The organism is Rhizobium sp. NFR12, from assembly GCF_900108545.1.
GTDB classification, from domain to species: Bacteria; Pseudomonadota; Alphaproteobacteria; order Rhizobiales; family Rhizobiaceae; genus Neorhizobium; species Neorhizobium soli.
In genome coordinates, this window is the sequence record NZ_FNWM01000001.1 from 1,183,869 (window position 1) to 1,239,726 (window position 55,858).

At 60.0% G+C, this 55,858-nt stretch carries 57 protein-coding genes and 1 tRNA gene (1 of these 58 running past the window's edge); 28 read left to right on the forward strand and 30 right to left on the reverse strand.

The annotated features are described in order from the left end of the window. The 4 genes in view from BLW69_RS05750 to BLW69_RS05760 are tightly spaced (at most 2 nt apart) and all read right to left on the reverse strand, a layout consistent with a single transcriptional unit that may run on beyond the window. A protein-coding gene (locus BLW69_RS05750) for a ParB N-terminal domain-containing protein (RefSeq protein WP_092660521.1) crosses the window boundary here: on the reverse strand, positions 1 to 847 show its 5' portion. Its footprint begins 8 nt before the window's first position; only the first 847 of its 855 coding nucleotides appear in the window; the start codon lies at positions 845 to 847; the stop codon falls past the left edge of the window. After that, the gene (locus tag BLW69_RS05755) at positions 847 to 1,206 is read right to left on the reverse strand and encodes a hypothetical protein (protein ID WP_092660523.1); all 360 of its coding nucleotides are present in this window, start codon (positions 1,204 to 1,206) and stop codon (positions 847 to 849) included. Before BLW69_RS05755 ends, BLW69_RS05750 begins: the two co-directional genes overlap by 1 nt. Beyond that, positions 1,203 to 1,331: a hypothetical protein gene (locus tag BLW69_RS23085; RefSeq protein ID WP_280141280.1), complete on the reverse strand. Its 129-nt coding sequence runs from the start codon at positions 1,329 to 1,331 to the stop codon at positions 1,203 to 1,205. Before BLW69_RS23085 ends, BLW69_RS05755 begins: the two co-directional genes overlap by 4 nt. Before the next feature lie 2 nt (positions 1,332 to 1,333). Further along, the gene (locus tag BLW69_RS05760; RefSeq protein ID WP_092660525.1) at positions 1,334 to 1,666 is read right to left on the reverse strand and encodes a helix-turn-helix domain-containing protein; all 333 of its coding nucleotides are present in this window, start codon (positions 1,664 to 1,666) and stop codon (positions 1,334 to 1,336) included. A 121-nt stretch (positions 1,667 to 1,787) separates the two neighbouring features. Between BLW69_RS05760 and BLW69_RS05765 the strand changes: the two genes are divergently transcribed. The 3 genes from BLW69_RS05765 to BLW69_RS05775 are packed head-to-tail and all read left to right on the forward strand — an operon-like array spanning position 1,788 to position 4,224. Next, the gene (locus BLW69_RS05765) at positions 1,788 to 2,480 is read left to right on the forward strand and encodes an XRE family transcriptional regulator (protein ID WP_113469192.1); all 693 of its coding nucleotides are present in this window, start codon (positions 1,788 to 1,790) and stop codon (positions 2,478 to 2,480) included. Positions 2,481 to 2,509: 29 nt separating this feature from the next. Next, complete coding sequence (locus BLW69_RS05770) at positions 2,510 to 3,574, forward strand: DUF262 domain-containing protein (protein WP_210184904.1); 1,065 nt, start codon at positions 2,510 to 2,512, stop codon at positions 3,572 to 3,574. After that, positions 3,574 to 4,224, forward strand: coding sequence for an MAE_28990/MAE_18760 family HEPN-like nuclease (locus BLW69_RS05775; protein WP_162759458.1), 651 nt, complete (start codon positions 3,574 to 3,576; stop codon positions 4,222 to 4,224). Before BLW69_RS05770 ends, BLW69_RS05775 begins: the two co-directional genes overlap by 1 nt. 529 nt (positions 4,225 to 4,753) lie before the next feature. On the opposite strand, the gene BLW69_RS05780 is transcribed toward BLW69_RS05775, so the two are convergent. The 3 genes from BLW69_RS05780 to BLW69_RS05790 form a co-directional block, all read right to left on the reverse strand. Then, positions 4,754 to 5,773, reverse strand: coding sequence for a DUF2806 domain-containing protein (locus BLW69_RS05780; RefSeq protein WP_092660529.1), 1,020 nt, complete (start codon positions 5,771 to 5,773; stop codon positions 4,754 to 4,756). Between the two features lie 3 nt (positions 5,774 to 5,776). Further along, positions 5,777 to 6,145: a DNA adenine methylase gene (locus BLW69_RS05785; protein WP_092660531.1), complete on the reverse strand. Its 369-nt coding sequence runs from the start codon at positions 6,143 to 6,145 to the stop codon at positions 5,777 to 5,779. Between the two features lie 166 nt (positions 6,146 to 6,311). Beyond that, entirely contained in the window at positions 6,312 to 6,629 is a 318-nt protein-coding gene (locus BLW69_RS05790) for a hypothetical protein (protein ID WP_092660533.1), read from the reverse strand. 372 nt (positions 6,630 to 7,001) lie between these two features. On the opposite strand from BLW69_RS05790, the gene BLW69_RS05795 reads away from it, so the two are divergent. From BLW69_RS05795 to BLW69_RS05855, 13 genes are all read left to right on the forward strand, one after another. Then, complete coding sequence (locus tag BLW69_RS05795) at positions 7,002 to 7,865, forward strand: branched-chain amino acid ABC transporter permease (protein WP_280141281.1); 864 nt, start codon at positions 7,002 to 7,004, stop codon at positions 7,863 to 7,865. Between the two features lies 1 nt (position 7,866). Next, the gene (locus BLW69_RS05800) at positions 7,867 to 8,871 is read left to right on the forward strand and encodes a branched-chain amino acid ABC transporter permease (RefSeq protein WP_092660535.1); all 1,005 of its coding nucleotides are present in this window, start codon (positions 7,867 to 7,869) and stop codon (positions 8,869 to 8,871) included. Next, positions 8,868 to 9,647 carry an ABC transporter ATP-binding protein gene (locus BLW69_RS05805; protein WP_092660537.1) on the forward strand — a complete coding sequence of 260 codons (780 nt, stop codon included), beginning with the start codon at positions 8,868 to 8,870 and terminating at the stop codon, positions 9,645 to 9,647. The genes BLW69_RS05800 and BLW69_RS05805 overlap by 4 nt, the downstream gene beginning before the upstream one ends. Then, complete coding sequence (locus BLW69_RS05810; RefSeq protein ID WP_092661081.1) at positions 9,628 to 10,344, forward strand: ABC transporter ATP-binding protein; 717 nt, start codon at positions 9,628 to 9,630, stop codon at positions 10,342 to 10,344. The genes BLW69_RS05805 and BLW69_RS05810 overlap by 20 nt, the downstream gene beginning before the upstream one ends. Continuing rightward, positions 10,344 to 11,165 carry a phosphate/phosphite/phosphonate ABC transporter substrate-binding protein gene (locus BLW69_RS05815; protein WP_092660539.1) on the forward strand — a complete coding sequence of 274 codons (822 nt, stop codon included), beginning with the start codon at positions 10,344 to 10,346 and terminating at the stop codon, positions 11,163 to 11,165. The genes BLW69_RS05810 and BLW69_RS05815 overlap by 1 nt, the downstream gene beginning before the upstream one ends. A 93-nt stretch (positions 11,166 to 11,258) precedes the next feature. Then, complete coding sequence (hutH, locus tag BLW69_RS05820) at positions 11,259 to 12,749, forward strand: HAL/PAL/TAL family ammonia-lyase (protein WP_092660541.1); 1,491 nt, start codon at positions 11,259 to 11,261, stop codon at positions 12,747 to 12,749. Between the two features lie 81 nt (positions 12,750 to 12,830). After that, a complete protein-coding gene (locus tag BLW69_RS05825) occupies positions 12,831 to 13,628 on the forward strand; it encodes an NAD-dependent epimerase/dehydratase family protein (RefSeq protein WP_092660543.1) in 798 nt (265 codons plus the stop codon). Between the two features lie 15 nt (positions 13,629 to 13,643). Then, positions 13,644 to 15,077 (forward strand): aldehyde dehydrogenase family protein, encoded by a 1,434-nt coding sequence (locus tag BLW69_RS05830; RefSeq protein WP_092660545.1) that lies wholly within the window; start codon positions 13,644 to 13,646, stop codon positions 15,075 to 15,077. 143 nt (positions 15,078 to 15,220) lie between these two features. Beyond that, complete coding sequence (locus BLW69_RS05835; protein ID WP_092661083.1) at positions 15,221 to 16,108, forward strand: helix-turn-helix domain-containing protein; 888 nt, start codon at positions 15,221 to 15,223, stop codon at positions 16,106 to 16,108. Positions 16,109 to 16,248: 140 nt separating this feature from the next. Then, on the forward strand, positions 16,249 to 18,423 hold the full coding sequence (locus tag BLW69_RS05840; protein ID WP_092660547.1) for a TonB-dependent siderophore receptor: 2,175 nt from the start codon (positions 16,249 to 16,251) through the stop codon (positions 18,421 to 18,423). 114 nt (positions 18,424 to 18,537) lie between these two features. Beyond that, positions 18,538 to 19,593, forward strand: coding sequence for a siderophore-interacting protein (locus tag BLW69_RS05845; protein ID WP_244474057.1), 1,056 nt, complete (start codon positions 18,538 to 18,540; stop codon positions 19,591 to 19,593). A gap of 112 nt (positions 19,594 to 19,705) precedes the next feature. Next, positions 19,706 to 19,795: transfer RNA gene (locus BLW69_RS05850), tRNA-Ser, on the forward strand. Positions 19,796 to 19,921: 126 nt separating this feature from the next. Next, the gene (locus tag BLW69_RS05855) at positions 19,922 to 20,200 is read left to right on the forward strand and encodes a hypothetical protein (RefSeq protein WP_092660549.1); all 279 of its coding nucleotides are present in this window, start codon (positions 19,922 to 19,924) and stop codon (positions 20,198 to 20,200) included. A gap of 63 nt (positions 20,201 to 20,263) precedes the next feature. Here the strand turns inward: BLW69_RS05855 and BLW69_RS05860 are convergent, their stop codons facing one another. Further along, positions 20,264 to 20,923, reverse strand: coding sequence for a peroxiredoxin (locus BLW69_RS05860; RefSeq protein ID WP_092660551.1), 660 nt, complete (start codon positions 20,921 to 20,923; stop codon positions 20,264 to 20,266). Positions 20,924 to 21,204: 281 nt separating this feature from the next. Further along, on the reverse strand, positions 21,205 to 21,603 hold the full coding sequence (locus tag BLW69_RS05865; protein WP_062455989.1) for a DUF1236 domain-containing protein: 399 nt from the start codon (positions 21,601 to 21,603) through the stop codon (positions 21,205 to 21,207). A gap of 389 nt (positions 21,604 to 21,992) precedes the next feature. On the opposite strand from BLW69_RS05865, the gene BLW69_RS22695 reads away from it, so the two are divergent. Further along, positions 21,993 to 22,694 (forward strand): hypothetical protein, encoded by a 702-nt coding sequence (locus BLW69_RS22695; protein WP_162734960.1) that lies wholly within the window; start codon positions 21,993 to 21,995, stop codon positions 22,692 to 22,694. 11 nt (positions 22,695 to 22,705) lie between these two features. Here the strand turns inward: BLW69_RS22695 and BLW69_RS05875 are convergent, their stop codons facing one another. Both BLW69_RS05875 and BLW69_RS05880 read right to left on the reverse strand, forming a co-directional pair. Beyond that, positions 22,706 to 23,371, reverse strand: a complete 666-nt coding sequence (locus BLW69_RS05875; RefSeq protein WP_092660555.1) for a response regulator — start codon at positions 23,369 to 23,371, stop codon at positions 22,706 to 22,708. After that, positions 23,368 to 24,750 (reverse strand): sensor histidine kinase, encoded by a 1,383-nt coding sequence (locus BLW69_RS05880; protein WP_348271838.1) that lies wholly within the window; start codon positions 24,748 to 24,750, stop codon positions 23,368 to 23,370. Before BLW69_RS05880 ends, BLW69_RS05875 begins: the two co-directional genes overlap by 4 nt. A 271-nt stretch (positions 24,751 to 25,021) precedes the next feature. Between BLW69_RS05880 and BLW69_RS05885 the strand changes: the two genes are divergently transcribed. From BLW69_RS05885 to BLW69_RS05895, 3 genes are all read left to right on the forward strand, one after another. Next, the gene (locus tag BLW69_RS05885; RefSeq protein WP_062457946.1) at positions 25,022 to 25,684 is read left to right on the forward strand and encodes a phosphatase PAP2 family protein; all 663 of its coding nucleotides are present in this window, start codon (positions 25,022 to 25,024) and stop codon (positions 25,682 to 25,684) included. 58 nt (positions 25,685 to 25,742) lie between these two features. After that, on the forward strand, positions 25,743 to 26,381 hold the full coding sequence (locus tag BLW69_RS05890; protein ID WP_092661086.1) for a nucleoside triphosphate hydrolase: 639 nt from the start codon (positions 25,743 to 25,745) through the stop codon (positions 26,379 to 26,381). Positions 26,382 to 26,461: 80 nt separating this feature from the next. Then, entirely contained in the window at positions 26,462 to 27,166 is a 705-nt protein-coding gene (locus tag BLW69_RS05895) for a Crp/Fnr family transcriptional regulator (protein ID WP_062581192.1), read from the forward strand. On the opposite strand, the gene BLW69_RS05900 is transcribed toward BLW69_RS05895, so the two are convergent. Then, complete coding sequence (locus BLW69_RS05900; RefSeq protein WP_139283805.1) at positions 27,163 to 27,537, reverse strand: response regulator; 375 nt, start codon at positions 27,535 to 27,537, stop codon at positions 27,163 to 27,165. The two genes, BLW69_RS05895 and BLW69_RS05900, sit on opposite strands and share 4 nt — an antisense overlap. A 203-nt stretch (positions 27,538 to 27,740) precedes the next feature. Between BLW69_RS05900 and BLW69_RS05905 the strand changes: the two genes are divergently transcribed. Continuing rightward, the gene (locus tag BLW69_RS05905; RefSeq protein WP_092660559.1) at positions 27,741 to 28,454 is read left to right on the forward strand and encodes a Crp/Fnr family transcriptional regulator; all 714 of its coding nucleotides are present in this window, start codon (positions 27,741 to 27,743) and stop codon (positions 28,452 to 28,454) included. A gap of 9 nt (positions 28,455 to 28,463) precedes the next feature. Here BLW69_RS05905 and BLW69_RS05910 read toward each other — a convergent pair whose 3' ends face one another. The 9 genes from BLW69_RS05910 to BLW69_RS05950 all read right to left on the reverse strand — a co-directional run bounded on the left by BLW69_RS05910 (position 28,464) and on the right by BLW69_RS05950 (position 36,848). After that, on the reverse strand, positions 28,464 to 28,694 hold the full coding sequence (locus BLW69_RS05910; protein WP_062456007.1) for a DUF6894 family protein: 231 nt from the start codon (positions 28,692 to 28,694) through the stop codon (positions 28,464 to 28,466). A gap of 99 nt (positions 28,695 to 28,793) precedes the next feature. Next, on the reverse strand, positions 28,794 to 30,029 hold the full coding sequence (gene pepT, locus BLW69_RS05915; protein ID WP_092660561.1) for a peptidase T: 1,236 nt from the start codon (positions 30,027 to 30,029) through the stop codon (positions 28,794 to 28,796). 125 nt (positions 30,030 to 30,154) lie between these two features. After that, positions 30,155 to 31,435: a TRAP transporter large permease gene (locus BLW69_RS05920; RefSeq protein WP_062456012.1), complete on the reverse strand. Its 1,281-nt coding sequence runs from the start codon at positions 31,433 to 31,435 to the stop codon at positions 30,155 to 30,157. Next, positions 31,435 to 31,956 (reverse strand): TRAP transporter small permease, encoded by a 522-nt coding sequence (locus BLW69_RS05925; RefSeq protein WP_062456015.1) that lies wholly within the window; start codon positions 31,954 to 31,956, stop codon positions 31,435 to 31,437. Before BLW69_RS05925 ends, BLW69_RS05920 begins: the two co-directional genes overlap by 1 nt. 87 nt (positions 31,957 to 32,043) lie before the next feature. After that, positions 32,044 to 33,030 carry a TRAP transporter substrate-binding protein gene (locus BLW69_RS05930; protein ID WP_062456018.1) on the reverse strand — a complete coding sequence of 329 codons (987 nt, stop codon included), beginning with the start codon at positions 33,028 to 33,030 and terminating at the stop codon, positions 32,044 to 32,046. A 51-nt stretch (positions 33,031 to 33,081) separates the two neighbouring features. Next, entirely contained in the window at positions 33,082 to 33,963 is an 882-nt protein-coding gene (locus tag BLW69_RS05935; protein WP_092660563.1) for an amidohydrolase family protein, read from the reverse strand. Continuing rightward, positions 33,963 to 35,114 carry a mandelate racemase/muconate lactonizing enzyme family protein gene (locus BLW69_RS05940; protein WP_092660565.1) on the reverse strand — a complete coding sequence of 384 codons (1,152 nt, stop codon included), beginning with the start codon at positions 35,112 to 35,114 and terminating at the stop codon, positions 33,963 to 33,965. Before BLW69_RS05940 ends, BLW69_RS05935 begins: the two co-directional genes overlap by 1 nt. A 4-nt stretch (positions 35,115 to 35,118) precedes the next feature. Next, entirely contained in the window at positions 35,119 to 36,024 is a 906-nt protein-coding gene (kdgD, locus tag BLW69_RS05945) for a 5-dehydro-4-deoxyglucarate dehydratase (RefSeq protein ID WP_092660566.1), read from the reverse strand. Positions 36,025 to 36,095: 71 nt separating this feature from the next. Further along, a complete protein-coding gene (locus BLW69_RS05950; protein WP_092660568.1) occupies positions 36,096 to 36,848 on the reverse strand; it encodes a FadR/GntR family transcriptional regulator in 753 nt (250 codons plus the stop codon). Positions 36,849 to 37,033: 185 nt separating this feature from the next. Here BLW69_RS05950 and BLW69_RS05955 point away from each other — a divergent pair, with 185 nt between their 5' ends. From BLW69_RS05955 to BLW69_RS05975, 5 genes are all read left to right on the forward strand, one after another. Next, positions 37,034 to 37,606, forward strand: coding sequence for a DUF922 domain-containing Zn-dependent protease (locus BLW69_RS05955; protein WP_210311718.1), 573 nt, complete (start codon positions 37,034 to 37,036; stop codon positions 37,604 to 37,606). A gap of 31 nt (positions 37,607 to 37,637) precedes the next feature. Continuing rightward, on the forward strand, positions 37,638 to 38,789 hold the full coding sequence (locus tag BLW69_RS05960) for a M20 family metallopeptidase (protein WP_092660570.1): 1,152 nt from the start codon (positions 37,638 to 37,640) through the stop codon (positions 38,787 to 38,789). Between the two features lie 113 nt (positions 38,790 to 38,902). Further along, the gene (locus BLW69_RS05965; protein WP_092660572.1) at positions 38,903 to 40,459 is read left to right on the forward strand and encodes a VOC family protein; all 1,557 of its coding nucleotides are present in this window, start codon (positions 38,903 to 38,905) and stop codon (positions 40,457 to 40,459) included. Beyond that, positions 40,456 to 41,418, forward strand: coding sequence for an ROK family protein (locus tag BLW69_RS05970; protein WP_244508749.1), 963 nt, complete (start codon positions 40,456 to 40,458; stop codon positions 41,416 to 41,418). Before BLW69_RS05965 ends, BLW69_RS05970 begins: the two co-directional genes overlap by 4 nt. Before the next feature lie 5 nt (positions 41,419 to 41,423). Further along, positions 41,424 to 42,152 carry a copper homeostasis protein CutC gene (locus BLW69_RS05975; RefSeq protein ID WP_092661090.1) on the forward strand — a complete coding sequence of 243 codons (729 nt, stop codon included), beginning with the start codon at positions 41,424 to 41,426 and terminating at the stop codon, positions 42,150 to 42,152. A 14-nt stretch (positions 42,153 to 42,166) separates the two neighbouring features. Here the strand turns inward: BLW69_RS05975 and BLW69_RS05980 are convergent, their stop codons facing one another. The 4 genes from BLW69_RS05980 to BLW69_RS05995 form a co-directional block, all read right to left on the reverse strand. Next, complete coding sequence (locus BLW69_RS05980; RefSeq protein WP_244508750.1) at positions 42,167 to 42,808, reverse strand: helix-turn-helix domain-containing protein; 642 nt, start codon at positions 42,806 to 42,808, stop codon at positions 42,167 to 42,169. 78 nt (positions 42,809 to 42,886) lie between these two features. Continuing rightward, positions 42,887 to 43,258 (reverse strand): response regulator transcription factor, encoded by a 372-nt coding sequence (locus tag BLW69_RS05985; RefSeq protein WP_139283807.1) that lies wholly within the window; start codon positions 43,256 to 43,258, stop codon positions 42,887 to 42,889. Between the two features lie 139 nt (positions 43,259 to 43,397). Continuing rightward, positions 43,398 to 44,018, reverse strand: coding sequence for a response regulator FixJ (fixJ, locus tag BLW69_RS05990; RefSeq protein ID WP_062456050.1), 621 nt, complete (start codon positions 44,016 to 44,018; stop codon positions 43,398 to 43,400). Beyond that, the gene (locus BLW69_RS05995; RefSeq protein WP_274598251.1) at positions 44,005 to 45,522 is read right to left on the reverse strand and encodes a PAS domain-containing sensor histidine kinase; all 1,518 of its coding nucleotides are present in this window, start codon (positions 45,520 to 45,522) and stop codon (positions 44,005 to 44,007) included. The genes fixJ and BLW69_RS05995 overlap by 14 nt, the downstream gene beginning before the upstream one ends. Before the next feature lie 306 nt (positions 45,523 to 45,828). Between BLW69_RS05995 and BLW69_RS06000 the strand changes: the two genes are divergently transcribed. Next, positions 45,829 to 46,224: a response regulator gene (locus BLW69_RS06000; RefSeq protein WP_062456056.1), complete on the forward strand. Its 396-nt coding sequence runs from the start codon at positions 45,829 to 45,831 to the stop codon at positions 46,222 to 46,224. A 16-nt stretch (positions 46,225 to 46,240) separates the two neighbouring features. Here BLW69_RS06000 and BLW69_RS06005 read toward each other — a convergent pair whose 3' ends face one another. Then, a complete protein-coding gene (locus BLW69_RS06005; RefSeq protein ID WP_092660576.1) occupies positions 46,241 to 47,497 on the reverse strand; it encodes an AGE family epimerase/isomerase in 1,257 nt (418 codons plus the stop codon). Between the two features lie 160 nt (positions 47,498 to 47,657). Between BLW69_RS06005 and metH the strand changes: the two genes are divergently transcribed. Then, entirely contained in the window at positions 47,658 to 51,428 is a 3,771-nt protein-coding gene (gene metH, locus BLW69_RS06010) for a methionine synthase (RefSeq protein ID WP_092660578.1), read from the forward strand. A gap of 126 nt (positions 51,429 to 51,554) precedes the next feature. On the opposite strand, the gene BLW69_RS06015 is transcribed toward metH, so the two are convergent. The 4 genes from BLW69_RS06015 to BLW69_RS06030 form a co-directional block, all read right to left on the reverse strand. Next, a complete protein-coding gene (locus BLW69_RS06015; RefSeq protein ID WP_092660580.1) occupies positions 51,555 to 52,616 on the reverse strand; it encodes an ABC transporter ATP-binding protein in 1,062 nt (353 codons plus the stop codon). Between the two features lie 27 nt (positions 52,617 to 52,643). Then, complete coding sequence (locus tag BLW69_RS06020; RefSeq protein WP_092661096.1) at positions 52,644 to 53,432, reverse strand: ABC transporter permease; 789 nt, start codon at positions 53,430 to 53,432, stop codon at positions 52,644 to 52,646. An 11-nt stretch (positions 53,433 to 53,443) separates the two neighbouring features. Further along, the gene (locus BLW69_RS06025; RefSeq protein WP_092660581.1) at positions 53,444 to 54,319 is read right to left on the reverse strand and encodes an ABC transporter permease; all 876 of its coding nucleotides are present in this window, start codon (positions 54,317 to 54,319) and stop codon (positions 53,444 to 53,446) included. 80 nt (positions 54,320 to 54,399) lie between these two features. Next, the gene (locus tag BLW69_RS06030) at positions 54,400 to 55,503 is read right to left on the reverse strand and encodes an ABC transporter substrate-binding protein (RefSeq protein ID WP_062581155.1); all 1,104 of its coding nucleotides are present in this window, start codon (positions 55,501 to 55,503) and stop codon (positions 54,400 to 54,402) included. Positions 55,504 to 55,858: the final 355 nt, after the last annotated feature.

Sequence of the window (55,858 nt, forward strand, 5' to 3'; positions counted from 1 at the left end):
CGTTCGCCTCGCTCTTGATCTCAGCCATCAGCGGGTCAGCGCCTTCGGCAAGGCCGATGTGCTCCAGGAACTGCGAGCGAGTTTCTTCGCTGGCGTCTTCCCAAGCGGTGACGAGCCGAGAGAGGAGGGTCGCTTGCTCGATCTGCTTTTTCGAAAGCTGCGCCGGAGGATCGACGAGTGCCAGCGCTTTCTTGAGGTCGGGCTCCGTCCGAAAAGCAACTGCCGTCTGGCGCTGTTTCAGCGGCTCCATCTTGGCAATCTTCAAAAGGGCAGACTGGTTGTCGGCGACAGCGGTGCCGCGGACTGCTGAGCGAACGTCAGGGTGCAGGTTCTGAGCTATGCGGCTCAGTAACTTGACGGTCTCGCGTGATACCCCCATTCGATCGGCGACGTGGCGTGTAAAGCCACCCACAGCTGCTGCCTCGTCCGCGATTAATTGGGTAATGTTTACCCTATTTCCTGGGCGACCCGCCTCGACTGCGCCGTGCTTTGCCTCCCATACCTCGCGGTAAGTCTGAACAAAGACGGCTCTGTCGATGACAGAGAGGTCGTTTCTGAACAGGTTCTCAGTGATTTCGATAAGCTGCGCCTCAGCCTTATCGCCGAGGACGATCATGGCGTCGATTTCGGTTTCCTCGTTGATCTGTTCCGCGCGCATCCGGTGCGCACCTGCGACCAAAGTGAACTTCCCGCCCTTGGCATTTGGTGTAGCTCGAACGGTGATGGGATTGATCAAACCGTGTTCAACGATGCTTTGTGCAATCGCCACAGCCTGCTCTTCCTCGACCGCACGGAGGCGTTCGGGGATGACGATCTCGGAAATTAGGATGCGTTTGAACTCGGCCATTAGGCGACTGCTTCTTCTGCTGTGGTCTGGAAGGAGATGAGCGCGTGCACACGCCGCGCCATCGCGCGGTAGTGGGCTTCAAATCTCGGGCTTTCCATGCGGGTGTTGATGGTGCGCAGCGCTCGGTTGATCGCCTCGCGGGAGCGGTCCTCAGTCTCGACGACGCGGCGCTTCGGCCATTTCAGCTCGATGATCATCAGGTGCATGGCGACCTGGCGGGCGAGAGCCGCATCGAACCACTCATGCGGTGGGTCGAGGATTTCGCGAATGGCGAGATGGGGGAAGCCTTCGCGGACCGCAGCGACGCATGCATGCAGATGCGCTTCGTAGAGCGCCTTTAGGTCAAAGCGGTCGATCATTGCATCACCTGCATGATGAGGCTCGCGCTTGCGGCAACGAGGCCGGCGACGACGACGGTAAAAACCATGACGAGATTTGCCATGTCACAGACACGGGATTGGGACGGAATGAACGGGTTGCGCATGTCTATGCCACCGCTCCGTTTTGGCGTTGTGCCATCGTTGCGGGCCGCTCATAGTTCTCGCGGGGTTGAGGAGATTTCCGCAGACCGGAGCCGTGGTAACGCGAGCGCCACAGTAGATGTGGCTTTGTACCGAGAGCTGCAGCGATCGCCCTTTCCCCCGCCGCGTTGGGCTCGCGGAGCGTCGTTCCGGCGGTCCCGCGCGGCAACAGATAGGATCGGTCGATATCAAGAAGCGTAAGGCCGGCCACGAGCAGTTTGCTCTTAACGGTCGCCATTTCGCTAATCTTGTCGATCGGGTTACGGGTCTTCTTGTCCGCCTGCTGGGGCCGGTGCATAGTGGATCCTTGTGTGAGGAGGGAGGCCCTGGCCGGTCTCCCTTTTCATTGGTGATTTGGTCCGTATTTATGGAGGGTAAAACACAAATGGGTTTTTGTAAACCTCATTCGTGGTTTAGACATGGGTAGACCTGCTAAGAAGTTGGAAGGTATCGGGGCGCGACTTGCAGTGCTGCGAGAGGGCCGGATCCGTAAGGAGTTCGCCAAAGATTTGGGAGTGCCAGACAGCACTCTTGGGAACTACGAGCGCGGCGATCGTCTCCCAGACTGGAGTTTTTTGGAAACACTTCACCAACGAAAAGGGGTAAACCTCAATTGGCTACTTAGTGGTGTTGGCGAAATTTTCAGCGCTTCCGAAACGGGTTCTAGTGTCGTGGACGACAATGTGGTCCGACTTCCACGATTCGACGCGCGTGCTTCCGCCGGTAAAGGGCTTATTCCCGTAAATGAGTTGCCAGTGGGCGAAGTCGCTTTCGCGCGCGACTTTCTCCGCAATCTTGGAGCCAGTCCCGATCATTGCTACGTGCTAGAAGCTAGAGGCGATTCAATGTGGCCAACTATTCCAGATGGGGCTTTACTGATCGCGGATTCGTCAAAAAAAGTCGTCGACGACGGAAGAATTTATCACTTCAACGTAATGGATCGCGCTCTAATCAAGAGAGCTCGGTGGACGATAGATGGAAAACTATTTCTAACTTCTGATAATGTAGCCGCAGGATATGCACCTGAAGAATTCACGGCTGATAGAGTTGATGAACTTCAAGTAAGCGGACGGATCATGTTCACCGGGCACGCCCCATTACCAGTGCGTTAAGTGCCAAATTGATATCTGAGGAAATGAACGTGACATACCATGATGTAACCATCTCAGAAATACGCACTACTGCTGTGGATTTTTCTTTTGGAGAGCTTCTTAATCTTCACAGAGATAAAGAAATCATAATCCGGCCCGAATATCAAAGACTGTTTAGATGGAGTAACGAGCAGCGATCCAGGCTTATTGAGTCCGTACTCATGGGGTTACCTATCCCGCCCATATTCCTTATCGAGAATGAAAATGGGGTGCTGGAACTAATCGATGGTCTTCAGAGAACGAGCTCTGCTCTTCAGTTCCTTGATCACGTAGCGATCCACGAGCCTGAGCTTGTTCTCTCGGGCTGCGACTTCATGGAAGAGTTAAACGGTAAAACATTCAATACTCTAGACTCACTGCTCAGACTTAAAGTTAAACGCACTCCCATTCGTGCGACCATTATCCATCGGGCAGGAAGTTCGTTTGTTAAGTACGAATTGTTCAAAAGGTTGAATACTGGAGGCTCACTTCTATCCGCGCAAGAAATTCGGAATTGTTCGTCGCGAATGGTCGAAGGCGGCGATCGTTTTTATGACTTGATTCAGAACCTTGCCGCGTACCGTCCATTTAAAGCAGCTATCGCACGTCTTCCAGCTTCGATGAGGGATCTCCGAGCGGATGAAGAGCTCGTCCTCCGCTTCTTTGCTTTAATCGCCGCGAAAGATCGATTTAAAGGGAACATCGAAGAATGGCTGGATGGCTTCATGGAGGACGTACTTTTCGAGCGTATTCGTGTCGATCTAGGAGAACTAGAAAGTAATTTCGTCGAAACGTTCGACGTGATCGCCGATACTTTCGGCGATCAGGCGTTCACTCGCTTTAACTCCCATGGTGAAGCGACAGGCCGGTTGGCGCCTGCCTATTATGAGGCCGTATGCGCCAGCGTGTCGGCAGACCCGGACAATATACGTCGGCAAAATCCTATGGAGGTTATCGGTAAGCTTAGAGAAGCGTTTCAGAGTGACGATTTTAAAGATGCAACAGGACCAGGTGCCAACACCGTTCAGAAACTTTACCAGCGCATTGATGTTGTCTCTCACTATCTCAGATCGTAATGAGCGCTTTAGATAAGATCACACAGGATCTCGATTGGCGGGAGACAGAGCTCGGCGCCCTGAAAATCCTTCTTGTTCGCGACGATATCACTAGCAATCAAAAAAGCAGCCTACTTAGAGCCGCTTGGACCATGCTGTATGCGCACTACGAAGGTTTTGTGAAAAACGCTCTCAGCGTTTTCTTCGCCGAAGTTGAGAGGTCGATTGTCGGGTGTCACGTGCTCCCGACACCAACTCGAATACTAGCTCATTCTAAATCCATGAAAGTAATTCGGTCGCTCCCGGCAGCCGAGATGATCGTCGCGTTGGATTCTTTCCACACTATCCAAGCACTCGAAATTCCGTCGTTTCCAGAGGTTGAGACGGACTCAAATCTCTGGCCGAATAAGCTCATCGAGTTACTCGAAGGTGCGGACATAAGGTCCGAATTTGTCGAAGCGAGAAGGATTGAACTTCGCACCCTCGTGCAGCGGCGCAATGACATCGCCCACGGTAAGCGAAATCTGATTGGAGAGATCAGCTACTATAACCAATTTGAAGATGCGGTTTACGGGCTAATGTATGACTTGGCCTTCGCTATCGAGGCGAGGCTCAATGCGTCACCCTATCAGCATCTATCAACCTCTGTTGCAGACGCTGAAGGCAACTAACGTATGTGGAATTCTCCCAACGAGATGTCGGTAGTTAAATCATTGAAATGCTTTCATAAACTAGAAATAACATAGATTCCCACGCCCATGTGGGAATCTATTTCACTATTCGGACGCAAAATCCCGGCAAGCTGTAAGCGCGAGCCCAGCCAGTGACGTTCCAAACTCCTTGATTTAACGGGCGTCGATGGATCATAAATCTATTTGAAAGGTGTTTCGAAGAGGGCTCGAAGACCAAAGCGTACATGGCTCGATCGGGCTGAAACGAAGTAAGTTTCGCAATGCACGGTGTCAAAAGCAGCACTGCGACGGTTTTCAATCGAGGCCCGGCAAAAGCTTATGTTTCAACGAGTTACCGTTTGATCCCGGATAATACCAGAGATTCCCACATATTCCGGATACTGGTGACAGACAACAGCAGTTGTAGCCGGACGCGGTGTAGCCGGACGCGAATTTCCGAAATTTTGACATGCGGTTTCGGAAATGTAAAATTCAGTAAGAGATGTCACAGCGGCTATTTTTCGATCAGCTAAGGCGTGGACGTTTCGACGTCTACAAAACCGATACGTTCAATCTTTCTCAACAGTTCGATCCCTGGTCGGTCGACATATTTCAGTAGACCACTGAAAAGATTGGTGAAGGCTACCTCAGGAGTATTGGGGGCGATCTTGGCTACAATGTCACCGGTATCCGTGAATACTAAGACATTGATCACCGGTACGCCGTCTTTAAACCTAAGTTTGTCTGAGAGGTTCAGGACGGATCGATCGACCTTCAATGGAGCGTCTTGGCTTATGGCAACTCCATATTCAACTCCGCGAATCATCCACCATTTTGTTCCGTCCCCTTTGGATCCATCGCTGAAAGGTACGCTCCGCGGAAACTCATCCTCTCTTATCAGGTCTGCGTCACTCAGCCGTTCGAGCTCAGCTCGGTCCAAACCATGTGAAATATCGGGGATCCAGCGCCCGACCCGACTAAGGCATAAGCGCTCGAACAACCGCGCGACTTCAGGATCGATTTCGTCAATGACGCGAAGAGACTTTATAGAAAACGTCCCGGGTGCTCTTATTTCGGACGCAAGTACGCGTGCCCACTTTTCGCGTGCTCGCTCAGAGGAGGCCGCTCCGGCGTATTGCTCCCATCTGTTGAGAAGATCTTCATCAAGGGTGTCGGGACCATCGATAGAGGTGGGCAGCGCAGGCGCTGCTTCCGACTTTAGCTCTTCTGCTACTAATACCATTGTAGCGGCCGTGTTGTCGTACTGAGCATTCATACGGTCGAAAACCGCAAGTGCCTTACGGGCGAGTTCAGGGTTCTCACTGATTTGATTGGCTACGGCTATGGTAGCAGCCTCAATGAGTGTCACGCGGCTCTTGGTCATGGCTTGGCTCACCTCGACTTCACGCGCCGTGCCCAAACCAGCCTTGTCCGCTTTGAGGCCAAAAAAACGATCCCAAGCTGAGAAGAACCGGCTTTTGACCTTCACGTTTGCCGATTGGCCGTCCCAGCCAGCACTTACCGAAATCTCGTCTGCCCTACTCGTCATAACTCATCTCTCGTTTGAGACTTGATATAACCACCTCTTTGACGATCTTGCTATGTCCATTCCCACCAACCGAATAGACGCAATCGACTTCCTCCATGTGAAACTTTGAGAACGTTTCGAAGACGCCTTGAACATCGTCAACGACAGGATGAAGCGGCCTCGAAGCGAGCCTAGTACCTCGGCCATCTCCTCGAACTGCTCACGACTGAAGAAGGCTTTCCCATAGTCATCCGCGTTTCCCCAATACGGCGGGTCGAGATAGAAGAGAGTGCCCGGTCGATCGTAACGGGCAATCAGCTTCTGCCAGGGCAGGTTCTCTGTAACGACCCTAGCCAAGCGCTCGTGAATGTTTTCGAGCTGCGGTGTGATCATAAAAGATTAAACCGCATCCCAAATATCGTAACGCAGACGCTTTGCCCGTGCTCTCCATCCGAACAATGGACGACAGGTCGGCAACCTATCCGCGAACGTGATTACACCCCAAAAAAAAGCGCCCCCCGCGATATCGCGGAGAGCGCTTTTGGGGAAAAACTGCTGATTAGCAGTTGGTGCCCTGGACGGTTGTGCCGGTGTTGTTCGGGAGGTTGCCCGAGTTGGCTGCGTCACCTGGCTGGCCGCCGTTGTTGCACTTCTTGCTGCCTTCGCCCATCGTGCTGCTGCCGGTCATGGTGCTGTTGGTAGCAGTCGAATCGACAGTGCCGGAAGCTGCTGGCTTCGGCGGGATGTTGCCACCTTCGCCTGCGGTGTTCTGCTGTACGTTGCTGCGGTCTGCGGCGGTGCCGGACGTTGCCGTCTGGGCCATAGCCGACGTTGCGAGACCAGCGGAAAGGATCGTTACTGCGAGAAGCTTCATCATTATGGTGTTTCCTTGTATTCCCTACGGTGACTTAACCCGATGGCGGGCAAAAGGTTTCCTCACATTAGCAAAAGATCTTCATGCGGGCGGGCCGTGGGTTTTTGATGATTGGCAGCTTCGTCGGTTCGGTTGCGTCATTCGGGAGCACGGTTGCCGGCAACTTCTAGGCCACTCGCTGGCGACTGGTCGGCCACGAGGCAGCTGGTGGCGTTCGTGCATGGTCGGTTCGCTTCGTTCGCCATGCCGTAGCCCCGCTCTGTGGATAACCCCATGTCGGGTGAATTCCGGCTTTTGTCACCCCAGCAATTTTCTTGACCTTCGGCTTCAATTATAAGCAGCCTGCAGTTCAGGACCGCATGGGAGGCGAGACGGTTGCAGACGATTTTGAGCATCGGTATCGATGCGCTCGCCTATGGCATGATCCTGTTCGTGATTTCGATCGGGCTTTCGGTGACGATGGGGCTGATGCGGGTAGTCAATCTCGCCCATGGTGCCTTCGCGATGATCGGCGGCTACGTCGCCTCCTACGTTTCGCGGGATCTCGGCCTTGGCTATGCGCCGGCTATCCTTGCCGCCGTGGTTGCGACGATCGTGATTGCGGTGCCGATCGAGCGGTTTCTCTATCGGCGCATCTATGGCGCGCCGGAACTGACGCAGGTGCTGATGACGATCGGTATCACCTTTTGCATCATCGGGCTTGCCAATTACCTGATGGGGCCGACGCTGAAGACCATTCCGCTTTCGGATATGCTGCAGCAGCCGGTCGATCTCGGTTTCCGCAGCATTTCCGCGCATCGGCTGTTTGCGATCTTCTGCGGTCTTGCCGTGGCGCTTTGCCTGTGGCTTGCGATCGAGAAGACCGGTTTCGGCATCAGGCTGCGGGCCTCGGTCGACAATGCGGCGATGGCCTCAGCGCTGGGGGTTCGCACCGAAATCATCTATGCGGTCAGCTTTGCGGTCGCGGTCGGGCTTGCGGCCTTCGGCGGCGTGGTCGGGGCGGAGCTGCTGCCGGTCGAACCCTATTATGCGCTGCGCTATCTCGTGACATTCCTGGTCGTCGTTTCCGTCGGCGGGGCAGGCTCGATCGGGGGCACGCTGCTCGCCTGCCTGCTGCTCGGCGCGGTCGATACGACGGGCCGCTATCTCCTGCCCGAGTTCGGCGAGTTCTTCTTCTACCTTGCGGTGATCGCCATCATCTGCGTGTTTCCGAACGGCCTCATGAAGGGGGCGAAATAGAATGGCGGTTGATGTGAGTTCGAGGGATATGGGCGCAATGCGCCGTCGGCGTTCGCTGATGCGCGATGTCGTGGGGTTCGGCGTGATCGTCCTTGCCGCGGCGATCGGCTATTTTGCCTTTCCGGATAATCTGGCGCTTCTGACGCGGATCATCGCGGTGGCGCTGCTCGTGATTTCGCTCGATCTCGTTACCGGCTATTGCGGCGTGGCGACGCTTGGTCATGCGGCGCTGTTTGGCAGCGGCGCCTATGCGGCCGGCATCCTCTCTGCCCATTTCGGCATCAACGATCCGCTGCTGATGACGCTTGCGGGTCTTATCGGTGGAGCGCTTGCCGGGCTGTTGTCGGGGCTCGTCATGCTGCGTGCCCATGGCCTGCCGCAGCTGGTTCTGTCGATCGCGCTAATTCATCTGTTTCACGAGCTTGCCAACAAGATGTCGTCCTTTACCGGTGGCAGCGACGGTCTTTCGGGGATCGCGCCGGATCCGATCTTCGGCCGTTTCGAATTCGATCTGTTCGGCAATACGGCCTATGTTTTCGCGGTCGTGATGCTGCTCGTCGTGTTCGTTCTCCTGCGCATCCTCGTGCGGTCGCCGTTCGGCATGCTGTGCCGCGGTCTCAAGGAGGATCCGCTGCGGATCCGGGCGATGGGCGCCTCGCCGAAGCGGGCGATCGTCAAGATGTATGGCATTTCCGGCGCTGTCGCGGGGCTGGGCGGCGCGCTAAACGCCATCTCCACGCAGGTGGTCGGGCTCGATACGCTGTCGTTTACCCAGTCGGCGGAAGCGCTGGTCATGCTGGCACTCGGCGGCACGGGATCGCTGTTCGGCGCCCTTGCCGGCACCGTCGCCTTCATGATGTTCCAGGACTATGTCTCGTCAGTCAATCCGTTCCACTGGCTCACCATGGTCGGCGCGCTTTTGATTGCCGTGGTTCTGTTTGCGCCGAAGGGCATCTACGGAACGGTGGCGGCGCTTCTTGAAAAACGGCGGGAGGGACGGCCATGACCGCAGCTGTCGGAAATCCCGTGTTCGAAGTCGTCGCCCTCAACAAGTCATTCGGCGGACTGGTGGTCACAAACGATGTGTCGCTGTCCATGGCGGCGGGCGATCGGGTGGCGTTGATCGGCCCGAACGGTGCCGGCAAGACGACCTTCGTCAATCTGGTGACGGGAACGCTGGCCCCCAGTTCCGGCGAGGTGCGGCTGGGCGGCGAGGTGATCACCGGGCTCGACGCAAGCGCTCGCGTCAAACGCGGGCTGGTGCGGTCCTTCCAGGTGACACGGCTGTTTCAGGATATGACGGCGGCCGAACATCTGGGACTTGCGGTCCTGCAGCGGGAAGGGCGGTCCGGCCGTATCTTCGGCAATTTCCTGACCATGCCTGACGTGATGCAGGAGGTGGAGCACCGTCTCGAGACATTGCGGCTGACCGCGCTCATGCACCGCAAGGTCCGCGAGATCGCCTATGGTCAGCAGCGTCTTCTGGAGATCGCCATCGCGCTCGCCTTGAAGCCGAAAGTACTTCTTCTCGACGAACCTGCGGCCGGCGTGCCGCAGAGCGATGTCGGGCTGATCGAGCAGGCGCTCGACGAACTGCCGGCCGATCTGGCGGTGCTGATGATCGAGCATGACATGGATCTCGTCTTCCGGTTTGCCAAAAAGGTCGTGGTGCTTGCCGCCGGCGCTGTCATTTTCGACGGCGCGCCGGGCGACGCCACACGCGATCCCCGCGTCAGGGAAGCCTATCTGGGGAGCTATGCCGATGCCGGCCGCGTCGCTTGAGATCGAAAACCTGTCGGCGGGCTACGGCCCGACCAGGGTGCTGGAAGACATCACCGTCACGGTCCCGGCTGGACGGCGGCTGGCCGTTCTCGGCCGCAACGGCATGGGCAAGACGACGCTGCTTGCGAGCCTTGCCGGGCAGACCCGTCGTTACGGCGGACGGATTGCGCTTGACGGTGCCGATATCAGCACTGCCGCGAGCGCCGACCGTGCCCGCGCGGGCCTCGGCTATGTGCCGCAGGAACGCTGTGTATTCCCGAGCCTGACGGTGGAGGAAAACCTGTTCGTCGGCTTGAAGGCGCGCCCGAAGGATGCGATCGAGGAGGCCTATGCCATGTTTCCGCGGCTGAAGGAGCGGCGCAGCAATCTGGGCAACCAGCTTTCCGGCGGCGAGCAGCAGATGCTGACGACGGCCCGCACCATTCTCGGCCGTCCCTCCGTGTTGCTTCTCGACGAACCGCTGGAGGGACTCGCCCCCGTCATCTGCGAGGAACTGATGATTGCATTCGCGGCACTTGCGACCTCAGGCGACATGACCATCCTTCTGGTGGAGCAGCGGATCCAGAGCGCGCTCGATTTCGCGGAAGACGTCATCATTCTGGAGCGCGGGCGCATTGCCTGGAGCGGCACGCCGGATGCGCTTTCCAAGGATCAGCAGACGGTGGACCGTCTGCTCGGTGTCGGCGGTCTGCATTGATGGACAGCCCGGCGCGGCTCGCCAGTTTGGCGATGTATGTCGCGCCGCCACCGGTTGCTGAGGCAACGGATGCGCTGTGGGCGTTTCTTGCGCGTCACCTGACCGATGCCGGCATGGCCGGGGTTCCCGGTAAGCTCGATCGTTCGATCACCCATGACGATGCCTGGATGCGACCGGATCTGCTTTTGTCGCAGACCTGCGGATACCCTTACGTCACCAGTCTGCGCGGAAACGTGCGGCTGGTGGCGACGCCTTGCTATGCCTATCCCGGCTGCGACGGGCCGGACATGTGCAGCTTCGTGATCGTTCGGAGGGATGCGGGGATATCCTCGCTTGAAGATCTGCGTGGGCGGACGGCGGCGATCAACAGTCGCGACAGCAATTCGGGTGCCAATCTTTTTCGCGCGGCGATCGCGCCGATTGCGTGCGGACCAAGCTTTTTCGGGAAGGTGATCGAAACCGGCGGGCATGCGGCCAGCATCGCGGCGGTTGCCGAGGGCAGGGCGGATTGCGCTGCGATCGACTGCATCACGTATGGACATGTGAAGCGGTTCGCGGCTGAGGATATGGCTGACATTGTCGTGCTGGCGCAGACGCCGTCGGGGCCGGGACTGCCGCTGATCACCCGGGCATCTACATCCGATGACGAGGTGGCGCTTTTGCGATCCGCGCTTGAGGCAGCCCTCGTTGACCCGTCGCTTGCGGATGTGCGTGACGTGCTGGCGCTGTCCGGTTTCGCAGTTCTCGACGATTGCCGTTACGAGAGCCTGCTCGAGCTTGAGCGGCAGGCCGCAGTGCTTGGCTATCCTGCCGTCGCCTGACACATCGACGCCGCTGCCGGGACTTTGCCTTATGCCTTGCGGCGCCTATCGTGGCGCTTTTGCCGACCCCGGCTTTTTCAAGGGACGCTGCCCGTGACGATCCTTCTCGACAAGGTACTGACGTGGCGTGATGTCGCTCACGTTGCGGAAGGCGAGGATCTCGCGCTTTCGCCAGCGGCTTGGGACCGCGTCGCCTATGCCCGACGCATCGTCGAGGCATTGGTGGAAAGCGGCGTCAGGGCCTACGGCATCACCACGGGCGTCGGCGCGCTGTCCGATACGGTCGTCGATCGCGAGGCGCAGAGCCGGCTTTCGCGCAATATCGTCATGAGCCATGCCTGTGGTGTCGGGCCACTGCTTGGCCGCCGCGAGGTGCGGGCGGTGATCGCAGCGCAGATCGGCAATTTCGTGCATGGGTATTCGGGGGTACGCCCTGATATCGTTCGATACCTGTGCCGGTTTCTCGAGGCCGATTGCATTCCGGATATGCCGTCGAAAGGCTCGGCCGGCTACCTCATTCACAACGCCCATACGGCGCTGGTGCTGATCGGCGAGGGACATGCCTGCGTGGCGGGGGAGCGGATGACCGGCCGCGCGGCGCTTGCCGCAATCGGGCTCGAACCGTTGGTGCTCGGCGCCAAGGAAGGGCTCAGCCTCGTCAACGGCACCGCCTGCTCGACCGGGCTTGCCTGCGTGGCGCTCGCGCGTACCGAACGGTTACTCGACTGGGCCGATGCGATTGCCGCTGTGACGCTGGAGGCTGCCGGTTGCCAGATGGCGGCTTTCGACGAGGATGTGCTGGCGCTGAGGCCTTCGGCCGGCATCGCTATGGTCGGAGCGGCATTGCGGTCGCGTCTTCAGGGAAGCGGTATCATCGCGGCCGCGGTCGGGCGTCGAACACAGGATGCGCTCAGTCTTCGCGCCATACCGCATGCGCATGGCGCCGCCCGCGACGTGTTTGCCCACGCGTGCGGAATTGTCGATCAGGAGCTTGCCTCCGTCACCGACAACCCTGCAATTGCCGGCACGCCGGGTGCGCCGCTCGTCTGGTCCGAAGCCCATGCGGTGGCGCCGGCGCTCGGGCATGCCGCCGATGCGCTTGCGAGTGCCATTGCCCAGGTTGCGGCCATGAGCGAACGTCGCATCGACCGACTGGTCAATCCGCTGGTGAGCGGCCTGCCGCCGTTTCTTGCGACCGATGCGGGAAGCCATTCCGGCTTCATGATCGCGCAGTATACAGCTGCCGCACTCGTCAACGACAACCGTCGGCTGGCCGCGCCCGCCGCGACCGATGGCGGTCTCACGTCGGGGCTTCAGGAGGACTTTTTGGCGCATCCGACCGCGGCAGCCAACAAGCTGCTCGCCATACTCGACAATGCCGAACAGGTGTTTGCGATCGAATTGATGGCGGGCGTCCAGGCGCAGGACATTCTCGCCGAAACCAATTCTCCCGGAAACGGCACCCGCGTCGTGCATGATTTGGTGCGGCAGCATGTGGCCATCTACGCGGACGATCGCCCGCTGGGTCAGGATATGGAGGTGCTGCGCCAACTGATCGCCGGCAATCCGCCGCCGCCTGCTTGACCTCCCTCGCGCATCTTATAGTATGAGTTAGGTCATCATGTATGATGACATTGTGATAGGAAGCTGTCCTGGGGAGGATCAATGCTGAAGAGACTTTTGCTGACCGGCGCCGCCGGCGGGCTTGCGCGCGGAATTCGTCCGCTGCTGAGCGAGCTTGCAGAAGAAGTGGTGCTGTCGGATCTCACTGAGATCGATGACCCCGGTGCGAACCAGAGTTTCGTGCGCTGCGATCTGTCCGATGCCGCAGCCGTTGCCAAACTGGTCGAAGGCGTGGACGGTATCATCCACCTCGGTGGTGTTTCGATCGAAAAGCCGTTCGACATGATCCTGCAGGCCAATATCGTTGGCCTCTACAATCTCTACGAGGCTGCGCGTCACAGCGGCAAGCCGCGCATCGTGTTTGCTAGTTCCAACCATGTCGTCGGCTATTACAGACGCGACGAATTCATCGACAACAGCGTCGCGCCGAAGCCAGATTCGCTCTATGGTGTTTCCAAAGTGTTCGGCGAGGCGGTTGCCAGCATGTACTGGCAGAAGTTTGCGCAGGAGACGCTGTCGATGCGGATCGGATCCTGTTTCGACAAGCCGCTCACCCGTCGTATGCTCGCGACATGGCTGAGCTATCAGGATTTTGTATCGCTTTGCGGGCGGGCCTTTTCCGCTCCACGGCTTGGTCATACGGTTGTCTACGGCGCTTCGGCAAACGACGAACAATGGTGGGACAACGGCAACGCGTCCTTCCTTGGCTGGAGACCGCAGGACACATCCGCCAAATGGCGCGTGGAAGTGGAGGCAGCTGCAGTTGACGATCCGGCCGATCCCGCGGTCATTTATCAAGGCGGTGCATTCACCACGGCCGGGCATCCGGACGATATCTGAGATAGGAATTTTGCAATGACGATCTACCAGAACCTGATTGCCGGCGAATGGGTCGGCACGGATGCGTCCGAGAATATCAGCCCGTCCGACACGAAAGATGTTGTGGGGCTTTATGCACGGGGAAGTGCCGAGGATACCAAGACCGCGATCGCGGCGGCGAAGGCCGCGTTTCCCGCATGGTCGCGTTCCGGCATCCTGGAGCGGCACGCGATCCTGAAGAAGACCGCGGACGAGATCCTGGCCCGCAAGGAAGAGCTCGGCAAGCTGCTGGCCCGCGAAGAAGGAAAGATCCTGCCCGAGGCGATCGGCGAGGTGACGCGCGCGGCGCAGATCTTCGACTTCTTCGCGGGCGAAGCGCTGCGCCTGACCGGCGAGATCGTGCCGTCCGCACGGCCGGGCATTACCGTCGAGATCACCCGCGAACCGCTCGGCGTCATCGGCATCATCACGCCGTGGAATTTCCCGATCGCCATTCCGGCCTGGAAGATCGCGCCGGCGCTTTGCTACGGCAACACGGTCGTTTTCAAGCCGGCCGAACTCGTGCCGGGCTGCGCCTGGGCGATCGTCGATATTCTCCACCGCGCAGGCCTGCCGAAGGGTGTGCTCAACCTGGTGATGGGAAGCGGATCGGTGGTCGGTCAGGCGATGCTCGACAGCCGGGATCTCGGCGGCATCACGTTCACAGGCTCGACCGGCACCGGCAAGCGGGTGGCGCTCGCCTCGATCGAGCATAACCGCAAGTTCCAGCTGGAAATGGGCGGCAAGAACCCGATGGTGGTGCTTGACGATGCAGACCTTAACGTCGCCGTTGAAGCCGCTGCCAATTCCGGCTTCTTCTCGACCGGCCAGCGCTGCACGGCCTCGTCGCGGTTGATCGTGACGGAAGGCATCCACGACAAGTTCGTGGCTGCCATGACCGACAAGCTGAAGTCACTGACCGTTGACAATGCACTGAAGGCCGGCACGCATATCGGTCCCGTCGTCGACGAACGGCAGCTCAAGCAGGATACCGACTACATCGAGATTGGCAAAAGCGAGGGCGCCAAGCTTGCCTTCGGCGGCGAGGTCGTGTCTCGCGATACGCCCGGCTTCTATCTGCAGCCGACGCTGTTTACCGAAGCGACCAACCAGATGCGCATCAGCCAGGAAGAGATTTTTGGCCCTGTCGTGTCGGTTATCCGGGTCAAGGATTATGACGAGGCGCTCGCCGTTGCCAACGATACGCCGTTCGGCCTTTCCGCCGGCATCGCCACGACCAGCCTGAAGCATGCGACGCATTTCAAGCGCAACTCCGAAGCCGGGATGGTGATGGTCAACCTGCCGACGGCGGGCGTCGATTTCCACGTTCCGTTCGGCGGCCGCAAGGCGTCGTCCTTCGGTTCACGCGAACAGGGCAAATATGCAGCGGAATTCTTCACCGTAGTGAAGACAGCCTATACGCTGCCGTAACCGAATTTGGCCCCGGCGTAGCAGATGTTGCGCCGGGTGCAATCACCGTGATCCTCTGCAACGGGCAACCGGAATTGGCGGGGATTGATGCAAGCGCTTAAACTTGATAATCACAAGCAAGTTTAATGTGCCACGGTGAATCGATGACCTTCCAGCCTCGGATGCGAAACCAGATCGAGGGTTTTTCGGTCATCGGCGGCATGCGTCGAAGGCACTGGAATGGGATCACCGTAGATCTGTGGGATGTGGAATGCGGCCCGCATGCGGGCGGTTATTACGTGGCGCAGGATCCGCGACTTTTCATCCTGCTGGAGCACCGGGGTGGTGGACGGCCGCTGGTTAAACGCAGTCCCCGGGCAGGCGGTTCGCCGCAGGACAGTTGCAAAAGCCCGATTTCCTATATTCCGGCCGAAATGGATCTCTGGGTGGATATCGAAGACGTCCAGTATGTGCGGCACCTCGACATTCATTTCGATGCGGATGGTTTGCGGCGCCGGCTGATGGACGAACTCGATCCGCGGCGTCTGACGGAGCCGCATCTTCTGTTTGCCGATCCGCGCGTGATGTCGCTGGCGCAGCTGATCGCGATGGAAGTCGCCAATCCGGACCCGCTCCATGATCTCTACGGCGATGGACTGGCGGTCGCGCTGCTCGTCGATGTGCTGAAGATCGTCAAACTCTCGGACACCCGCAAGCGCAGCACACTTGCCCCGTGGCAGTTGCGGCGCGCTGTGGAATTCATCGAGGCCAATTGCCTTCGCAGCATTCGGCTACAGGAGATCGCGGCCCTGACAGGGCTGTCGCAATCGCATTTCAGCCACTCGTTCAAGGCGTCGACAGGGTTTGCGCCGCACGAGTGGCAGATGAATGCCCGGCTCGACCGTGCCAAGCAGATGCTGATTTCCGGCGCCCGGCCGCTGACCGAAATCGCGGTCGAGAGCGGCTTTGCCGATCACGCCCATTTCAGCCGCGTGTTCCGCAAGCATGTCGGCACCACGCCGTCGAAATGGAAAAAGTCACACTCGGTTTGAATCGGCTGCGATGGGGTTCAGTCCAGCAACTTTGCCCAAGATCGTTCAAATATCGCGGATGCGGGCAAGCGACGGCGTTTAATTTGAGTTAAACACTCATCTATTGTGCCAGGTAGTGTGGCGGCGTGAGTGGGGCGAATATGAGTGGAATGTTGGGGAAGAACAAGGTGAAGGCGGCGCTTGGGGCAGGGGTTGCCCTTATGGCGCTCAGCGCATCGTTTAGCGCGCGGGCGCAGGTGCAGAGCGAGGGGACAACGCTTGCACCTATCGTCATCGAGGGCCAAGGAACGGAAGGCGGCGGTACCGGCCCTGTTGAGGGTTACGTTGCCAAGCAGACGACCACGGGTTCCAAGACCGATACGCCGATCAATGAAATTCCGCAGTCCGTATCCGTCGTCGGACGGCAGGAGCTGGAGGATCGCGGCGTCGTCGACAAGGTCGATCAGGCGCTTCTATATACGCCCGGCGTCTTTGCGCAGCCTTACGGTTCGGATCCCGATACCGACTGGATTTATGTGCGCGGCTTCAACGCGTCGCAGACCGGTCTCTTCTACGACAATCTGGCTCTGACCAGCCACGCCTTCGGCAATTTCCAGATCGATCCGTTCCTGCTGGAGCGCGTGGAAGTTCTTAAAGGCCCGGCATCGGTTCTGCTCGGGGGCGCCAATGCCGGCGGTGTCGTGAACCTGGTGCGCAAGCGTCCGACGGACGAGCCCTATTTTTACACCGAGCTCGGAGTGGACAGCAACGGCAGCGGTTATGCCGGCTTCGACTTCTCGGACAAGGCGCTCGGCAGCGATGTCGTCAGCTACCGCTTCACGGGCAAGCTTTCCGGCGGCCAGGGCTATTCGGATGAGCAGGATGACATCCGCGGCGTGTTCATGCCGCAGATCACATTCCAGCCGACCGACACGACCAGCCTCAATGTCTGGGCCTCCGTCAGCAAGCTCGATCAGACCCATACGTCCAACGGTCTGCTGCCCTATACCGGCACGGTGGAAAACAATCCCGTGTTCGGCAAGCTTGACCGAGACGTGTTTGTCGGCGACCCCGACTTCGACATCGGTCGTTCGACCCAGGCAATGGTCGGCTACGAGTTCGAGCATGAGTTCGATAGCGGCTGGAAGTTCACGCAGAACCTGCGTTACGCGCATCTCGACAAGCGCGAACGCCAGATCTACGCGTTCGACTTCCTGTCGCAGACCGATGGCCTGGTGCTGACCTACGCAGACGACGTGCGCTCTTCGGCGGACTCATTCAATGTCGACAACCGGCTGGAGAACGAGTTCGAGTTTGGCGGCGCGACCCACAAGGTGATGGCTGGCGTGGATTATCGCTACTACCGTCTCGACAACGATCAGCTCGCGACACCGTTCGGGTCCTATCCGCCGCAATACGATCCGCTCAATCCGAGCAATGACCTGCCAACACCAACACTCGTGCCTTCGACGCATCAGATCTACACGATCAATCAGGTCGGTGCCTATGTTCAGGACCAGATCAAGTTTGGCGGAGGCTGGGTCGCCACCCTCAACGGTCGCTTCGATTATCTTGAAAGCGAGGTTGACGACCGCCTTGGCACCGGTGATGCCAAGCTGAACGATACCGCCTGGAGCGGCCGTGCAGGCATCGCCTACGAATTCGAAAACGGTGTCACGCCCTATGCCAGCGTCTCCACCTTCTTCAGCCCGCTTGTCGGCACCGGTGCGGATGGCGCGCTGAAGCCCGAAGAAGGCGAGCAGTACGAGGCCGGTGTCAAGTACGAGCCGACCTGGCTCGACGGAAGTCTGACGGCGTCTGTATTCCAGATCGACAAGCAGAACTATACGGTCAGTATCCCGGCCATCGGTGACCGTCAGCTCGGCGAAGTCCGCTCACGCGGTGTTGAACTCGAAGGCAAGTTCAATCTGGATCGCAACTGGAAGCTCATTGCCGCCGCCTCCTATACGGATCTCGAGTTCACCGAAAACCCTGGCGATTCCTCGCTGGAGGGCAATACGCCGGCGGTGGTGCCGAACGCGCAGACATCGCTTTGGCTGGATTACACCGTGACGGACGGTCCGCTCGCAGGCTTGGGTCTGGGTGCCGGCGTGCGCTACCGCGGCAAGTCCTGGGCTGACGACGCCAATACGCTTCGCGTGGAGGATGCGACCGTGTTCGATGCGGGTATCCGTTATGAAAAGAACGACTGGAAAGCTGCTCTCAACGTGACCAACCTGTTCGACAAGGAATATGTCGCAGGCTGCAACACGATGTATTTCTGCGGCTACGGCGAAGCCCGTACGCTGACCTTGAAAGTCAGTAAGGTTTGGTAACTTGACAACTTGAGTAAACTTTAGCAGGAAGGCCCTACGGGGCCTTTCACACTGACCGGCTCATGGAGACTGTTGACGAACGGGTGAGCGCAGAGGAGCGCGACGGGAATGTTGATGGACAGGTTTACGCTTTCCGGCCAGGCAATTCCGGTCGACCCGGAGCGCATGCTGTGCGAAATCTGCGAACATTTCGTCGAGCATAGCGAGGTCAAGCGCGACGGCGACCACGTCAATCTCGCAAGCGAGGTTGGCGAAGCCAATATCCGCAAGCAGGGCGGCTGCCTTTCGATCGATATTTCCTGCCCGTCGGCGCAGCTGCTGCAACTGGTGCGCAGCTCGATTGCCGAGCATCTTTTCATGTTTGCCGGCGAAGAGCCGCTGGAACTGAACTGGCATGACGAAGCGGTCCTGACGCCAATCCCGGGCCTTACCGAAATTCGCGTCGTTGCCGCGCGGCATGTAACGCCGCATATGCGCCGCCTGACGCTTGCCTGCGACGACGTTGCCCGGTTCGTCGGCGCCGACTACCACATTCGCCTGCTGATCCCGAAGAAGGGCCGCAAGCCCGTCTGGCCGGTTACCCGTGCGGATGGTCGCCTCGGCTGGCTGAACGGCGAAGACGAAATGGTGATCCGCATCTACACGATCCGCAGCGTCGATGTGGTCCGCGGCGAGATGGATATCGACTTCGTTCTACACGAAAGCGACGGCCGGCCCATGCCGGGTGCCGAGTTCGGCCGCCATGCCGAGCCGGGCGATGTCGCAGGTCTGCTGGGACCGGGCGGCGGCGGTTTGCCGGATGCCCGGCACATGATCCTTGCCGGCGACGATACGGCCTTGCCGGCGATTTCCCGAATCCTCGCCGAAGCGCCAGCCGATGCACGGCTGCAGGTGTTTATCGAGGTCGACGACGTTGCCGATCAGTTGCCACTCTGCTCCAGCGCATCTGTCGAGATCACCTGGCTGCATCGCAAGGGCATTGCGCCTGGCAAAGCCGGCATTCTTGGCCCGGTCGTTCTTCCCGTCATCGAGCAGGCCGGGGCTGAAGCCTTTATCTGGATCGGCTGCGAGAAGTCCGAAGCTCGGCCGATCCGCAACCATCTGAAGTCCCGCGGCCACGACAAGAAACGCATGTGCGTGATCGGATACTGGGGCGAGAACAAGCACTGACTGAGATTGCATTGGGGCAAATGCCCTAATCGTCAGGCGTGAGCGGCAACATGGTTGACGCCGGCATGGCGAAGCAGGTAGGACGCCATCGTTCCCTTCTTGGGAACAGTGCGGAGAGGTGGCCGAGTGGTCGAAGGCGCTCCCCTGCTAAGGGAGTATACCCGGAAGGGTATCGTGGGTTCGAATCCCATCTTCTCCGCCACTATTTTCCCAGATCGTTTCGTCTCGACATCTTTTCTGGGAACTTTTGCACCTTCAGAAAGATAAGTCAGGAACCACCTCGCGACGTACCCGTTGATAGTCATTCACCTATCAAGAAGGATACCCCATGGCTCGCGATATTTCCTCCGACATCGATCGTCTGTCCGATCAGCTCGCCGACCTGCGTTCGGCTCTCATGAAACAGGCCAGCTCTTCGGCAAGCGAGGCATCCAGCTATCTCGCGCCGCGTGCCCGTCAGGTGGCGCGGCAGTTGCAGCACGGCAGCCATGACATTTCGGAGGTCGTACGCCGCAACCCGGGTACCGCAACCGGTGCACTCGTCGGCGCGCTTGCGATTGGAGCCGCAATCGGCTTCCTTCTGTACACTGCCGCTGAGCGCGATTAATTAGACCTGAAACAGGCGCATGGATTTCTTCCATGCGCCTGTTTTCACATTTGGACCTTAGGCTCAGGCCGACGGCTGTTTCGTCTTGCGCAGATACGGAAGAACCGTGTCGAACGATCCAAAGCGCGCAAGCGCATCCTCATTCGAAACCCCTGCCGTAATGATCACATCGTCGCCCTGCTGCCAGTTGGCGGGCGTTGCGACCTGATGCTTTGACGTCAGCTGGATCGAATCGATCGCCCTCAAGATTTCATTGAAATTGCGACCTGTTGTCATCGGGTAAGTGAGGATCAGTTTGATCTTCTTGTCTGGCCCGATGACGTAGACGGAACGTACCGTCGCGTTGTCTGCAGGTGTGCGGCCCTCAGACGATGACCCGGCGCTTGCCGGCAGCATGTCATAAAGTTTCGCGACGTTGAGATCCTTGTCGCCGATCAACGGATAATCGACATCGTAGCCGGTTGCCGTGCGAATATCGTCCTTCCACTTGCCGTGGCTTTCGACAGGATCGACCGAGATGCCGACGATCTTGACGCCGCGCTTGGTGAATTCGCCTTCGAGCCCCGCCATCGTGCCGAGTTCGGTGGTGCAGACGGGCGTGAAGTTCTTGGGGTGGGAAAAGAGAACCGCCCAGCCATCGCCGATCCAGTTGTGGAATTCAATCGTGCCTTGGGTTGTTTCGGCAGTAAAGTCCGGGGCGATGTCGTTGATACGCAGGCTCATGATGAAGTCCTCCAGTGCTTTTCGCATTGTGATCGGTGACGGCGACATATCCGGTCGGGCGCCGCCTTTGGGCCACCTTAGATATTAGCGGTCGGCCCACTGAATACCACCACGTTTGTTCCAAATTGCGAGCGAGATGGGGCGAAAATTTGCGCATCGAGTAACGATATCGAAGTCGCATTGCGCGGTCTGAGTTCGTCGCCGATGACCGGCATCTGAATGCAAATCAGCCCCGCATTCCTTTCGGAAGGCGAGGCTGACGGGAAATCCTTCGTCCGCAATTAGCGGATGATCTGGACGACCTTACGGGTCTGCGGATCGACGATCACGCGTTCCTCGTTGACGACCGTGTAGGAATATTCCGGCGCTTCTGGGATCTGCGAGAGAACGACGGTTTCAGGAACCGCCTGGCCGACCACGATGCGCTCCTTGACGACGACGCGTTCGGTTGGCATCGGCTGCTGCTCGACATAGGTGACGACGCGCTGCGGCGGCGGATCGATTGCGCTGCCGACGATCGCGCCAGCGACGCCACCAACGGCTGCGCCGACTGGTCCGCCGACGATTGCGCCGGTAACCGCGCCGCCTGCTGCACCATTAACCGTGCCCTGCTGCGCCATAGCGACCGGCGCAATGCCGATGCTGAGAAGGGTAGAAAGAACGAGGATCTTCGTTTTCATAACGTTTACCTTTCTATGCCTGCGACGGGACCGGCCCGGCAGTTTTATGTTCCGCCAGATGCAACGGTCGTTTTCGACCCGTTCTGGATGAGTATGGCGATGTCCTGATACCCAAAAGGATAATGTGTTCAGCGCCTTGCTACGACCTGACAATGGCCGAGCGGATGGTTCGTTCCAGCCATTGGGCTTCAGTCCTGTGCGGTATGGGACCAAAGGCTGACACTTCGCTGATCTTGCCGAAGAGACGGAAAAGACGGAACAATTCCGGCGGCCGATGGATTTCAAATACTCAGTGCACTGCGCAGGCGGGATGCTGACACCTCATGTGGCAAGAGGCCGATACGACGGGCAATGCGCCCTTTGTCACGGCACATTTGAAGAGCCAACAGATGATCACACGCCGAGACATACTCACCGCCGTCACCACCGCAGCATTCGTCACGGTGTTTCTGCCTGTGCAGCTTCGTTTCGATGTGGCGTCGGATGGAATGCTGATCAGCATCGCCCAGGCCCAGGCGCAAGGCAATGGCGGTGCAGGGTCTGGGGGCGGAGCCGGCGGTAATGGTGGCAAGGGAGGCTCGGGTCAGGGTGGCTCGGGGCAAGGTGGTTCTGGCTCGGGTGGCTCTGGTCCCGGTGGCTCTGGCCCAGGTGGTTCAGGCCAAGGCGGGTCAGGGCAGAGCGGCGGCTCAGCGGGTGACGGCGCGGATGGCGGATCGAAGGGTGACGGGGGAAAGGGCGGCTCTGGTAGCGGTGCGCCGGGAGAGGGCAATCGCGGGGACGCGCAAAATGCCGGTACGTCGGGGACACCCTCTGATGCTCCGGCGAATGGAGCCGTGACTGATGGACCGCAGAACACCGGCACCCAAAAGGACAATGCGATCGGGACGACACCCGAGACACCGGACGTCTCGGCCGAAGGACGGAAGAAGACCTCTAAGAATTCGCGCTCGCTGTCTGTTCGTCATGCGAACGGAACCACAGAGCGGATCTCAGGCGATCGGTACGAGATGCGGGATTCACGGCAAAGACCGATCGTGAACCGCGAGGCCACACGATCGGACCGAAAGCGACTTGAGACGCTGAGCCGCTAACGGTTACCGCGCTAGGCTGCTCCGCCCGTCCGACTTTCGGTCGCGTCGCGAAGGGCCAGCGCTGCTTCGGTGCGGTTGGAGACTTTGAGTTTCGACAGAATGCGCGTCATGTGGTGCTTGACCGTCTTCTCATGCAGATCGAGCAGTTGCGCCACCCGCTTGTTGCTGAGACCCGATGCCACGAGGTTGAGGACTTCCTGTTCGCGATCCGTCAATTCCGCCATCAGATCCTGCTTGGCGGCATTTTCCCTTTCCTTTGCCATGCCGGCGAGAAGCCGGGCAGAGAGGCTAGGGGCCAGGTAGGGTTCTCCAGAGGCAACGGTGCGAACGACGTCGGCCAGTTCGCGGGATCCGATGCCTTTCAGAACATAGCCTTTCGCTCCAAGCTTCAGGGCACCTGCAATGTCCTCGTTGGCTTCCGATACGGTCAGCATGACGATCTTGATAGGGGGCCAGGCCTCGACGGCGCCGGCAACGGCCTGCAGTCCGTTTCCGGGCATCGAGATGTCCATCAGCATCACGTCGGGGCGTATATGCTCGACGATATGAAGCGCCTCGCCCTTTGAGCCACCTTCCGCCACGATCTCGAAACCCTCCATTTCAGAGAGGCTGCGGATCACTCCCTCGCGAAACAGCGGGTGATCGTCGATGACGGCTATTCTGGTTGGGGCTTTCATACATGCTCCGATTCATGAACGTTCAGCGACATTCTGACCGTTGTTCCACGAGAAGACGTCGCGAGATCAAAGGTTCCCCCGAGGCTTTCAATCCGCTCCCTGAGACCAGCGATCCCCAGGCCTTCCGGCCTTATAGTGGATTTGTCGAAGCCGGGTCCATCGTCGCTTACCTCGACAATGATCATGTTGCCTTCGTAGGTTTGGGTGACTGTCTGGTTTGCGCCAGCGGCGTGCCTGTATCCGTTGTTCAACGCTTCCTGGACAAAGCGGTAGATACAGATCTTGGCGGAAGGAAGAAGCGGTCTGGCGGGCGATGCGATCTTGAGGTCAACGGTCGCCGCAGTCCGCTCGCGGTGAGCGCCAACGACCTTTTCGAGGATTTCCGGCACAGCTGCCGTTTCGATCTGCGGCAGGACAAGCCCGCTGCAGATGCTGCGGATCTCATCCATCGCTTCCTGCAAGCGCGCCTTGATTGCAGCAATCTCCGCTTCCCGGACATCGCGGGGAGCTTCCGGATCGACCAGGAGCGCGCTGTCGACGCGCAGCGCCGCATAGGCGACAAGCTGGGCCGGGCCGTCGTGCAGGTCGGCACCCAGCCGCCGCAGGTAGCCTTCGTTCAACGCTGTTGCGCGTTGCGACGCGCGCTGTGCACGGCTGTGCAAGGTCCTGTTCTGGGTCAGCAGGCTCTGCAGATCCACCACCCGCTCCGTGAGGCTGCGCTGCTGCGCCTCGATCATCCGGCTGCCCTTGAAGACGATCGCCGACAAAAGCAGGAAGAACGTCGTCGTGACCCCGGCGACGGCCAGCCAGCTCTGAAGGCGCGCCTGCGACAGGCTTTGCTGGAAATCATCGGCGATCTCGTAGAATTCCGTGACCGCGATCACCTCGCCGGACCACGGCTGCAGAATCGGATTGTAGATCTCGAGAAGCGGCTTTCCGAAACTGCGCTGATCGAAACTTTCGGCATCATCGACATAGTCGAACTGTGCGACCATCTTGCCGGAAAAGGCTGCGGTCAGATCTTTGCCCGGCGGGAAACGTTTGCCCTGGATCGTTTTGTCCGTCGCATAGAGAACGGTGCCGTCTGCGCGCCAGAGCCTGAAGGAGACGACCTGCTTCCCGAGAGCGCCCTGACCGAAGGTTTCGTCGAGAACCCGGTTGGTCACGTCGTCGAGCGTGTCCGTTGTCTTGAGATCCGGCAGGATCGGCGCAATGATGCTATCGACATAGAGTGCGGTGGTGGCCGCAGAATTGCGTGTGACCGCGTCCTCGATGAGGTTCGTTACGAAGGCGCCGACCAGCAGCATTGCAACGATGGACACGATGCCGCCGGCAAACAGAAATTGCCGCGCCAGCGTCTGTTGGTTCCAGCGTTCCAAAATTCCTGTCTTCAGCAATGCCCCGGGGCCTCGATTGATCGAGCCATACCTATGGCAGCCGAAAGCAGGATCAATTGTGGCCGTGACGCGAAAGGAGCGATGATGCCTCCACAAGACATTCTTTGTGCACCTTCTTTGCCTTCACGTCTCTCCTGCCTATCTGTTGCAGCAATGAAACCGACAACAACGTCGTCGCCATCGCGGCTGATGATGCAAACCCGGAGACGATGCCGTGCTGCAACGCCTGAGAACGATCATTGCCGAGCGGTTCATGACGTTTGAGCCTCTTGGCCTGATCATGTTCTCACTCCTGGCCGGTAGCCTCTTCCTGTTCATCAGCCTGACCGGTATCGTGATCGATGGCGAAACGCACGAATTCGACGAACGGATCCTGCTTGCTCTGCGCCAGGCAGGCGACCCTTCGGTGCCCATCGGGCCCTACTGGCTGACCCATGCCGTTGGTGACATCACCGCGCTTGGCGGCATTACCGTGCTATCGCTTATGACCGTGCTTGCCACGATCTATCTTCTGCTCGCGGGCCGCCGCTCGATCGCCGTCTTCATGTTTCTATCCATTCTCGGCGGTTGGCTGCTCAGCAACCTTCTCAAGCTCGGCGTGGCGCGGCCTAGGCCGGACATCGTACCGCATCTCGTCAATGTCCACGACCTGAGCTTCCCGAGCGGGCATGCGATGCTTTCGGCGGTGACCTATCTCACCCTTGCGGCGCTGCTGTCACGTGCCGAACAATATCGCTCGACCCGCATCTTTTTCCTCGCGACCGGCATCCTGCTGACCCTGCTGGTCGGTCTCAGCCGCCTTTATCTCGGCGTTCACTATCCAACAGACGTGATGGCGGGGTGGTGTGCGGGTGCAGCCTGGGCTGCCGGCTGCTGGATTGTCGCGCGACGGTATATTTCGTCACGCGCATCTTGAATGAAACGACCGCGTCGGGAATGAGTGGGCAAACGAAAAGGCAATAGCGATGGCGGACATGCAACTCGACGAACTGTGCGACCTTCTTCTGAAGACGGAGGAGGGAAAGTCTCGCTCGCTCATCGCGGTCGCAGGACCGCCCGGAGCGGGGAAGTCGACACTGGCCGACATTCTGGCATCCAAGCTCTCCGGACGGGGGGAGACAGCCGAAGTCCTGCCGATGGATGGTTTTCACATGGACAACGGCATTCTCGAGGAGCGCGGATTGCTCGCCCGCAAGGGGGCGCCCAATACGTTCGACCTACGCGGTTTTATCGATGTCGTCCAGGCCGTGAAAGCGGCCGAGGATGAAGTGCTCGTGCCCGTGTTCGACAGGTCGCGCGAACTGGCGATCGCTGCGGCACGGGTCGTCTCGCCACGCCATCGGTTCATTGTGATCGAGGGCAACTATCTTCTGCTGGGCGAGGGTGGCTGGGAGCGTCTTGCACCGCTGTTCGACTACCGGATCCTGCTCGCCCCGCCGATCGAGGAGCTGCAACGGCGTCTGGAGGCACGATGGACGTTCTACGGTCTGGCCGGACAGGCGTTCGAAGACAAAATCCACGGAAACGACATGCCGAATGTTCGGTTGGTGCTGGAGAAATCGAAGGGCGCCGATCTGGTTCTCGAAAGACTGGATCTCGAAGCCGCACGATAAGTGCTCCCGGGGGGCTACACAGATCGACTTCGTGATCCAAATATAACAGGGTAACGATCACAGAGGACGGGTGAAAACCAATGCGATCACCCAACACGCTTCTATCCCTGTTGTCCGAGGACGACTACTCGCACGCGGAACGCTGCATGGAGGAGCTCGAATTGCCGCAGGGCATGCTCCTTTCCGGACCGGACGAAGTCGACCGATACTGCTATTTCCCCTATTCGGGGATTGGGTCGACCGTCGCGATCTCTGCGCGCGGCAAGCAGTCCGAGATCGGACTGTTCGGGCGGGAAGGCATGTCTCCCGCGTCGGCGATACTGGGATCCGATCGCAACCCGTACAAGGTCATCATGCAGGTTCCGGGGCACGGCGCACGCATTGAGGTCGGGCAGCTGGTTGACCTCATCTGGAGCAGGCCGGAGATACGCCGGGTCTTTTTCCGGTGGGCGCATGTTTCTTCGGTGCAGGTTGCTCTGACTGCGCTGACCAATGCCACCCAGACGATCGAGCAGCGTCTGGCCCGATGGATCCTGATGTGTCACGACCGCACGGGCAGCGACGAAGTCAACCTCACACACGAATTCCTGGCAATCATGCTTGCCGTCCGGCGTCCGAGTGTAACGACCTCGCTGCATGTGCTCGAAGGTCGGCAAATGATCCATTCGTATCGGGGAACGATTGTCGTGCGAGACCGTCCGGCGCTGGAGAAACTCGCAGCCGACTGCTATGGCGGAGGTGAGGTTGAATATCAGCGCGTGATGGAGATGTCAGCGTCAGTCTAAGCTCTGGCTGAAACCGCGGCGAGCTTCTGCTCGACGACGGAAACGATGAACGCTGGATCGGCCGGCTTGTCAATCCAGACGCCATCGCTGAAGAGCTCGTTTTCCCAGTCCTGCGGCTTTTCACTGCCCGAGTAGACCACGAATGGGATGCGAGCGTCATGCAACACCTGGATGACCCCGTAGCAATCACCGTCGGTCAGATGAAGATCGAGAATGACAATGCTCGGAACATTCTTCTGCAGCCATTCCAGCGCAGCTTGTTTCGAGCGTAGATTGATGACGTTATTCAGCCCAGCAGCCCCGAGCGCGTCCTCGATATCCAACGAAATGAGCGGCTGATCTTCAAGCAATAAAATCATATGTTTCGACAAACCAGTTCCAAAGGGTCACTGTGTTGAAAGCGCGGATTCGTTCTAATCAATTTGCTTCGGACTTTGTCCGTTGGTCTGATAGCGTACCGACGTTGGGAAGCGGGTTGTCTCGCTTATTTTATGGACATAGATGGAATCATTCTATTCAGGCGGAGATATCTCCATAGGCCGAGCAGGCTGGTCTCTGCCTTCAAGGGTTGGCGATGGGTGACATTCAGAAAGATACGGTCCGGAATTCGCTTCTCCGGCTGATGCCCCGAGAAAGCTTCGAAGCAATTGCGCCGCATCTCGAACATGTCGATCTTCCGCGCGGAACCGAGCTATCGGCTCCGAACGAAACGCCCCTGCACGCCTATTTCCCGGAATCCGGTATCGCCTCGATTGTGGCGAGGTCTCCGCAAGGGCAGCATGCTGAGATCGGAATTTTTGGTCGCGACGGAATGACCCCCACGGCGATGGTCCTTGACGCGGAATCGGACCCCTATTCGATCTTTATGCAAGTGGAGGGCCGTGGTTACCGTCTGGCCTCAGATCAGTTGAAGCTGGCTTTGAAGGATCGCGCCTGTCTCAACCTTCTGACGCGCTACAGCCAGGCCCTGTCGGTCCAGGGGGCCTACACGTCACTGTCCAACGCCGTCCATCACATCGACGAACGTCTGGCCCGGTGGATCCTGATGTGTAACGATCGGACCGACGGCGACGAGATCAGCCTTACCCACGAATTCCTCTCGATCATGTTGGCTGTCCGCCGACCGAGCGTGACGACGGCACTGCATCTGCTCGAGGGTCGCAAGCTGATCTACTCCGAGCGTGGCATGATCATCGTCAGAGACCGTAGCGCACTCGAGGATTTCGCCAAAGATGCCTACGGGGAATGCGAGCGGGAATACGAGCGTCTGATCGGACCCTTGAGGTAGAAGTCGACCTCAGTTTGTCGCAGCCGGCAGCGAGAACTCCCCAACCTTCGTTCCCTTGTAGTCACGGACCTCAATCATTGGAGAGACGGAAGGACGACCCTGTCGCAACCGGTCGGCCATGATTTCGCGCGCAGACGCCTCGGCCTCGGCCAGGGCGCTTGGAAGATCCGGAAGATCGTTGCCTTCTTCGTCTTCGATCAAATCTTTGCCGTCACGAACGTGGAAATAAAATCGGGGCATGTGGGTACCTAGCGAGCTTTTTATTCATACCCGCGAGGCTCGCTTAGGTTCCAGATCCGTGTTCATGTCGGCAAAGACTGTACGGTTGCGTACATAGGCTCAGGCGCGCTCTTCCCAGAGCTTGGACAGTTCAACGATCGTGTCGACCGCCTTTTCCATATCCTGGCTGCTGACCCATTCCAGCGGGGAGTGGAATGCATGGCCGCCGGCAAAGATGTTGGGGCAGGGCAGGCCCATGAAGGACAGCCTCGAACCGTCAGTGCCGCCGCGGATGCTGCCGCGCTTCGGCGTCAGACCGGCCCGCTTGATCGCTTCGATCGCATTCTCGACGATCTCAGGATGACGGTCGAGCACCAGCTTCATGTTGCGATACTGCTCGATGACGGTGAACGTGTAGGTCGAACCGGGATAGTCGTGCATGACGTCCTTGACGATATCCTCGAGCAACGTCTCCTTGGTCTTCAAACCCTCGTCGGCGAAGTCCCTGATGATCAGGCTGATCTTTGCCTTCTCCATGCTGCCGCTCAGATCCGTCGGATGGATGAAGCCGTCCCGGCCTTTCGTCGTTTCCGGCGCCATGTGTTTTGGCAGGCGATCGACGATGGCGCCGGCGATGCGGATCGCGTTTTCCATCTTGCCGTAGGCGAAACCGGGGTGGATCGCGACGCCAGTGATGGCGATCTCGACCGCGTCGGCAGAAAACGTCTCATCCTCGATCGTGCCGACTGTTTCGCCATCCAGCGTATAGCCGAAATCGGCGCCGAGCTTTTGAATGTCCACCTTTTCCACACCGCGGGCGATCTCTTCGTCGGGCGTGAACAGGAGGCGGATGGCGCCGTGCTTGATGTCGGGGTTGTCGATCAGGTATTTCGCGGCCGTGACGATTTCGGCAAGGCCCGCCTTGTCGTCGGCCCCGAGAAGCGTCGTGCCGTCGGAGGTGATGATGTCGTGGCCGATCTGGTTCTTCAGTTCCCTGTGCTCGCTCTCGCGGATCACACGGGTCTCATGGCCGGGAAGTGCGATGTCGCCGCCCTGGTAGTTACGGATTACCTGCGGCTTGACATCGGTGCCGCTGAAGTCTGGTGCCGTATCCATATGCGCGCAGAAGCAGACGACGGGCACGTTGTTCTTGCCCGTATTGGACGGCACTGTCGCATAGACATAGCCGTGTTCGTCGAGATGCGCGTCTGAGAGGCCGATCTCCAGCAGTTCTTCGACCAGAACACGGCCGAGCGTCAGCTGTTTCGAGGTCGATGGCTGGGTGGGTGAAGAGGCATCCGACTGGGTATCGATGACGACGTATCGGAGGAAGCGGTCGGTAACGGTATCGGTCATGAGCAAATATCCGGATCAAATCAAAGCCGGACTGTAGCCTGACATCTCCAAAATGCAAAAGGTCCCGTGCTGGACGGGACCTTTGATTTCAGGAGCGATGACTATCCGACTTGAACAGCCTCGGCCTACTTGAACAGAGCCGGCAGCCATAGCGAGAGGCCGGGGATATAGGTGACCAGCAGCAGCACGAAGATGCTGGCGCCAAAGAACGGCCAGATGGTCTTCATGGCTTCGCGGATGGTGATCCCGCCCACCGCGCAGCTGACGAAGAGCACGGTTCCGACCGGAGGCGTGTTCAGTCCGATACCGGCGTTGAGGATCATTACCACGCCGAAATGGACGGGATCGATGCCGAACGCCTTGACGACCGGCAGCAGGATCGGCGTTGCGATGATCACCATCGGCGCCATGTCCATGAACGTGCCAAGCACCAGCAGGATGATATTGATCATCAAGAGCACGATGATCGGATTGTCAGAGATGGCCGAGATCGCGGCGATGATCAGCGTCTGCACCTGCAGGAAAGCCATCAGCCAGCCGAACGAGGCAGCCATGCCGATCACCAGCAAGACCATTGCCGTGGTGCGGACAGCACCCATAACCGCTTCGACGAAACCATCCCAGTTCAGTTCGCGATAGACGATCATCGCGACAAGGAAGGCGTAGAGTACCGCGATGCAGGAGCTTTCCGTTGCCGTGAACACGCCCGAGCGGACACCGCCGAAAATGATGGCGATCAGGAGGATGCCCGGGAGCGACGCCAGGAAGTAGTAACCCACACGCCTGAAGCCGGGGAACGGGTCCGCCGGGTAACCGCGCTTGACGGCAACCCACCAGGCCGTGACCATCAAGGCGGCGGCGAGAAGCAGTCCGGGAATGATGCCCGCGGTGAAGAGATCGGCGACGGAGACATTGCCGCCGGCTGCGATCGAATAAAGGATCATGTTGTGCGACGGCGGGATCATCAGCGCGATGATCGCAGCATTTGCCGTCACGTTGACAGCATAATCCCGGTCATAGCCGCGAGCTGCCATCTGCGGGATCATCAGGCCGCCGACCGCCGAAGCGTCGGCCACCGCAGAACCGGAAATGCCACCGAACAGGGTCGAAGCGACCACGTTGACCTGGCCGAGGCCACCCCGCATGTGGCCAACCAGGCCGGCCGCAAAGCGGATCAGCCGAGTGGCGATACCGCCGCGTACCATCAGGTCGCCTGCGAAGATGAAGAACGGGATCGCCATCATGGCAAACACGTTCATGCCGGAATTCATCTGCTGGAAGACGACGATCGGGGGCAGGCCGATATAGAGCACTGTCGCGAAGGATGCGATGCCGAGGCAGAATGCGATCGGCATCCCGATGATCATCAGAAAGGTGAAGGCGCCGAAAAGAATGGTATAGGCCATTATGCGGCCTCCTGCACAAGTACGTCCGCTGCGATTTCCTCGCCGATCGCGACGTCGATGAAACGTTCGAGTGAAAAGATCGATATCATTGCGCCACCGACGATCATCGGAAAGAAATCCGTACCGCCAGGCCATCCGAGAACGGGGATGCGCGCCGTCCAGGTCCCGATCGCCAGAAGCGATGAGTAATAGGCCATGCCGATGCCAAACAGCACGATCAGTCCGAGGCTGAGCAGGTCCATGGCCCGCTGGATGGCTGGCGGCATGATGTAGCGAACAACGTCGAGCCCGAGATGGACGCTTTCGCGCACACCGACCGCAGCGCCAAGCATGATGAACCAGGACATCAGATAGAGCGACAACGGCTCCGACCAGCTGGGACTATCGTTGAGAATATAACGGCTGAAAACCTGCCAGCCGACGATCAGGGTCATCGAGACCATGCCGATACCGGCGATCCACAATGATGATCGGCTGATCATGCTAAGAACAGGTCTTATCGCCTGCATGAAATTTCGCATTGTCCCGTCCTCCAAAGCCCGACACGTTCCCCGATGTCGGAAAAGCACAGCCGACCCCGGTGTGGCGGGGCCGGCCGATCAGGGCTGTCAGTTGACGGCCTGGATTTCTTCCAGCAGGCTCTTCATCTTCGCGTCGGTCACGAACTTGTCGTAGACCGGCTTCATCGCGGCCGAGAACTCGTCCTTGTTGACGGTAATGACCTTGACGCCGCCGGCGCGGACCTTTTCTTCCGAAGACTTTTCGCGGGCAGCCCACAGTTCGCGCATCTTGACGACGCTGTCCTTCGCGGCCTGGCGGATGACCTTCTGGTCATCGGGCGTCAGCTTGTCCCAGGAGACTTTCGACATGACCAGAATTTCCGGGTTCATCGAATGCTGGGTCAGCGAATAGTTCTTGGCGACCTCGTAATGACGGGCCGATTCGTAGGACGGCCAGTTGTTTTCAGCACCGTCGACAACGCCGGTTTCCAGCGACGAGTAGACTTCGCCCATCGGCATCGGCGTCGGGTTGGCACCGAAGGCCTGCATCATCGCGATCCAGAGGTCGGACTGCTGGACGCGGATCTTCATGCCCTTGAGGTCGGCCAGTTTTTCGACCGGCTTCTTGGTGGTGTAGAAGGAGCGCGCGCCGCTGTCGTAGTAGGCCAGACCGATCAGGCCGTGCGGTTCGAAGGCGGCAAGGATCTTGTCGCCGATCGGGCCGTCGACGACCTTATGCATGTGGTCGGTCGAGCGGAACAGGAAGGGCAGGCCAAGAACGACCGTCTCGGGGATGAGGTTGTTGAACGGCGCGGCATTGACGCGGTTCATGTCGATGACGCCGAAACGGGTCTGCTCGATCGTGTCCTTCTCGCCGCCGAGAACCGAGTTGTTCATCACCTGCACGCCGATGCGGCCGCTGGTGCGTTCCTTGACGAGGTCGCCCATGTATTTGACTGCTTCGACAGTCGGATAGCCATCAGGATGGATATCGGCAGAGCGCAGGGTGATCTCCTGCGCGCGGACGCTTGTATGGGCCGTGGTGGTGGCCAGCGCCAGGCAAAATGCGAGCCCGAGGGCTTTCGTCAGTTTCATGTCTTCCTCCTCCAAAAAGCCGTCGCCTCCACGCGCCGGCGGTGATTAAATTTATTTGGTCGATGCACTCCAGTCCGGAAGGCCAAACAGCTGTTCCGGGTTCTTCACGAGCGCCAGCTCAAGCGCTTCTTCGTCCGCCAGCCAGCTTAGAACCGTGTCGGTCAACGCGACGTCGTCCGGATAGTCCTTCTGCTCGCGTGCAAGGTTGTGCGGCCAGTTGCTGCCCCAGACGATGCGTTCAGGCGCGTAGGCGGCGATATCGCGCGAGAAGGCCGCGACATCGGCATAATCAGGTGCGCCGGACTTCGAGGACTCGTAGACGCCTGCGAACTTGAACCAGCATCTGCCGATATCCATCAGTCGCTTGACGGCTGCGATCTCCGGGCCCTCTGGCGTTGCGCCGGAGAAGAACTTGCCGTGATGGTCGAACACCCAGCGGCTTTTGAGTTTGGCAAGGCGTGGCTCATGCTCGAGGATATTGCTGCCGTCGAACTGGACTGCGAGCATCCAGCCGCGGGCGGCAGCCTTGGCGTCGAGTGCTTCGAGCGCCGAAAGGTCCACGGCACCGCCGGGCAGATCCATGATGCGCAGGCCGACGATACCGGCTTCGGCGAGCTGGTCGAGTTCGCCATCGGAGACATCACCCGCGGCTGCAGCGACGCCACGGGCAACACCGCCCATTTCCTTCAGGCAGGCGACCAAGTTGGTATTGTCGCGCTGGTGGGCATTGCCCTGCGTGATTACGACACGATCGATGCCGAGCCATGCCATGAACTGGCGATACTGCTCCGCATCGGGGAGAGTTCCGACTGGCAGGCCTGGGCCGCCGGGCTGCGATGGGAAACCCGGCAGGTACATATGCATCTGCGAGTCGACTGCGCCCGCCGGCAGTTTGGTCGTTGGCGCGTCTCCGGAGAGCGGACGAACAAGCATCAGACGTCTCCCGACTTCGGTTCAGGCATTTTGAATTCCTTGAGCGCATCGCGGTTGATCTCGATCCCGAGACCAGGGCCATCGGGGATCTGCACCACGCCGTGCCGATGTTCGATCGGTGTTTTGATCACCGCCTGGCGGAAAGGGTTGTCGGTGCGGTCGAATTCGAGAATGGGTTCGATCGGATTGACACGAACCGGGCTCGGGATCATCGCCGCCATGAACTGCAGGGCTGCTGCGATATGGACGGCCGTGCCCCAGACATGGGGCACAACGCGGATACCATGGAGCGCCGCGAGATCGGCGACGCGCTTGGCCTCGGTAAACCCGCCGACGCCGGCAAGATCGGGCTGGAGAATGTCGACGGCGCGGGTTTCCACGGGCTCGCGCATGCCCCACCGGCTGTGCCAGGTTTCGCCGCCGGCAACCGGGATCGGCTGGCGGGCGCGCACTTCGCGGTAGGCCGCCAGCTGTTCCGGCACGACGGGCTCCTCGAACCAGTCGATATCGTATTGTGCCGCCGCGTTGCCGAGTTTGACGGCTTCGATGGTGTCATAGCCGTGGTTGGCGTCGATCATCAGGCGCATATCGGGACCGGCTGCTTCCCGCACGGCGCGGATGACGCGAAGGTCTTCCTCGACGCCGAAGCCGATCTTGATCTTCGTCGCGTGGAAACCCTCGTCGCGGTAGCGGGCGACATCGCGGGCATTGTCCTCTACGCGGTCGACGCCGTCGCGCTTAAAGCTGCCGGTGGCATAGGCCTTGACGCTTTCGCGAAAACGGCCTCCGAGCAGGATGGAAACAGGCACGCCGAAATGCTTGCCCTTGATGTCCCAGAGCGCGATGTCGATGCCCGAGAGTGCAGTGACGGCAAGGCCGCGCTGGCCCTGGTCACGCAACGCGTTATAAAGCCGCGCCCAGATCTTTTCGGTTTCCAGCGCGTTTTCGCCGATCAGCCAGTTTGTATACGCCGCCACCACAGCTGCGTTGGGCCGGGCCGGGCCAAGGCATTCGCCCCAGCCGATGGTTCCGTCGTCGCACTCGATCTCGACCAGTATATGGGCGCGGCGGTCGAAGCGCATCGAGGCGCTTTCGAAGGCGACATCCAGCCTGTGTTCAAGAAGGTGGGTGCGGACCGAAGCGATCTTCATGGGTTCACCGCTTCTGATCGCCGATGAGCTTCAGCAGGATCTGCTCTTCTTCTTCCGTCAGGTCATCGAGCGGCGGGCGGACCTTGCCGGCATCGAAGCCCTGCAGGCGCACGCCGGCCTTGATGGCCGAGACGGCATAACCCTTGCGGCGGCCGCGAAGCGCCATGAAGGGGTAGAAGAATTCGGTGAGGATCTGTTCGCAGCGGGTGCGATTGCCGGCCCGCAGCGCCTTGTAGAACTCGACGGCAAGACCGGGCACGAAGTTGAAGACGGCCGACGAATAGGTGGTGAAGCCGGCGCCGAGATAGGCTTCGGCAAACAGTTCGGCCGTCGGCATGCCGCCGAGATACATCAGCCGGTCGCCCATCGTGGCGGTGATCTGGCGCACGAGGCCGATATCGCCGGTGCCGTCCTTGAAGCCGATGAGATTGGGGCATTCGTCGCAGAGCCGCTGCAGCGTGTCGACCTGCAGCACGGAATTATCGCGGTTATAGACCATGACGCCGATGCCGACCGACTGGCAGATCGCCTTAACATGCTTGTACAGGCCTTCCTGCGGCGCATCGATCATGTAATGCGGCAGAAGTAGAATTCCGTCCGCGCCTGATTTCTCGACCTTCTTTGCCAGATCGACGCCCACATGCGTGCCGAAGCCGCAACCGGAGACGATCGCGGTCTTGCCGGACGCTTCCTTGGCGGATTTCACGATGGCGGGAATTTCGTCGGGGGCCAGCGAGAAGAATTCTCCGGTGCCGCCGGCGGCAAAGAGAACGGGGGCCTCGAAGCCGGAAAGCCACTCGATATGACGCTGATAACTTTCAGGCTGAAACTGGCCCTCGGCATCGAAATGGGTCACAGGGAACGACAGCAGGCCGGCGCCAAGCGCTGCCTTGATCTCTTCAGGCGTCATGTAGTGTTATCCTCTCAGTGTCTCCTCCAGACAATGTTGTCGTACATGTATGATGAATTTGTGTCAACACGTCATCTGACAGATTGGCGAACTTCGCGCAGCAACGTCCGGTAGCGCAGTTGCGCGCCACGCAGATGGCTGCGCATGGCCTGCCTTGCGCCTTCTTCGTCGCCTTCCGAAATTGCCACGACGATCGCGTCATGCTCCTTGTCGAGAAGGGCGATATAGGCCGCCTGATCGGATTCGGAATCGTCCGGACGCAGGGCCGCACGGGGGATCAGCCGCTTGCCGATCATGGTCAGGAACTCGCGGAAACGTGGGTTGTTCGTCGCTTCGGCAATGGCGAGATGGAGGGCAAAGTCCGCTTCGCTGGTCGGCTTGTCTGCCTCGAGACAGGCGCGGACGGCGTGGTGGTGCTCGAAAATGCTTTCTTCCTGTGCCGGCGAGCGACGCACCGCTGCAAGGCCTGCAGCCTCGACTTCGACGGCGGTTCTGAGCTCCAGGAGCTCGATCATCGAGGACACCTGAGCAAGATCGATATTGTTGAGCGAGAGCATCGTGGGCTGGGTGTTTTGCCGTGGTTCCAGCACGAAGACGCCGGCACCCTGGCGCGCTTCCACAAGACGGTCGGCGCGGAGTGCGGCGATCGCCTCCCGCACAACGGTGCGGCTGACGCCGTGGGTCTCCGTCAGCTGCGCTTCGCTTGGCAGCCGCGCACCGGCCGTGAACTGACCGGCGGCGATCGCCTGGCGCAATGTATCCGTCAGCTGAGACACCAGCGTTCCTGCACCCTTTGCCGGCTCCAGCCTCGTCTCTCCAGCCATGCGTCTCTCCTTGCGCTCTCGTTATCTGCTCCCGTTAACCTGTATGATAAGTCGGCTTCGTTGTCACGGCTTTTGCTTATGAAGCCTTTGCGGCAGTTGAAAGCGGCCGCACTTGTCTCTAGGTTGCGGCATTGATTTCAGATGTCGGGTGATGAGTGCGCGAGAGAGTTCGGTGTATCGGTCTGTTGTGTGCTCTTAGTCTCTGGCCGGCGGCAGCCCAGGCGCAGTGGAAGCCGGTGGAGCAGGTGAAGACCTATCCGGTCAAAGGCACGTCCGGCATCGAGCTCTACTCCTCGATCGGCGAAAACGGCCCCAAGGTCGGCAGCCAGGTTCGGGCGATCGCCCATACGGATTTCAAGCTGACCTGGTCGCGCAAATACGAACCGCAGCCCGACGGCGCCTGCACGCTGGTTTCGGCACGCCCCAACATCATCATCATCTACACACTGCCAAAGCTTGTCTCGAAGCTGTCGCCCGCGCTTCAACAGAAATGGGACGCGTTTACTGACGGCGTGCGCCGGCATGAGCGGGTCCACGGCGCGATGATCGAGGATCTCGTGCGCCAGATCGAGGCGGCCAGTATCGGGCTTTCGGTGCCTAACGATCCGAAATGCACCAAGGTACGGGCTGAACTCCAGAGCAAGATCGCCGTCATCTTTCCCGCCCATCAGCAACGCAACCGGGATTTCGACAAGGTAGAACTCGGCGATGGCGGCAATGTGCAGCAGCTGATCCTCCAGCTCGTCAACGAGCGCTAGAGACAGGCGAATTTTTCAAAGGAAGCTTTCAATGACGCAGGTTATTTCCGCTGGTGATGTCGATGCCGAGGCTCTGATCGAAGAGCTGAAAGAGTGGGTGCGGATCGAGACGCCCTCCGGCAATGCGGCGGCGGTAAACTTCCTGGCCGATCGGGTGGAGGCCAGTGCGGCTAAGGCCGGGCTTTCCGTCGAACGGCTGCCGGGCACGCTCAGGTTCGGCGATATCCTCGCGGTCCGATCGCCACGGCAGGCGGGGAGCAACGAGAAATCGGTTCTGGTGCTCGCTCATCTGGATACGGTCCATGCGATCGGCGTGATCGATAACCAGCTCCCACTTCGCCAGGACGGCGACAAGCTCTACGGACCCGGCATCTACGACATGAAGTCCGGTGCGCTGATGGCGCTGGATGCGTTGAAGATCGCGGTTGCAAAGGGCAGCAGAATGCCGGTCGATCTCGTTTTCGTGCCGGACGAAGAGGTCGGAAGCTTTTCGTCGCGGGCCTTCATGGAGGAATGCGCGCGCAGCGCCGGTTATACGCTGGTGGTGGAACCCGCGCGCGACGGCGGCAAGATCGTCATCGCTCGCAAGGGTGTGGCGATGTACGATATCGTCGTGCGTGGCCGGGCCTCGCATGCGGGCACACGGCCACAGGACGGACGAAGCGCCGTGCGGGCGGCAGCAAGGCTTGTGCTCGATCTGGAGGCGCTGAACGACGCAGGGCGCGGCATCACCGTCACGGTCGGAACGATCAGCGGCGGCACCGGCCGCAATACGGTGCCGGCGGAATGCCGCATGCAGGTGGATGTGCGCGTCCCCGACGATGCGGCAGCCACGGAAGTCACGGCGAAGATCGCCGCCATGCAGCCGGTCGATCCGGATATCAGTTTCGAGATCAAGGGACAGATGAACCGGCCACCGTTTGCGCAGTCGGATGCGGGCCGGAGATTGTTCGATACGGCGGCGAAAATCGCTGTAGATCTCGGCATTGCGCTGGAGGGCGTCACGACCGGCGGCGGTTCCGACGGCAATTTCACCGCAGCGCTTGGCGTGCCCACGCTCGATGGTCTCGGCGCTGATGGCGCAGGCGCGCATACGTTCGAAGAGCATATCTTGCTGTCGAGCGTTGCGCCGCGGACCGCGCTCTTGGCCAACCTGATGATGTCGCTCGAGCCCGAAGCCTGACGGGTGCCGCTTTGTGAACGGTGCGGCACCGGCCGCACCCATCACGGCATCTTTTCATCGTCCAGAAATTGCGTCCATATGGCTGATATCGAAGACCATTCGGGAATTCCGACATGACCAGCGGCCTGCACCACATCACCGCCATCACCCGCAAGATACAGGCGAATGTCGACTTCTATGTCGGCTTCCTCGGATTGCGGCTGGTGAAACGCACCGCCGGTTTCGAGGATGCGCAGCAGTTGCATCTGTTTTACGGCGACGGTGCCGCATCGCCCGGATCGATCGTGACGTTTCTCGCCTGGGAAGATGGATCGCTCGGTCGGGTCGGGCATGGGGCGCCGAGCGAGATCAGCCTGGAGATTTCGCCGGAAGCGATCGGCTTCTGGCTGACAAGGGCGCTGCAATATAACATCAAGCTTTCCGGGCCCGCGCAGGAATTCGGCCAGCCCGTGCTGCGCCTAACGGATCCGGACGGGATCATCGTCAAGCTCGTCGGCGTCGAGGAAACAGGGCCTTGGGTCTGGTGGAAGTATGGTGGCATTGCCGAAGAAAACGCAGTCCGCAGACTTTACGGCGCGACGATCCTTTCCGAGAAGCCTCAGGAGACCGCTGAATTCCTTGTGAGGCATATGGGGTTGGCTGTTGGAGGCCGGGAAGGCAACATCCAGCGTCTGGTCTCGGATGCGCATGATATCGTCGATGTCCGCGATGCATCGGGTTTCTGGACGTCGGCGCCGGGCACGGGCGCGATCGATCATATCGCTTTCCGGGCTGCGGATCGCGCGGCGGTCGAAGCGGTGTATGCAGACCTTGCCGCTGCCGATGCGGGCGAAATGAACATCCACGACCGGCAGTATTTCCATTCGCTCTACGTGCGCGAGCCGGGCGGCACGCTGATTGAACTCGCCTCGGACGGGCCGGGTTTTGCCACCGATGAAACTGTCGAGACGCTGGGACGCCAGCTGTTCATTCCGAACCATTTCAAGGGGGATCGCGAGGCGCTGAAGGTGATGCTGCCGCAGTTCGGTCTGCCGGGCGAGGAACGCGTCATCTACCGCGACCTGCCGTTCGTGCATCGGGTCCACATGCCTGACAACTGGGACGGCACGACGCTGGTGCTGATGCACGGCACCGGCGCCAACGAAACGGCGCTGCTGCCGCTCGGCCGAAAGGCGGCACCCAATGCGATGCTGATCGGTTTGCGCGGCCGCTCCGTGGACGAGGGCTATCCGCGGTTTTTCCGCAGGCTCAGCCAGACGACGTTCGACCAGAAGGAGATCGCCTCGGAAGTGGAGGCTTTCGTCGGGTTCATCGAGGATATCGGTCCGGCGTATGGCGCGGATCCGGCGCGCACCGCGTTCCTCGGTTATTCCAACGGCGGCAACATGATCGGAGCGACGATGCAGCTTTACCCTGAGCTGATCCGCAAGGCAGTGCTGCTGCGCTCAATGAACGTGCTGGAAGACCGACCCGTCGTTGATCTTTCCGGGGCAGAGGTCCTGTCACTCAGCGCCATCAACGATTTTTACGGCCCGCTTGCCGGCGAGATCGAGGACAGGCTACGGACGGCCGGGGCCGACGTGACGGCCCGGGTACTCGATGCCAATCATGGCCTCGACGCGGAAGACGAGGTCATCGTGCACGAATGGCTCAAGGAGCGGATTGGTTGACAGGTAACGTGTTCACGACCGGAAACGACAAGCCGGTATTCTGTGCCGATATCGGCGGTTCGTTCATCAAGTTCGCGGTGTCGCCGAAGCCTGGCGTCATCGAGCCTCTGGAGCGGGTTCCAACACCCGCGTCCGACTGGGATGCGTTCGTGGCAGCGCTGTCTGACCTGATCGCGCGGCATGCCCATCTGGTTAAAGACAATGACTCGACGCCGCTGGCGTTGTCGATCACCGGGATCGTCGATCCCAAGACCGGCGTTTCGATTGCCGCCAACATTCCCTGCATCACAGGACGTCCCGTGGCGGCGAAACTTTCCGCGCGGCTCGGAAGGCCGGTCGTTGCGGCCAACGACGCCGATTGTCTGACGCTTGCCGAAGCCAGTGAAGGTGCCGGCAAGGGCCATGATGTCGTGTTCTGCGCCATCATCGGCACCGGGATCGGCGGTGGTCTGGCGATCGATGGCAAGCTGGTGCGCGGTGCGGGCGGCGTGACCGGCGAATGGGGCCATGGGCCGATCGTCAATACGACCGTCGAGATTGCCGGCGAGACGATCCACATTCCGCGCCTGGCCTGCGGTTGCGGCCAGTCCGGCTGTGCCGATACGGTCGGCGGCGCACGCGGGATAGAGCGTATCGACGGCCTGCTCCACGAGAGAGCCGAGACCAGTCACACGATCATTGAAGACTGGCAGGCCGGCGATGCGTTGGCGGAAAAGACGATCGCCGTCTGGCTGGAACTGATTGCCGATCCCCTGGCGCTCGCGGTCAACACGACAGGGGCGTCGGTCGTGCCCGTCGGAGGGGGACTGGCCTCCGTTCCGGCACTGATCGACCTGCTGGACGGAGCAGTGCGCAAACGCATCCTCAACCGGATAAGTCACCCATTGGTGATCCCGGCGCTTCGGCAGGCGGATGGTGGGCTGGTCGGGGCAGCGGTGCTCGGCCGGCAGGAGGGCTGATGGCGATGCGGATCACGCTCGAAGTCTGTGTCGATACGCCTGAGGGGTTCGAGGCGGCTGTGGCAGGCGGGGCCGACCGGATCGAACTCTGCGCGGCGCTCGATCTGGGCGGACTGACGCCGTCGCCGGGGCTGATGGCACTGGCGGCGAAAGCGTCGACCCCGGTCTATGCGATGATCCGACCGAGGGCAGGGGATTTCGTGTTCGGTCTCGGTGACGAGGCGGCCATGCTCGGCGATATCGACGCTGTGCGGTCCGCCGGGTTGGCGGGTGTGGTGATCGGTGCGAATCTGGCCGACGGCCGTCTCGATGTGGCGCTGCTCGAACGCCTGATGCGACATGCTGACGGTCTCGGTGTGACGCTGCACCGTGCCTTCGATCTGGTGCCGGATCCGGTTGAGGCCCTCGACGTGGCGATGACGCTCGGCGTTGAGCGCATCCTGACGTCCGGGCTGGTTCCGCGCGCCATAGACGGCGTGAACCTGTTGAAGCAACTGGTCGATCAAGCCGGGACACGGTTGTCGATCATGCCGGGCAGCGGGGTCACGCCGGCAAACGTTGTCGAATTGTTGAGCTGCACCGGTGCCCGCGAGGTCCACGGCTCCTGCCGCGCTGTTCTCAAGCGCGGTGACGGCAGAGCTGTCGAGTTCGGTTTTGAAGCTAACCAATCATACCGGACAAGCGAAGTCATCGTGCGCGAGATGCGGACGATCTTGGATGGTGTCGGCGGCTGAGGGTTCGCTCAGCCTCAGGCGCAGAGGCTGGCGAGGGCCTTGAAGTCCTGGATCTGCACGCAGCGGACGCTTTGCAGTTTGATCAGGTTGGATGCGCGCAGCTTTGCGAACACACGCGAAACGGTTTCAATCGTCAGGCCGAGATAATCCGCGATGTCGAGTCTCGACATCGGCAGGTCGAAATGGTCGAGATTGCCCTGGCGGTTGGCCATGTCCAGCAGGAAGCCGGCGATGCGCTCCACCGCGGTCTGGCGACCGATGACCGCCAGGTGCTCCTGGGCGCGCAGCATGCCGCGCAAGGCGAGCTTCAGAATGTCGTCGCCACTGCCGGGCTGGGAAAAGCTGCGCAGTCCCGTCGGAACGATCGCTTCCGCAAAAAAGGCATGCGTGCGGTCGGCTTCAAAACCAAAGGTCTCGCCGGCAAGGTAAAAGCCGATGACCTGACGGCGGCCATCGGACAGCAGCCGATGGAGGCGGACGGCGCCGAATTCGACCTCGTAGAACGTGCCGGATTTCTCGCCGGGCGTGTAGATTTCCTTGCCGCCGGCATAGGTCTGGACCTGGGTAACCCGGGTGACTGGTGCGGAGGAACACGGAAACGCGATCGGCGTTGCGTTTAGCATCTTTGCCTGGGCGTTCGCGACCGGAGCGTTCACGGCTCTTCCTCCAAGTGATCAGAGCTAGGATGCCGCAAGCCACTCGTCGGCGATATTGAGGTGTCTCCCTACGGAGTTCTACGTAGCAACCGGTGCCGGCGTGGCGTGGCTCAGATGGGCGAAATCCCTCACCATCCGCAGCAGTTCGGCGCCATCGAATGGCTTTATCAGGATGCGCGCCGTGTTTTTGGATGGGATCGGCGTCATTCCGTCTGCCAGCATGATGAAACGGCTGGGAGAGTCGAGAAGCTTGTGCTGGGCGTCGAGGTTGCCGTGGACCTCGTGGGAGTCGATGATCGTGCACGCGGACGAGGCTGCCGAGGCGTGGCCCGCGCACCAGCTTTCATAGGACAGAACCTGAAAACCTTCGACCTCCAGCGCGAACGCCAGCGACTGTCTAAGCCCGGCATCCGGAGCGATCACTGCAATAGTGGTCGAGGGTGACAACACGTGGACTATCCAGGATCCGGGGGCGCTAGGGCGACATTGGACGCCGATTGTAATATGCGCGCCACGCCCCAAGCGGACTTTGCGTTAGATCAAGAAGTTGCAATTAAATCGCGGATTGTCCGTTTGTTCAGGTTCGGCGTCACTCCTGGTCGAATCCGGCCGCCATGGTCATCCGAACCAACTGCGGCAGGCTGCGCGCCCGCATCTTGGCCATCACGTTGGCGCGGTGGACTTCAACCGTCCGGGGGCTGATGTCGAGATCGTAGGCGATCGACTTGTTCGGCAAGCCGGCAACGACTGCCAGAAGGACCTGGCGCTCGCGATCGCTAAGCGACTGGAGGCGGCTCAACACTTCCTGCACCTCGGTCACTTCCGTCGGCTTTTCGACGAGAAGCTTGGCAGCCCGCTCGATTGCTTCGATGATGGTCGTATCGTCGAACGGTTTTTCGATGAAATCGACAGCGCCAGCCTTCATTGCTTCCACTGCCATCGCCACGTCGCCGTGGCCGGTTATGAAGATCACAGGCATCCGTATCTTCTGGGCGGCGAGCGACCTGATCAGCTCGAGACCCCCGATATCGGGCATCCTGAGGTCGCTGATGAGCAGGGCGTTGCGAGTTCCGGGCGCAAATTTCAGGAAGGCCGTCGCGCTTTCATGCACGCGCACGGCAAATCCGTTCATCGTCAGCATGAAGGCGAGCGACTTGCGCACCGGCTCCTCATCGTCGACGATATGCACCACGTAGTCAGCGGTCGGCATTCTCTTCGTCCTCCTTGTACAACGGCAGCGTGAACCGGAACGTGGCACCTCCGGCGACATTTCGGGTGACCACCATCTCACCGTCATGGGCTTCGATAATACGTTTGCATATCGAAAGTCCGATTCCCATACCACCCGCCTTGGTCGTCACGAATGGCTTGAACAATTGGGCCTCGATCTCCTCCGCAATCCCGGGGCCTGTGTCTTCGACGACCACGGCCACGTGCTCGTCGTCCTGGACCAGCGTACGGATCGTGAGCTCTCTCCGCTCACTGTCGCGCATCGCTTCGATTGCGTTGCGCATCAGATTGGTCAGGACCTGCTGGATCTGGATCTTGTCAGCGACGACGATTTCCGGGCCGTCGTTGAATTCGAACATCGTCCGCACGCCATTTTCGCGAGAACCGACCAAGGCCAGAGCCGCGGCTTCTTCAATCAGCCGGCGTATGTTGTGGGGTGCTTTCTCCGTTTCACCCTTCGTCACGAATTCGCGCAGGTGCTTGATGATCTGCCCGGCGCGGAGCGATTGGTTGCCGGCTTCCTTCAGCGCGTCTCGCAATCGCGACGCCATGTCGTCGTCCATGTCCCGCAGGAGTCTTGCGCAGCCGTGGACATAATTCGCGATGGCCGAAAGCGGTTGGTTCAGTTCATGGGCAAGGGTCGAGGCCATTTCACCCATCTCGTTCAGTCGCGCGAGACGGGCGACTTCACCCTGCATTTCCTGCAATCGTGCCGCCGATTCGGCGCGTTCGGTAAGATCTCGCACGAAGCCGGTATAGAAGGTCTCGCCACCCGACCGGGTTTCGCCAACGGCAAGCTTCATCGGGAAGGTGGAGCCATCCTTGCGGCGACCGACCACGACGCGATCCCGGCCGATAATCCGCTTCTCGCCGGTGCGCGCGTAGCGCTCGAGATAGCCGTCATGCTCACGGTGGTAGGGCTCCGGCATGAGGATACGCAGGTTGCGTCCGACGACCTCGTCTTCCGTATATCCGAACTGGCGAACGGCCGCGGAATTGAAGGAGACGATGATGCCTTCCTTGGTAATGACGATAGTGGCATCGAGCACGGTGTCGAGGATCGATCGCAGATGCGCCTCGCGAACCTCGGCCTTGGCCTGGGTCTTTGCGATGATGATACGGGCGATATGCAGGACCTTGCCGGTGACGGCGATTGCCAGGCTGGTCAGAGCGACCACTCTCAGTTCCGCCGAGGTCGCGCTGACGGGTGACAGTTCCTTCAACGCCCAGACACCGATTACGGAGAGGACTGCAGCGACCACACCCGGTCTCAAGCCTCCGATGACGGAGGCGAAGATGATCGACGGCACGAAAAAGAAGTAGATTCCCTTGCCGTTCATGGGAACGGACAGAGCCAGACGAATTGCAAAGCCGACCAGGAAGCCGACCACAGCGAGGAGATAGACCTCACCGCGGGTGAAATCACGTTTCTGAATGAACTGTACGAAGCGTTCGGTGCGCCCGGTCATTTCGCTTAGGATCATCGCTCATCCTACTGAAAAGGCGATCGACAGGCGCGCGGAGAGACGGGCGCGGATGTCTTGAACGCGTTGTAGCACAGGCTTAAATGCAGCGTCCAACGGGCAAATCAGGGAGGGGTCTTCATACACATGCTTTTCACCATATGTCAGAGAAACCGCGCATTCGCTCCGGAACCCTGTTCATCCCGGCGTGCAATTGGTCGGCAAACCCGATAAGGCTGGGCCTTGGCCTAAACATTCCGCTAGGTTATCAACCAGAATCAGACTGGTAACACACACGCAGCCATGGCTGCTGCCGGAGAATTCGATATGTCGACCGTAGCCGCCGAAGCAAATGAAGGGCGCGCCGCACCGATCAAGGTTTTGTTCGTAGAAGACGAAGCCCTGATCCGCATCTCTACAGCCGATTTCCTGCAGGACGCCGGCATGGGCGTCGTCGAAGCCGGCACGGCCGGTGAGGCGCTGGGCCTTGCCTCAGAGCAGCCGGTCGATATCCTTGTTACCGACGTGCATCTGCCCGACATGACAGGCTTGCAACTGACCATCAAACTCCGCGCGCAATTTCCGGATCTCCCAGTCATCTTCGCGACGGGCGATCGCAATGTCGAAGGCGCCGAAGGCCTGTCGCGTTCGGGCCTGGTGACCAAGCCCTATGACTACGACAGCCTTGTCTCGCTGATCCGCTCCATGGTCTCGGCCGGCTGACCGGCGGAACCGGCCGTCAGATCCGGCCGTCCGCCTCCACGATCATCTTCGTCAGGCTGCCATCCGCGGGAAACAGCGGGATGAGGCATGCCTGCAGCGCGTGATAGATGTCGCCCTTGCCGGGAAACAGGGTGTGAGCCGGGACCAGATCTTCCGTGAGTTCCTCGTGCCAGCCGCCGTTCTTGTGGTCGATGAACTTGTTGGCAATGGTGCCCCAGATCAGCCTGTAGCTGTCTTCGTAGAAGCTGTCGGCCGGCAGATGCTGGTTGATGAAGTGGGCAGCTGCTGCGCCCTCGCACATCGGCCACCAGAGCTTGTTGGTCTTGGCGGGCTTGTCTTCCCAGTCGAGTGTGTAGAAAAAGCCGCCTTTTTCCTTGTCCCAGCCGAGTGACATGGCCTGCACGAACAGGTTCTTGGCCGCATCCGGCATCCAGGCGTGCTTCTTGTCGCCAAGCGTCCACAGTTGCAGCATCAGGCGGGCCCATTCCAGCCAGTGGCCAGGTGTCGTGCCGGCCGGGCGGAACATCTCGTCTTTGTGGTAGTAATCCTTGTCGATCTGCCAGTCGGTATCGAAATGCTCGGCGACGCGGAAGCCGACGCTACCGGCAAGGCGCCGGATCACGAGGTCCGCAATGCTTTCGGCCTTGTCGAGATAATGCCGTTCGCCGGTTGCCTCAAAGGCCGCCATCAGCGCTTCGGTCAGGTGCATGTTCGAGTTCTGGCCACGATAGCTGCCACCGTCGATCGGCGACCAGTCGGACGCGAATTCCTCTGCGATGGCGCCGTGTTCGCGATCCCAGAACCGGGTTTCCAGCACGTCGGTGACGTCGGCCAGCATCGCGTCCGCAAGCGGATGGCCGACGACCTTGGCGGAGGATGCGGCGAGCAGCACGAAAGCATGGCCGTAACCCTGCTTGTTGCTGTCGGCCGGGCCATCGTCGTTCATCGACCAGGCATAGCCACCGTTTTGTTGGTCGCGGTGACCGTTCCAGAGAAAATTCATGCCGTGGTCGACCAGGTCGCCCGTACCCGGACGTCCCAACAAATAGCCGATAGAATAGCAGTGCACCATGCGGGCAGACGCGTGAATGCCGCGAACGGGATTGTCGCCGGGGAGCGGGTTGCCGGTAGGATCGAGATCGAAGAAGCCGCCCTTGGGGTTGATGGCCCTGTGTTGGAAGAAATCGAACAGGCCGTCAGCCTGTTGCAGCAGCCAGCGCCGGTGGTAGGGCAGATCGCTCCAGAATTTCGATACCTGGCCCGCGTCGCTCATGCTTCTCTCCCTTTTGCATTCTGCTTCAAGGCTATACCGTCAGGAGTATGGCCTGTCATCGACAATTCGTTTATTACTCACGGCATGACGGCTGGACATCATATAAACGCATCTTTATATGATTATGAATACCGTTTGATGCTGTTCAGGAGTGTGTCCCTTGTTTGATGAACTCTTCGGTCCCGAAGGCGATCGCCGCGACGGTGCGGAAATCCTTGCAGCTCTAAAGGCGGCCGCACGCGAACGAATTCTCGTGATAGATGGCGCCATGGGCACCCAGATCCAGGGGCTCGGCTTCAACGAAGAGCATTTTCGTGGCGAACGCTTCATCGGTTGCGCCTGTCACCAGCAGGGCAACAACGACCTTCTGATTCTCTCGCAGCCCCAGGCGATCGAGGATATCCACTATCGTTACGCCAAGGCCGGCGCCGATATTCTCGAGACCAACACGTTTTCCTCCACCCGTATCGCCCAGGCGGATTACGAGATGGAAGGCGCTGTCTACGATCTCAACCGCGACGGGGCACGCCTTGCCCGCCGGGCCGCGATCCGCGCCGAAAAGGAAGACGGCCGCCGCCGTTTCGTGGCCGGCGCCATCGGCCCGACCAACCGGACGGCCTCGATTTCCCCCGATGTCAACAATCCAGGCTACCGTGCCGTTTCGTTCGACGACCTGCGGATTGCCTATGGCGAGCAGATCGATGGTTTGATCGATGGCGGTGCCGACATCATCCTGATCGAAACGATCTTCGACACGCTCAACGCCAAGGCCGCGATCTTTGCCTGCGAGGAGCGATTCGAGGCCAAGGGCATTCGCCTGCCAGTGATGATCTCGGGCACGATCACCGACCTTTCCGGACGCACGCTGTCCGGCCAGACGCCGTCTGCGTTCTGGAACTCGGTGCGCCATTCGAACCCGTTCACGATCGGCCTCAACTGCGCACTCGGGGCCGATGCGATGCGGCCGCACCTGCAGGAATTGTCGGGCGTTTCCGACACGTTCATCTGCGCCTACCCGAATGCGGGCCTGCCCAACGAGTTTGGCCAGTATGACGAAACGCCTGAGATGATGGCAAAGCAGGTCGAGGAGTTCGCCCGCGAAGGTCTGGTCAATGTCGTCGGCGGCTGCTGCGGCTCGACGCCGGAGCATATTCGCGCAATTGCCGATGCCGTCTCCAAGCACAAGCCGCGCGAAATCCCGGAGCACTCGCCGTTCATGTCGCTGTCGGGCCTCGAGCCCTTCACGCTGACCAAGGACATTCCCTTCGTGAATGTCGGCGAACGCACCAACGTCACCGGTTCGGCCAAATTCCGCAAGCTGATCACTGCCGGCGATTATGCGGCAGCGCTGGTCGTTGCCCGCGACCAGGTCGAGAACGGCGCGCAGGTCATCGACATCAACATGGACGAGGGCCTGATCGATTCGGGCCAGGCGATGATCGAGTTTCTCAACCTGATCGCCGCCGAGCCGGATATTGCTCGCGTGCCCGTCATGATCGACAGCTCGAAGTTCGAGATCATCGAAGGCGGACTGAAATGCGTTCAGGGCAAGCCGATCGTCAACTCGATCTCGCTCAAGGAAGGCGAGGAAAAGTTCCTGGCGCAGGCCAAGCTGATCCGCAATTACGGCGCAGCTGTCGTGGTCATGGCGTTCGACGAGACGGGGCAGGCGGATACCTATGACCGCAAGGTCGAGATCTGCAGCCGCGCCTACAAGATCCTGACCGAGCAGGCAGGCTTTCCGCCCGAGGATATCATCTTCGATCCGAACGTGTTTGCGGTGGCGACCGGGATCGAGGAACACAACAATTACGGCGTCGATTTCATCGAGGCGACGCGGACGATCCGCGAGCGCATGCCGCTTGTGCATATTTCCGGCGGCGTTTCGAACCTTTCCTTCTCGTTCCGCGGCAACGAGCCGGTGCGCGAGGCGATGCATGCTGTGTTCCTGTACCACGCCATCCAGGCGGGCATGGACATGGGCATCGTCAATGCCGGCCAGCTGGCGATCTACGAGAACATCGATCCGGAACTGCGCGAGGCCTGCGAGGATGTGGTGCTGAACCGCCGCGCCGACGGGACTGAGCGGCTTCTGGAAGTGGCCGAAAAATATCGTGGCGGCCCCGGCAAGGAAGCAAGGGTCCAGGATCTGGCCTGGCGCGAGCGCTCGGTCGAAGAGCGGCTGTCGCATGCGCTGGTCAACGGCATTACCGAATTCATCGACGCCGATACAGAAGAGGCACGGCTGCAAGCCGCGCGTCCGCTCCACGTCATCGAGGGGCCGCTGATGGCCGGCATGAATGTCGTCGGCGATCTGTTCGGTTCGGGCAAGATGTTCCTGCCGCAGGTGGTGAAGTCCGCGCGCGTTATGAAGCAGGCGGTTGCGGTGCTGCTTCCCTACATGGAAGAGGAAAAGCGCCTCAACGGCGGCGACCAGCGCAAGACCGCCGGCAAGATCCTGATGGCGACCGTCAAGGGCGACGTTCACGATATCGGCAAGAACATCGTCGGTGTCGTGCTCGCCTGCAACAATTACGAGATCGTCGATCTCGGCGTGATGGTGCCGGCGACGAAGATTCTCGAAACGGCAATTGCCGAACAGGTCGATATCATCGGTCTGTCGGGCCTGATCACGCCGTCGCTCGACGAAATGGTGCATGTGGCAGCCGAAATGGAGCGGCAGGGCTTTAACGTGCCGCTGCTGATCGGCGGCGCGACCACCAGCCGGGTGCACACGGCCGTAAAGATCCATCCCCGCTATGAGCGGGGCCAGGCCGTCTATGTCACGGACGCCTCGCGCGCCGTCGGCGTCGTCTCGGCGCTGCTGTCGCCGGATGCGAAGGATGGCTATGTCGAGACGATCCGCGGCGAATATGCCAAGGTTGCAGCTGCGCATGCCCGTTCTGAAGCGGACAAGAAGCGGCTGCCGATCGAGCGTGCCCGCGCCAATGCAGAGACGGTCGACTGGACATCCTACGAGCCCAAGAAGCCACAGTTCTTCGGCACGAAAGTGTTCGAAGGCTACGATCTGGCGGAGCTTGCGACCTATATCGACTGGACGCCGTTCTTCCAGACATGGGAATTGAAGGGTCGCTATCCGGCCATTCTCGAAGACGAGAAGCAGGGCGAGGCCGCGCGGCATCTGTTTGCGGATGCGCAGGCGATGCTTCAAAAAATCATTGCGGAGAAGTGGTTCCGGCCGCAGGCCGTGATCGGCTTCTGGCCGGCCAACGCTGTCGGCGACGACATCAAGCTGTTTACCGACGAGACCCGCAGCACGGAACTCGAGACCTTGTTCACGCTGCGCCAGCAGCTGTCCAAGCGTGACGGCCGGCCGAATGTGGCGCTGTCGGATTTCGTCGCACCGGTTTCGAGCGGCAAGGCCGATTATGTCGGCGGCTTCGTGGTCACGGCCGGTATAGAGGAAGTGGCGATCGCCGAACGGTTCGAGCGGGCCAACGACGATTATTCGTCGATCCTAGTCAAGGCGCTCGCCGACCGGTTTGCGGAAGCGTTTGCCGAACGCATGCACCAGCGCGTGCGTCAGGAGTACTGGGGCTATGCGCCGGATGAGACGCTCACGAGCGACGAGTTGATCCACGAGCAGTATGCCGGCATTCGTCCGGCACCCGGCTATCCAGCGCAACCCGATCATACGGAAAAGGAAACGCTGTTCAGGCTGCTCGACGCCACCAAGGCGACAGGCGTGACGCTGACCGAAAGCTACGCGATGTGGCCGGGATCATCCGTCTCGGGCTTCTATATCGGCCATCCCGCCAGCTACTATTTCGGCGTTGCCAAGGTGGAGCGGGACCAGGTCGAGGATTATGCATCCCGCAAGGGCATGGCGATCGAGGAAGTCGAGCGCTGGCTCGGGCCGGTGCTCAACTATATCCCGACCAATGTGGCGGCGGTGGAAGACGCCGCATAGGCGGTCTGACGCCATGTTCACAGATTGAATCAAGAAGCCGGCAAGTTGAATCACTTGCCGGCTTCTTCCGTTTGATATTGCGGTCTTGTTAGCGATCAAGCATTCGCCACTCGCGGCGCGCTGCGCCTATTCCTTGACCACCAGCAGGTCGCTTGCGGCGAAACGCAGGGTCACTGTTTCGCCTGGCTGCGGCAGCACCTTGTCCGGCGCGTTGAACATGTCGAAGGATATCTGGTTGCCGCCGACCGTGACCTTGGTGCGCACGACGGAGCCAAGGAAATGCGTCGAGACAACGGTGCCGGTCAAAGCCGTATCGCCCGTGGCGCTCTCGGAAAGCGAACCAGCTTCCGGACGCAGCGCGATCGATACGGTGTCGCCTTGTGCAAACGCGCCGATTGGTTCGCGCAGCGTGATGATGTTGTCGCCGATACGGATGGTGTTGGCGGCCGGATCTACGACGATCGCATCGATGATGTTGAGCGTGCCGACAAACGAGGCGACGAAACGGGTGGCCGGGCGGTTGTAGATCTCCGACGGCGTACCGATCTGGTCGGCGCGACCGGCGTTCATGACGACGATCCGATCCGAGATGGAGAGAGCCTCTTCCTGATCGTGGGTGACGAATACGGTGGTGATGCCGAGCTTCCTCTGGATCTGGCGGATTTCCTCACGCAAGGATACGCGGATCTTTGCGTCGAGCGCCGACAGCGGTTCATCCAGCAGCAGGACCTGCGGTTTCGGGGCGAGCGCCCGGGCGAGCGCGACGCGCTGCTGCTGGCCGCCGGACATCTGGTACGGGTAGCGGTCGGCCAAATGTTCGAGGCCGATCAGCTTCAGCATTTCCTTCACGCGGGCGTCGATATCCGCCTTCGACATGCCAGCGACCTTGAGGCCGAAGGCGACGTTGTCGAACACGCTCATGTTGGGAAACAGGGCATAGGCCTGGAACACCATGCCGATATTGCGCTGGCTGGTTTTCAGGCCCAACTGGTTGCGGCCGTTGATGAAGATCGTGCCGTCGCTCGGGTTCTCGAACCCGGCGATCATCCTCAGAACCGTGGTCTTGCCGCAACCGGACGGTCCGAGAAAGGAGACAAATTCCCCTTTCTCGATCGCCATATGGAAGTCCTTGACGACCTGCGTCTGGCCGAAGCTTTTCTTGATACCGTCGAGAACGAGAAACGACATGAGGTGAAAATCCTTGAGGCGCAGTCCCTAAGCCCGGGAGGGTGCCATCTTGCTGAAACGGGAAACGAGCTGGAGCAGGCCCATCGAAAGCCAGGTGATTGCAAAGGCGATCACGGCGAGCGCCGAAGGCTCATAGGCCTTATTGGCGCCCACGAGCTGGAGATAGGGACCGAATGCGGGTCGGTTGAGGAGGGCGGCCATGGTGAACTCGCCCATCACGATCGCGAAGGTGATGAAGGCGCCCGACAGCACGCCCGACATCACGTTCGGGAAGATGCAGCGAAACAGGATCGTCGGCCATTTGGCGCCAAGGATTTCCGCCGCTTCCGTGAGGGTTCGAACGTCGATGGTGCGCATCGCCGTGTCGACCGAGCGATACATGTAGGGCAGCGACAAGGTGATGTAGGACATGACGAGAAGCACGTTGGTGCCGAAGGTCGAGCCGGTGAAGGGGATGTAGGACGACGAATTGTAGAGCCGAAGATAGCCAAAGACGATGACGATCGCCGGGATGACCAGCGGCATCAACGTGATGAACTCCATCACCGGACGCATCTGCGGGACGCGGAGCCTAACCCAGTAGGCCGTCGGCACGATCAGCAGCATGCCGAAGATGATGGTGAGCAGCGCCATCAGCATGGAGAAGCCGAAGGTTGCCCGGAAGGCGGCATCCGAGAAGACCGAGTCATAGGCATCGAACGAGTATTCGCCACGCCGCATGCGCAGCGAGAATTCGAACGTGCCGAGCAGCGGCACGAAGAAATAGATCACGCCGATGGCGATGGCGAGCCAGGCGAAGAACTTTGTCATCCTCATCTCGCGCATCCTCACTTCTGCCAGCGTTCGGCGCGCATGCGCAGCCAGATGTACAAGACGTTGGACACGCCGGTGATGACGATCATGCCGAGTGCCAGCGCATAGCCGAGGTTCGGATTGTGCAGAACGTCGCCGCGGATCTGCGCATAGAGCAGGATCGGCACGATATTGAGCGAGGAGCCGGTCAGCGCATAGGCCGTCGCGATCGCGCCGAAGGCGTTGGCGAAGAGAAGCAGGCTGGTGCCGAGAAGGCTCGGCCACAGGATCGGCATCGCCACCATGCGCCAGTATTGCCAGGTGGAGGCGCCAAGGATTTCGGACGCTTCACGCCACTCCTTCTTCAATCCGTCGAGCGCCGGCGTCAGGATCAGCACCATCAGCGGGATCTGGAAGAACATGTAGGTGAGGGTGAGACCGACGAAGGACAGGAGATTGAAGCCTGTCGAATAGAGGTTGAAGCCGAACCAGTCGCGCATGAAGACGGTCACGAGGCCGGTGCGGCCAAGCGTGGCGATAAAGGCGAAGGCGAGGGGCACGCCGGCAAAATTCGAGGCGACGCCGGAGAAAGTCAGGAGGCTGGAGCGGATCCAGGACGGCAGGCCGCCGAGAACGATCGCCCAGGCAAGTGCAAAGCCGATGATCGCGCCACCGAGCGACGATGCGAAGGAGACCTTGATCGAGATCCAGTAGGCCGAAAGGATCGTCGGCGTGAACAGGTCCGCGATATTCTTGAAGGTGAGTGTTCCCTCGGGCGTGAAGAAGGCGCCGACGACAAGATAGAAGGTCGGGATGATCAGAAACATCAACGCGAAGATCATGAACGGCGCGACGCCGAGCCAATCGACGACGGTACGGCGGTCGATGAAGGACGATGATGCGGTGGACATGAATCCGGTGTTTCTGTCAGAGGAGGAAAAAGGCCTCCCCGCGCCCATAAAAGCGGAGCGGGAAGGCCGTCTAGGCTTGATTACTTGACGTTGGCGCCGACCACGGAATCCCACTTCGTGGTGATCGCGGTCTTGCCGGCAGCCTGCTCTTCGAGTGTCGGGAATACGGCCTTTTCATAGGACGCGGCCGGCGGCAGGGCGTCGAGCAGTGCCTTCGGGATCTTGTTGTTCTTGGCAAGATCGTTGAAACGGATCGGGTGGCAATAGCCCTTCAGCCAACCGAGCTGACCTTCGTCGGAATAGAGGTATTCCATCCACAGCTTGGCAGCGTTCGGATGCGGTGCGAAAGCGGAGATCGCCTGCACATAGACGCCGGCAACGACGCCCGACTGCGGAACGACGACTTCATAAGGCGGGTTGCCCTTCAGGCTTTCGCCCCAGGACAGAGCGTTGTAGTCCCAGGCGATGATGATCGGGGTGGAGCCCTGTGCGAACGGGGCAGCCTTGCCGATGACCGGAACGAAGTTGCCGGCCTTGTTGAGTTCTGCGAAGAACTTCAGGCCTTCTTCGCCAGCCTTGGCGGCATCGCCCTTAGCGGCGGAGAGACCGGCAGCATAGACGCCCTGGACAGCCTGGTTTGCAGAGCGCGGGTCGCCGGCGAGTGCGACGGCGTTCGCGTAGTCGGACTTCAGAAGATCCTTCCAGTCCTTCGGCGATTCCTTGACGAGATCCTTGTTCACCATGAAGGCGAGAACGCCGTAATAGTCGCCGTACCAGTAGCCTTCAGCATCCTTGGCTTCAGCCGGGATCGAGTCCCAGGTGGAAACCTTGTAAGGCTGGATCAGGCCTTCGGCCTTGGCGGACGGGCCGAAGGACAGACCAACGTCGATCACGTCAGGAGCCTGCGGGCCCTTGTTGCCCTTGTTGGCCTTGATGGCTTCGATTTCGTCGCCCGAGCTCGCGTCCGGGTTCAGTTCGTTGACTTCGATTCCGTACTTTGCCTTGAAGCCGGCGATCACGTCGCCGTAGCCGCACCAGCTGTGGGGCAGGGCGATGGTGGTCAGCGCGCCTTCCTTCTTGGCGGCGGCGATCAGTTCCGCGCTCGGCTCGGCTGCTGCAAGGCTGGTGGAAGCGATGAGGACTGCTGTCGTCAGAGACAGCAGACGATGGGCGTTCTTGAGCACGGGTGTCCTCCTGGGGTTGAGCGTCTCGGCGCGACTCGTAGAGCCATTGTGTGTATCGTATGTGACAGCGCGCATTCCAAGCGCATGCTAGAAATCAGGCCTGTATTTCAGGAATTTAGAAGATATCCCTCACCAATTGAATCCGTTTGTCCGGAGGGAACTGCGCTCGGACACGGCAATCGTGTTTGCCCTGTCATCACTGGTCAATCCTGCCGGTCATACGAAAGCCGTTCCCTCCGGTCTGCGCCGGTTTGTGACAGGATTAACATTCGTTTCCAGGACCGAGTCAACGGGGCCTATGGAGGAGATTTGAGATTACCGTTGACGACGCGGCGGAAGTGAAGAATTCTCGTCG

What these genes read in the sequence shown, in the direction of transcription:
- BLW69_RS05885 (WP_062457946.1), top strand. Translation starts at nt 25,022, where the DNA reads ATGACGTTTGAGCCTCTTGGCCTGATCATGTTCTCACTCCTGGCCGGT.
- BLW69_RS05890 (WP_092661086.1), top strand. Translation starts at nt 25,743, where the DNA reads ATGCAACTCGACGAACTGTGCGACCTTCTTCTGAAGACGGAGGAGGGA.
- BLW69_RS05960 (WP_092660570.1), top strand. Translation starts at nt 37,638, where the DNA reads ATGACGCAGGTTATTTCCGCTGGTGATGTCGATGCCGAGGCTCTGATC.
- BLW69_RS05800 (WP_092660535.1), top strand. Translation starts at nt 7,867, where the DNA reads ATGGCGGTTGATGTGAGTTCGAGGGATATGGGCGCAATGCGCCGTCGG.
- BLW69_RS05765 (WP_113469192.1), top strand. Translation starts at nt 1,788, where the DNA reads ATGGGTAGACCTGCTAAGAAGTTGGAAGGTATCGGGGCGCGACTTGCA.
- BLW69_RS05805 (WP_092660537.1), top strand. Translation starts at nt 8,868, where the DNA reads ATGACCGCAGCTGTCGGAAATCCCGTGTTCGAAGTCGTCGCCCTCAAC.
- BLW69_RS06025 (WP_092660581.1), bottom strand. Translation starts at nt 54,319, where the DNA reads ATGTCCACCGCATCATCGTCCTTCATCGACCGCCGTACCGTCGTCGAT.
- BLW69_RS05995 (WP_274598251.1), bottom strand. Translation starts at nt 45,522, where the DNA reads ATGATCCTAAGCGAAATGACCGGGCGCACCGAACGCTTCGTACAGTTC.
- BLW69_RS06020 (WP_092661096.1), bottom strand. Translation starts at nt 53,432, where the DNA reads ATGAGGATGACAAAGTTCTTCGCCTGGCTCGCCATCGCCATCGGCGTG.
- BLW69_RS05905 (WP_092660559.1), top strand. Translation starts at nt 27,741, where the DNA reads ATGGGTGACATTCAGAAAGATACGGTCCGGAATTCGCTTCTCCGGCTG.
- BLW69_RS05920 (WP_062456012.1), bottom strand. Translation starts at nt 31,435, where the DNA reads ATGGCCTATACCATTCTTTTCGGCGCCTTCACCTTTCTGATGATCATC.
- BLW69_RS05860 (WP_092660551.1), bottom strand. Translation starts at nt 20,923, where the DNA reads ATGAGCCTGCGTATCAACGACATCGCCCCGGACTTTACTGCCGAAACA.
- BLW69_RS05810 (WP_092661081.1), top strand. Translation starts at nt 9,628, where the DNA reads ATGCCGGCCGCGTCGCTTGAGATCGAAAACCTGTCGGCGGGCTACGGC.
- pepT (WP_092660561.1), bottom strand. Translation starts at nt 30,029, where the DNA reads ATGACCGATACCGTTACCGACCGCTTCCTCCGATACGTCGTCATCGAT.
- BLW69_RS05760 (WP_092660525.1), bottom strand. Translation starts at nt 1,666, where the DNA reads ATGCACCGGCCCCAGCAGGCGGACAAGAAGACCCGTAACCCGATCGAC.
- BLW69_RS05940 (WP_092660565.1), bottom strand. Translation starts at nt 35,114, where the DNA reads ATGAAGATCGCTTCGGTCCGCACCCACCTTCTTGAACACAGGCTGGAT.
- BLW69_RS06000 (WP_062456056.1), top strand. Translation starts at nt 45,829, where the DNA reads ATGTCGACCGTAGCCGCCGAAGCAAATGAAGGGCGCGCCGCACCGATC.
- BLW69_RS05755 (WP_092660523.1), bottom strand. Translation starts at nt 1,206, where the DNA reads ATGATCGACCGCTTTGACCTAAAGGCGCTCTACGAAGCGCATCTGCAT.
- BLW69_RS05925 (WP_062456015.1), bottom strand. Translation starts at nt 31,956, where the DNA reads ATGCGAAATTTCATGCAGGCGATAAGACCTGTTCTTAGCATGATCAGC.
- BLW69_RS06015 (WP_092660580.1), bottom strand. Translation starts at nt 52,616, where the DNA reads ATGTCGTTTCTCGTTCTCGACGGTATCAAGAAAAGCTTCGGCCAGACG.
- BLW69_RS05910 (WP_062456007.1), bottom strand. Translation starts at nt 28,694, where the DNA reads ATGCCCCGATTTTATTTCCACGTTCGTGACGGCAAAGATTTGATCGAA.
- BLW69_RS05935 (WP_092660563.1), bottom strand. Translation starts at nt 33,963, where the DNA reads ATGCTTGTTCGTCCGCTCTCCGGAGACGCGCCAACGACCAAACTGCCG.
- BLW69_RS05865 (WP_062455989.1), bottom strand. Translation starts at nt 21,603, where the DNA reads ATGAAAACGAAGATCCTCGTTCTTTCTACCCTTCTCAGCATCGGCATT.
- BLW69_RS05950 (WP_092660568.1), bottom strand. Translation starts at nt 36,848, where the DNA reads ATGGCTGGAGAGACGAGGCTGGAGCCGGCAAAGGGTGCAGGAACGCTG.
- BLW69_RS23085 (WP_280141280.1), bottom strand. Translation starts at nt 1,331, where the DNA reads ATGCGCAACCCGTTCATTCCGTCCCAATCCCGTGTCTGTGACATGGCA.
- BLW69_RS05790 (WP_092660533.1), bottom strand. Translation starts at nt 6,629, where the DNA reads ATGATGAAGCTTCTCGCAGTAACGATCCTTTCCGCTGGTCTCGCAACG.
- BLW69_RS05845 (WP_244474057.1), top strand. Translation starts at nt 18,538, where the DNA reads ATGGACAGGTTTACGCTTTCCGGCCAGGCAATTCCGGTCGACCCGGAG.
- BLW69_RS05895 (WP_062581192.1), top strand. Translation starts at nt 26,462, where the DNA reads ATGCGATCACCCAACACGCTTCTATCCCTGTTGTCCGAGGACGACTAC.
- BLW69_RS05855 (WP_092660549.1), top strand. Translation starts at nt 19,922, where the DNA reads ATGGCTCGCGATATTTCCTCCGACATCGATCGTCTGTCCGATCAGCTC.
- BLW69_RS05965 (WP_092660572.1), top strand. Translation starts at nt 38,903, where the DNA reads ATGACCAGCGGCCTGCACCACATCACCGCCATCACCCGCAAGATACAG.
- BLW69_RS22695 (WP_162734960.1), top strand. Translation starts at nt 21,993, where the DNA reads ATGATCACACGCCGAGACATACTCACCGCCGTCACCACCGCAGCATTC.
- BLW69_RS05840 (WP_092660547.1), top strand. Translation starts at nt 16,249, where the DNA reads ATGAGTGGAATGTTGGGGAAGAACAAGGTGAAGGCGGCGCTTGGGGCA.
- fixJ (WP_062456050.1), bottom strand. Translation starts at nt 44,018, where the DNA reads ATGCCGACCGCTGACTACGTGGTGCATATCGTCGACGATGAGGAGCCG.
- BLW69_RS05775 (WP_162759458.1), top strand. Translation starts at nt 3,574, where the DNA reads ATGAGCGCTTTAGATAAGATCACACAGGATCTCGATTGGCGGGAGACA.
- BLW69_RS05825 (WP_092660543.1), top strand. Translation starts at nt 12,831, where the DNA reads ATGCTGAAGAGACTTTTGCTGACCGGCGCCGCCGGCGGGCTTGCGCGC.
- BLW69_RS05930 (WP_062456018.1), bottom strand. Translation starts at nt 33,030, where the DNA reads ATGAAACTGACGAAAGCCCTCGGGCTCGCATTTTGCCTGGCGCTGGCC.
- BLW69_RS05835 (WP_092661083.1), top strand. Translation starts at nt 15,221, where the DNA reads ATGACCTTCCAGCCTCGGATGCGAAACCAGATCGAGGGTTTTTCGGTC.
- BLW69_RS05875 (WP_092660555.1), bottom strand. Translation starts at nt 23,371, where the DNA reads ATGAAAGCCCCAACCAGAATAGCCGTCATCGACGATCACCCGCTGTTT.
- kdgD (WP_092660566.1), bottom strand. Translation starts at nt 36,024, where the DNA reads ATGACGCCTGAAGAGATCAAGGCAGCGCTTGGCGCCGGCCTGCTGTCG.
- BLW69_RS05785 (WP_092660531.1), bottom strand. Translation starts at nt 6,145, where the DNA reads ATGATCACACCGCAGCTCGAAAACATTCACGAGCGCTTGGCTAGGGTC.
- BLW69_RS05815 (WP_092660539.1), top strand. Translation starts at nt 10,344, where the DNA reads ATGGACAGCCCGGCGCGGCTCGCCAGTTTGGCGATGTATGTCGCGCCG.
- BLW69_RS05830 (WP_092660545.1), top strand. Translation starts at nt 13,644, where the DNA reads ATGACGATCTACCAGAACCTGATTGCCGGCGAATGGGTCGGCACGGAT.
- BLW69_RS06005 (WP_092660576.1), bottom strand. Translation starts at nt 47,497, where the DNA reads ATGAGCGACGCGGGCCAGGTATCGAAATTCTGGAGCGATCTGCCCTAC.
- BLW69_RS05780 (WP_092660529.1), bottom strand. Translation starts at nt 5,773, where the DNA reads ATGACGAGTAGGGCAGACGAGATTTCGGTAAGTGCTGGCTGGGACGGC.
- BLW69_RS05975 (WP_092661090.1), top strand. Translation starts at nt 41,424, where the DNA reads ATGCGGATCACGCTCGAAGTCTGTGTCGATACGCCTGAGGGGTTCGAG.